Here is a 57,671-nt window from a genome sequence, read left to right as displayed (position 1 = left end):
TGTTCTTCTTATTTATGAGCGCGTCACTATTGACAAGTTATCCAAACGACAATCAATTCTCTGTGACAAAGCAGCCAAACTTAATTGTTGAAGGACAAACGGTAATTGTACCCGCTGGTGAAGTGGTAAAAGGCGATATCGTAGTGAAGAATGGTGATATTGTCGTTGAAGGTGAAGTAGACGGTAATGTAACTGTTATTAATGGTAAGTACATGGCATCTACTGCGGTTGTATCAGGCAATATAGAAGAAATTGATGAAACATTTGATTGGTTATGGTATAAAATAAAAAAAATGGCGAATGATTTTATCGCCTTATTTGAATAATTACGCAACCTTATTCAAAACATAACGTTTTATAGAAAATAACAAGGGGCTGTCCCGTAAGTAACAACTTACAGGACAGCTTTATATTTCTGTAATAAATTTCTCTTAATACAACTTGCTCCTGAGGAGGTCATATCAACATATCACTACCTCGAAAGCAAAAGAAGAATTTTTCAGCCTCCTCCTTTGCTTTCAAAAAAGGGAAAAACAGCAGAAGTATGATATACTATTTTTGTAAGCTATAGCTAGAAAAGTGGGGGATGCCACGTGCAGATAATAGAACAGTTTACAGACTTAACACCTGTAAATTTTGTGTTTAACTTTTTAGATGTACTACTCGTTTGGTACGTATTATATAAAGTATTAACCCTCATTCAAGGAACGAAAGCGGTTCAATTATTGAAAGGGATCTTCGTAATTATTATCGCCAAAATTGTGACGCAGATTTTTGGGCTTAATACGCTCGATTGGCTTTTACAAGAAGTAATAGATTGGGGTTTCCTAGCGATTATCATTATATTCCAGCCTGAAATCCGTCGCGCGCTAGAACAAATAGGGCGAGGAAAGTTATTCCAAAGAACAACAAGCCAACAGGATGAGGAGCAAAATCGTCTAATTGAAGCAATGAAAAAATCGGTTAGCTATATGGCAAAACGTCGTATTGGTGCACTTATTTCTATTGAAAAGGAAACAGGTCTAAACGAATATATTGAAACCGGTATTAAAATGAACGCGGATGTTTCTTCGGAACTACTTATTAATATCTTTATCCCAAATACGCCACTGCATGACGGTGCTGTAATTATGCAAAAGGATAAGGTGACGGCAGCAGCATGCTATTTACCGCTATCAGAAAGTCCGTTTATATCAAAAGAGCTTGGAACGCGTCACCGTGCAGCACTTGGTTTAAGTGAAGTAACGGATGCGATTACAATTGTTGTATCAGAAGAAACAGGTGCAGTAAGTATTACTGTTAACGGTAATTTACACCGTAATTTAGCGATTGATGAATTTGAAACACTACTTCGTAAAGTATGGTTCGGGTCAGAGCAAGAATCCGATCTAGCCTCTAAGTGGACTTGGAGGGGGAAAAAGAATGGATAAATTATTTGATAGTTACTGGTTAATTCGTTTAACGGCGTTACTCCTTGCTTTATCACTATTCTTATATGTGAAAGCAGAAAATAGCGCTAACAGTGATTCGAGTACCTCACAGGAAACAGATATTATTAAAAATGTTGAGCTAGAAGTATATTATGATGCTGAAAATTTAATCGTAACAGGCTTACCAAAAACGGTGGATGTAACGATAAAAGGACCGGTGCAACTTGTAAAACAAGCCAAATTACTAAAAGATTTCAAAGTATTTGTCGATTTAAACTCATTGTTAATTGGTGAACATAGAGTTACAATACAGCAAGAAAACTTTTCACCTAAACTCGAGGTATCGATTGATCCGGGAATGGTAGATATCGTTATAGAAGAAAAGGTAACACAAGAGTTTCGAGTAGAACCTGAAATGAATAGCCGTCTAATAGCGGAGGATTACATTTTGAAATCTAAGATAGCAGAGCCTACGCATGTGTATGTCACAGGTGCTAAAAGTGTAATTGACAGTATTAGCTACGTAAAGGCTACTGTAAAAAGTGATTCCGGTATTAACAAGTCATTCGAGCAGCAAGCGAATGTTAAAGTGTTAGACCGTGACTTAAACAAGCTAGACGTCACGATACAGCCTGATGTTGTAAAGGTAAAAGTGGAGATCAATGAATATAGTCGTGACCTTCCGCTTACAATTAAACAAACAGGCACGCTACAAGATGGTGTAACGATTGATAAAATGACTGTTGAACCAGCAAAATTAACAGTGTATGGCCCTAAAGCGATACTTGATGCAAAGAATGAAATAATAGTGGAGTTCGATGTGTCCCAATTAGTGGAGTCAGGTTCTTATGAAGCAAAGGTTAAAGTGCCAGACGGGGCTTCAAAGCTATCAGCAGAAACAGTTACAATCCATGCAGATGTTACAAAAGTAGTTACAGAAGCAACGGCGGATATGGCTCCAGAGCAAGACACGGGGCAAGCTGATTCAGTGGAATAACCGCTTTAACAGATGTAAATTGAAAGCATTCTATTGATTTATATATAAAGCAAGGGATGTCTAGTGTTGAAGGAGAGAAAAAGTAATGGGTAAATATTTCGGAACAGATGGGGTCCGTGGCGTCGCTAATAGTGAGTTAACACCTGAGCTTGCATTTAAGCTTGGTCGTGTTGGTGGATACGTATTGACGAAGGATGTGCAAAATCGCCCGAAAGTATTAATTGGACGTGATACGCGCGTTTCTGGAGAAATGCTAGAGGGTGCACTTGTAGCAGGTCTTTTATCAATTGGCGCGGAGGTAATGCGTCTAGGTGTAATTAGTACTCCAGGTGTTGCATACCTTACTCGTGTGTTAAATGCAGAAGCAGGCGTTATGATTTCAGCATCACACAATCCAGTTGCAGATAATGGTATAAAATTTTTCGGCCCTGATGGGTTTAAATTAACCGATGAACAAGAAGCAGAAATTGAGGCACTGCTTGATGCAGAAGATACTTTACCACGTCCAGTTGGTGCAGCAATCGGTTCAGTAAGCGACTACTTCGAAGGTGGCCAAAAATATATTTCGTATTTAAAACAAACAGTTGAAGAAGAGTTCATGAATATTCATGTAGCATTAGATTGTGCACACGGAGCGACATCTTCCCTAGCAACACATTTATTCGCTGACTTAGAAGCAGATATTTCAACGATGGGTGCCTCACCAACAGGATTAAACATTAATGATGGAGTGGGTTCAACACATCCTGAAAAATTAGCTGAATTTGTCCTAGAACGCGGTGCAGATGTAGGTCTTGCCTTTGATGGTGATGGTGACCGTTTAATTGCAGTAGATGAAAAAGGTCAAATTGTTGATGGTGACCAAATTATGTTCATTATCGGTAAGTATTTACACGCAAAAGGTCGCCTGAAAAAAGGTACTGTTGTGTCAACGGTAATGAGTAATATGGGCTTCTACAAAGCGGTTGAAGAAAATGATATGACTAGCGTGAAAACAGCTGTTGGTGATCGATATGTAGTAGAAGAGATGCGTGCAAACGATTATAACTTAGGTGGAGAGCAATCAGGTCATATCGTATTCCTTGATTTCAATACGACAGGCGATGGGTTACTAACAGGTATCCAGCTTGTGAACATTATGAAAATGACAGGGAAACGATTATCTGAGTTAGCTTCTGAAATGACAATCTTCCCACAACGTTTAGTGAATGTACGTGTCACTGACAAGCATGCTGTAACGCAAAACGAGCGTGTTGCAGCAATCATTGCTGAAGTAGAATCGGACATGGCGGGTAACGGACGCGTATTAGTACGCCCTTCTGGTACAGAGCCACTAGTTCGTGTCATGGTAGAAGCAGCGACAGAAGAAGCATGTGAAACATATGTAAACAAAATTTCAGATGTTGTACGTGCTGAAATGGGTTTAGCTGAATAATAGATTTAATAGACGCTCCGGGAAAATTTCCGGGGCGATTTTTTGTTAAGAGTTTAAATAGATGTGTTTAAAGGTAACTAGGAAGCTGCTGTAAGTAAAAGACTGTGCATGGAGAGCCGGATTTACCATAACTGCGTGTACCTAGCTTGCCCTTTGTTTACTGACCATTATTTTAGGGAACTATACAAATGTACTAAATCTTGAAGGAGTGTAGAAAATGGCGAAAATTGCAGCGTTAATTACAGACAAGTTCGAGGATAGCGAGTACACAAGTCCGAAAGAAGCTTTAGAAGCAGCGGGACATACTATTGTAACGATTGATAAAGAAGGGAATAAAATAGTTACAGGGAAGAAAGGAGAAGCAAAGGTCAAAATCGATTACGGCGTTGACGAAGTGCAACCACAAGATTTTGATGCGCTTTTTATCCCAGGTGGCTTTTCACCAGATTTACTGCGTGATGATGACCGCATCGTAGCATTCACGAAGCACTTTATGGATGAAATGAAGCCTGTTTTTGCTATTTGTCACGGCCCGCAGCTACTCATTACAGCAAAATCACTAGAAGGACGCGATACAACAGGCTATAAATCGATTAAGGTGGATTTAGAATATGCAGGAGCTACGTATCATGACGAGGAAGTTTTCGTCTGTCAAAAGCAACTTGTCACTAGCCGCACTCCAAAAGATTTACCAGCATTTAATCGAGAAATTGTAAAATTATTAGAAGAAAAATCACTGTAAACGTTTGCACACTATTTGCCGTTTGAAGCGAGTAGTGTGCATTTATTACTTTAATTTGACGAGTTGCCATGTTTTATGTATGATGTAAATGCTTGTGAAAATAGCAATGAAAGCTTGCTAGATAAGCATGCGCAGTATAAGGAGGAGAGAATTGCGCATTATAAATACAAAGGAAAACAATTATAGCGCCTGAGCTAAGGAAATCGTACGGCAATAGATCCTTAGTTGACGAGGTGGAGGTTATCGAAAATTCGGCGGATGCCTCCCGATCGAAAGTGCCCGGTCGTAAAATTCGTTTTAAAACAGAAAAGTGATTTTCTGAACAGAGAAGCGAATCGGCATACAAAATTAATTGAGAACAAAACTACAAAGCCTTTTGCTATGCGTTTGTTAGACAGAACAGCCATGTGCAAAAAAGTTTACCGCTTGTAGTTTACTTTAACATTGCCTTTTATTGAAAGGGTTATTTGTGTTTTTTATAAGTAGATTACACGCACTAGTTTTGTCCTCTATACGACTCGGAGGAATATAGAATATGTGTGGAATTGTTGGATATAACGGATTATTAGATGCGAAGGAAATTTTATTAAAAGGCTTAGAAAAGCTGGAATATCGTGGCTACGACTCAGCAGGTATCGCACTTCGTACCAATGAAGGTATTACAGTATTTAAAGAAAAAGGTCGCATTGCTGATTTACGTAAAGCAGTGGACGATGAGGTTGCTGCTGGAATTGGTATTGGTCATACACGCTGGGCCACTCACGGCGTACCGAACCGTCGAAACGCGCACCCACATCAAAGTGCATCCGGACGATTTACACTCGTGCACAATGGCGTAATCGAAAACTATCACTTACTGCAAAAAACATATTTAAAAGGGATTCCAATGCAGTCTGATACAGATACAGAAGTAATCGTACAACTAGTGGAACTCTTCTCAAATGAGGAAGGCTTATCAACAGTGGAAGCTTTTCGTAAAACATTATCACTTGTACATGGCTCTTATGCATTAGCACTGTTAGATAACGAAGATGAAGAAACAATTTATGTAGCAAAAAATAAATCGCCATTATTAGTTGGTGTGGGCGAAAACTTTAATGTTGTTGCTTCAGATGCGATGGCAATGCTACAAGTAACAGATCAATTTATTGAGCTTCATGATAAAGAAGTTGTTCTTGTGCGCCAAGGTAGCGTAGAAATTTCCACATTGGATGGCCGCACAGTAGAGCGCGCGCCTTATACTGCTGAGCTAGATATGAGCGATATTGAAAAGGGCACGTACCCACATTACATGTTAAAAGAAATGGATGAGCAGCCAGGTGTCGTACGTAAAATTATTCAATCATATGAAGAGAAAGGCGAGCTTGCCATTGATGAAAATATATTAGCTGCTTTAAACAAAGCGGATCGTTTATACATTATTGCTGCTGGAACAAGCTACCATGCTGGACTTGTAGGGAAAGAGTATTTTGAAAAGATTGCTCGTATCCCAGTAGAGGTGCATATTTCAAGTGAGTTCGGTTATAACATGCCATTACTTTCTGAGAATCCTTTATTTATTTTCATTTCACAATCAGGTGAAACTGCAGATAGCCGCCAAGTACTTGTCAAAGTGAAGGAGCTCGGGTACCAGGCATTAACAATTACAAACGTACAAGGCTCAACACTTTCTCGTGAAGCAGATTACACTTTATTATTGCACGCTGGACCAGAAATTGCGGTTGCGTCAACGAAAGCATATGTAGCACAAATAGCAGTACTAGCATTAGCTGCATACGTTGCAGGTAAGGCGCGCGGCAATGTTATCGACTTTGATTTAAAACAAGAATTAGCTATTGCTGCAACTGCAATCGAAACAATTGTAGACTCAAAAGACGTAATGGAAGAAATTGCAGCGGATTATTTAAAAATCGCACGCAATGCATTTTTCATCGGACGTAACTTAGACTTCTGCGTGAGCTTAGAAGGCGCACTGAAGTTAAAAGAAATCTCATACATCCAAGCAGAAGGTTTTGCTGGCGGAGAATTAAAACACGGTACAATTGCGTTAATTGAAGAAGGCACACCTGTTTTCGCTCTTGTTACACAGGAGCAAGTAGCGTTAAACATTCGTGGTAACGTCAAGGAAGTAGTAGCGCGCGGTGCTAATGCATGTATTATCGCAATGGACGGCATCCAAGAAGACGGCGACCGCCTAGTCATTCCACACGTACACACATTACTAACACCATTAGTATCTGTTGTACCACTACAATTAATTAGCTATTACGCAGCACTACACCGCCGTTGTGACGTAGATAAACCGAGAAATTTAGCTAAATCGGTGACGGTAGAATAATCAAATATTCTAAAGCTAAATGTGAGTTATAATTAATCCTGTCACAACTAATAACTATATTTGTCATTTAATTATAAGTTTAAGTGACATCAATTATTACCTTGATACAGCGCAAATGATTGCTGTATCAAGGTTTTCTTTTTTCCTTTGAGCTATTCATAATAATGATAAATTATAAAAATAATTATAAAATTACATAAGAATTCTATAATTAATATTGACATAATTCCACATTCGCTAGCTGTAGCTTTGTAATAAAGTTTGATAAAATCCCCTCTTCTGTAGATTTCTTAGAGGTTAGATCATTTTTTGTTAGATATTTATGTTAATGTAACTATAAAGATTGTGAAGAAATGTACTTAAACTAACGCCGCATGTTAGTTAAAGAAAACATACTTAAACAAATCATGTGAGTAGTTTGATACTACTATAATAATTAATCAATTATTTTGAACTCGTTGAATGAGCAAAAATACTTTGGTTTTCGGTCAAATATATAAATTTCAAGTAAACTTAATTAATACTAATAGGTGGCTAAATGTTTTTGTTGTGTTTCTTTATTTTGAAAATGAACGATTTTCCCCAGTTAGTCGTATTACATATAGATTATTATTGTATGGAGTAGATCTCATGGATGAAAAGGATTTAATTCGAAAGGCGAAAAGAGGAGATACATTGGCGCTTTCGAAACTGCTACAACAGAATTATTCGTTCCTCGAAAAGTATTTAATAAAAGTTACCCTTCATCCACAAATCGCGGAAGATTTAACACAAGAGACGATGATGAAGTGTATTGAAAAAATCCAAGTGTATAATGGTGAATCTAAGTTTTCCTCATGGCTCATCACAATCGCAACGAACCTTTTTATCGATCAACAGCGTAGAAAGAAGCGGGAGAAAAACTGGCTAGAGCAGGAACAAGCGCTCCGAAAAATGAAATGGAATGCAGCCAATATGAACGAAGAATGGACTGATGTACTTGATGTACTTGCTCAAATTAATGAAGAAATACGTACGCCAATCGTGTTAAAGCATTATTACGGATATTCATATAAGGAAATTGGAAAAATTATGGGTATTGCAGAAGGGACAGTAAAATCTCGAGTTTCAAATGGTCTAAAAAGTGTACGAAAGGAGTTGGCTGAAATTGAAAGAGTATGATTCTAAAAATAGTAATTCTATGTTGGATGATGAAGATGAATTAACGGTTAAGCAATTAATAGATGGTTTAGAAAAACTGGATCAATGGAATCCAGTATCTACTCCAAACTTACAATGGTTTCAGCAGAATATTGAATTAGAGAAAAAAAGAATACGAAAAAAACAATGGAAAGACCTCCTCTCGTTTATCTCCGTTGCAGTATTTGTACTTTCAGTTGGGATTGCTGTCGTGTGTCGTCAACCAATTCTTTTTCTTTATTTTCAGCTTGTGGGGATTATCTTACTGCCCTTAGCACTTAACAAAACTAGAAAGAAGGTCAGTAATGAATGAGCTCAAACGAACTAAGTAGCACACCGCTTTGGTTAATGGTCGTAATTGCATTTATTCTGATTTGCCAGGGCTCATGGATGTTTTGGGATGCACGGAAGCGGGGACACAATGCTTGGCTATGGGGCTTTTTAGGCCTTATTACATTTCCAACGTATCTTATTATCTATCTTATTTTTGCAAGAAAAATATTTAAAAGAAAGGTCTCAGGCTCAAATTCCTGAGATTTTTTTTATTTATTTTTTCGTGAGTGAACGATTAGATGAACATAATCGTATTAAGGGTAAATAAACAGTTTGGAGGGGAAAAATGAATGAAATGTTAAGAGAAATATAGCTTTGAAATTACATACGGAGGAAAAGCCAGAGATATTTCTATTATCTTTTCCTCCATAGAAAAGGAGTAATCATATTGAGTAAAATTAAAAAGAACAAAGGTAAAAAGATAATGTATGTTTTTGCATGGATTTTAGGAATAATTGTCTGTCTGAATGTAATAGGATTTGCAATCAACAAAATATTCTTTTCAAATGAGCTTGAAGCTATCTCGCCTTACGGGGAAATGGTAGAAGTAAATAATCAAAAAATGCATGTATATTCAATGGGGCAGGGAGAGCAAACCATTGTTTTGTTACCGGGTTTGGGGTTGCCTTTGCCAAGTGCAGATTTTGGTCCATTAATGAGAGAACTCTCGAAAGATTATACTGTAGTTACTGTTGAATATTTTGGAATGGGGTTCAGTGACGAGACTGATACACCACGAACAAATGAAAATTATATGGAAGAAATCAGAACAGCATTATCTATGGCTGGTATGAAGCCACCTTATGTCTTAATGCCTCATTCTGTGTCCGGAGTTTATAGCGAATATTATGCAGCGAAATATCCTGACGAAGTCTCTGCGATTATTATGCTAGACACAACTCCAACAGTAAAAATGGAATCTAATTTACAAACTTTTGTAATGGAACCCAAAAATGCAAAAATCATGTATGGTTTCGGTACGTTACTGCAAGAGACTGGATTAAATCGAATCCTCAATGGATTCCTACCTTCTGCTCAAACAGTTGAAAATGGCTATACCGAAAAAGAAATCAGTGATAATAAATTATTTTCTTATCATGTTCTCAACGATACGATCATTAATCAGGCTTTGAGTTTAAAGGACATTGTCAATGAGGTAAACAGCGTAGTCTTCCCTTCAGAAATACCTGTATTGAAACTAATATCCTCAGTTAATCAAAATCAATTAAAAGATGGAGAAGAGATTCAAAAAAATCACTTAAATCGACTTGGTACAAATGCTGAGTCCAAACTTATTGAAGGCTCTCATGGATTCTTTCAAACTAATATTACAGATATCAGTGAAGCCACAAGTAATTTCCTTAAAAAAATCAACTAAGGACTTGTTATAAATACAGACGAAAGGGAGCTAGAAATATAATATTAGCTCCCTTTTTATCTTTAGATATGAATGTACTTCAACAAACGTACCATGCATGTTAGTGCAACATCTTTGTATTGTTTAAGTTTGTCACAAGCAAAGCGAAGAGTGTTTAAGCTTGATTAAATTCTTTTTACATATAAATATTCAGAAATTTCATTTGGATTTAATTCAGAAAGATCAATATCAATATCAATTTTCCCATCACGACTAAACTCAGTAAATGTCTACATTATAAATTTATATGCCTTTGTTAATTCAATTGTTAAAACACTTGCTAATAAGATGTTGGTATGAAATTTTATCGAAGGAAGATGAGGAATCACTGGTATAATAGATTGAAAATTCCGAAAAGTTATTCTTCAACTAACGCAGCAGGTTAGTGTAAGAAGAGTCAAATGGAAATGGGGTGGATTCGGTTATGGGAGAAAATTGGGATGGCAAGGGAAAGGTTAACGAAAATAAATTAATGATGAGAGAAGTAGGCTTTGTAGCATTAGTAATAATTCTATTTCTTCAATACTTTAAACTAGCCGCTTAATTGGAAAATAAATACTTTTTTAATAGTCGTTTTATGAGCTTTCTTGTCTTGATTTTAGGTATTCCTTTATCATACTTTGCTGCGAAATATTTAGTTCGGGTAATTAAAAAAGTAATATGAATAAAGTAGTGAGTATATAAATTAGCGATAAATGGTTATTAAACTAACGAAGCAGTTTAGTTGAACAAGGAGTACCTTCAGATTTATACGGATTCACAACGGTAAGCAAAGAAATATCCCCAAACGAGGGTTTGGGAAGGTTATACTTCAACTAATGAAGTGGTACATAGGAGGTAATCTTTTGGATAAAAAAACAAGTCTAATTTTAGGATCGTTATTCATTTTAACTAGTGGACTAATTTTTACGATTGAACGCTTAACTGCATATGTTTATTGGTCAGCACAAATAAATACTGGACAGTGGGATACTATTCCACAAACAATGCCATTATCCGATAACCTTTTTACAGGGATCGAAGTGCTTTAGTGCAACAAGGATTTAAAAAAGTACCCAAACACCGCTTTGGGGACATTTTTATATAAACGAACGAGCTAAAAACCTATAGTCTATTTAAATGCTATAATGTAAAAAAAGGTGCTTTAAAGAGGGATGATTATGGAAAGTTTATTTTTAATAATCGTTATACTTTTAATTGTTCTATTCTTTATTTCTTTTGCTCTTTTTATTAGACGATTAATAATAAATTCTTCAGTTAAAGCTAATAATTCGAGTGACTTAGAGGAAAAAATGGATAGGCTAATTGAGCAGAACGAACAGCTTCTTTTGTTATTAAAAGAAAAAAATCATTAAATTAGAAACATTAAGGTAAAAAATTGTTTAAGTTATACAAATAGACGTTCCTAAATGAAAGTTTGGAAATACACAAAAAGTCAAGAAATGCTGTGAAACCATCGTTTCTTGGCTTTCCATTTAATAATGTTTATACAGCTGTATATGCAAAGGTATATAAACATAGCTTCAATAAGACTACTTCCAGGGCCTTTAGTTCAATAACGATCTTCAACAATCGGGCGCTATTGTTGCTTAGACTTCACGTTTCTTCTTCAACTCCTATGAAAGAACTTAATTATCTTTCAATCTCTGTTGTGTAGCGCTGGTTTTGCGCTACATAGATGCTAACGGAGGCTTCGTAATAATCTTCAACGATAGGGTGCAATTCTTGAAAAGGAATTGTGCCTTTTTCAGCAGTAGAGTCAGACTGTTTATAGAAGAAAAATAGGAAATACTAATACAGAAATTTGATTTGAGGTTGAAACTTGTTTTTTTGATGCGTTTAGTAATTGTCCTAATCCTGCTAAATTGTTACCTAAATGTGGAGAATTAGTAAAGAGTTCAGTTAAATTTACAATACGTTTTTGATTGATTCTTTATATCCATTAATATAAATTTTTGAATGGGACTAAATCGATTTGCTAATAAATAATAAGGAGGCGATCAATTGGGGCATCAAATAAAAATTTTAGTCATTGAGGATGACAATGATATAAATCAATTATTATGTAGCATCATAAAAAATAGTGGTTATATACCTCAACCAGCTTTTTCTGGAACAGAAGCGATGATTTATTTAGACCAGCAAGAGTGGGATATGGTACTACTGGATTTGATGCTACCTGGAATGAATGGTGAAGAAATATTAGTTAAAATAAGTGAGCAATCTCATGTTCCAGTCATCATTATTTCGGCCAAAATGGAGCTGCAGACGAAAATCGATGCTTTACGAACAGGTGCGGATGATTATATAACGAAGCCCTTTGATATAGAGGAAGTATCGGCAAGGATTGATTCACATTTAAGGAGGCTTCGGCAAATAAGTAAGCCTGTATTAAATAAGGTATTAAGATATAAGGATCTTTGCATTGATACGGATTCAAAAGAGGTAAGTGTAAATGGTACAGAAATACTTTTGACTGCAAGAGAATACGCCATTTTGACCTTACTTATGTCTTCTCCTAAGAAAGTATTTACTAAAGCAAACTTGTTTGAAAGTGTATGGAATGAAGAATATCATGGCGATGATAACACAATTAATGTTCACTTGAGTAATATTCGAAGCAAGCTAGCTAGTGCTAATCCCAACGAAGAATATATCGAAACAATCTGGGGGATGGGATATCGATTAAAAACTTAAGGTTTTTTTAAGAATTAACTTATGCCTTTCTTATGTTTTCCTTTATAAACTAAAAGCATTATATGAGGGAGGTACTAGGTATGAGTGATTATGTACTTAGAACAAGTAATTTAACAAAGAAATATAAACATCAATTTGCCCTCAATAAAGTAAATCTATCGATTGAAAAGGGTTCAATTTATGGATTTATCGGGCAAAATGGTGCTGGAAAGTCAACATTAATTAGAATAGCTACAGGTCTTGCTTTGCCGAACTCGGGGCATTTAGAGCTATTCGGAAACAGTAATGAACGTGAACTAATCCAAGCTAGAAAGAGAATTGGAACGATCATTGAAGGACCGGCGTTGTATCCGCATATGACGGCAACTGAAAATTTAGAAGCACACAGACTGTTAAAAGGAATACCAGGGAAAGATTGTATCGAGAAAACTCTTTCGCTTGTTGGACTGCAAGGCACAGGGAATAAGAAGGCCAAGAATTTCTCATTAGGGATGAAACAGCGACTTGGACTTGCCATTGCGCTATTAGGAGATCCTGAATTCTTAATTTTGGACGAACCAATAAATGGTCTTGATCCAATGGGTGTGGTAGAAATTAGAGAATTATTAAAAAAGTTGAATCAAGAATATGGCATTACAATTTTAATCTCTAGCCATATTTTAAGTGAACTTCATTTACTAGCTACTCATTATGGAATTATTCATAAAGGTCAATTATTGGAGCAATTAACGACCAATGAACTAAACGAAAAATGCCAACGCTATATTCATATTAAAGTAGATAATCCAGATAAAGCTACAACTATTTTTGAGATTAAATTAGGGACTACTCACTATGAAGTTTTACCAGATGGGACGATTAAGTTATTTGCTTATTTGGATGCACCAGGTAAGGTTTCCAAAACACTTTCTAATGAAGGATTGATTATCGAAGAATTCATGCCAATGGGTGAAGATTTGGAAACGTATTTTACGAATCTTATCGGAGGTGCTAAAAATGAGTAATCTATTGAAATCAGAATTATTTAAGTTAAGAAAAGATCGTATATTTTGGGTATTAGTTATTGGATTAGCTATATCCGGAGCCTTTTATCCAATACTCATATTTTTTGATGATGGCTCATTTAATGCACAAGCCGTTTCAGTGAAAGAACTATATGCTTTTATAGCACTCGCTGGTAATAATTACATTACTAGACTGGCTCCTTGTATTCTTGCTGGGTTCTTTATTTCTAGTGAGTACTCTATCGGAACAATGAAAAGTATTGGTGCTTCTGGAAATAGCAGACTTCGTATTTATCTAGCTAAATTATTGGTCTTTTCAATTGGGGCGGTTGTTATTTCATTGGTATTCCCTATTTTTATGACTATAGTGGGAAGCGTATTATCTGGGTTTAATGACGTGCCAGAATTATCTTATATTGTTCGGACTATCGGACTAACTATCCTTTACGCATTAGCATTTGCATCGATTATGGCTGTTGCTGCTATCATCTTCACAGATAACGGAAAGACGATTGCGTTTCTTATCTTATTTTTCATTCTTATTGATAGTATTCTATACGCATTAAGTCAAGAGTTTACTTTATTCGAAACAATCTTTAACAATTCGGTTTTCAAGCTATTTTTGGATATTACCAAATTTAACGTAGGTAGTGAGGAATTACTTAATTTATTGGTTGTTCCGATAATTACTTATATTATCTTTGCCCTAATAGGCAGTATAGTTTTTCAGAAGAAGGAAATTAAGTAATAGAGGAAGGGGTGAGGAAAATCGTCTATATTACGATAATTTCTATAATAGTAGCTGTATTTTTTCTCACTCGCTTTTACTTGCTTAAAAGGGAGATAAAAAGAGCCTACAAGCAGTTGTTTGAGTTAAACAACAGAAAAACAGAGAAGAAACTGGATTTAGTTTTTTTTGACAAAGATTTTGAACAATTGGCAATTGAAATCAATGCCCAAATTGATTTAACAAAACAGGCAAATGCAGAGAAACAAAGGAAAGAAAATGAATTGAAACAGGCCATTGCTAATATTTCGCATGATATTCGTACACCACTTACCTCAATTTTAGGATATATACAATTTTTGGAATATGGTGAATTGTCGCAGGAGGAAAAGAGAGAGTATACGGCAATAGTTAAAAGTGGAGCATTGAGATTAAAGGTTTTATTGGAAGACTTTTTTGAACTTTCTATTATAGAATCTGCAGATTATCCGCTAAAGAATGAAAAGATAAAAATGAACAATTTAGTTTTAGAAATTTTAGTAGGTTTTTATGAACAATTCAATCAAGAAAATCTTGAGCCAGTCATTCATATTCCAGATGAAGAGATAATTTTGATTGCTGATCCGTCTGCGGTTAAACGAGTGATAGAAAATCTTGTACTCAATGCCATAAAACATTCAAATGGCAATGTAGTAATTAGACTAAAAAAATCGCTAAGTGCCATACAAGTTATTATTAGTAATTCAGCAAATCAAATCAGTGAACATGATTTGAAGTATCTTTTTGATCGTTTTTATAAAGCTGATAAAACAAGAACAGGAAAAGGTACCGGATTAGGCTTGTCGATTGCTAAAAGTTTAATGGTGAAGATGGGTGGAGACCTACATGCGGAACTACAACAAGACAATAAGTTAATCATGATTTGTGAATGGAAAGTAGGTTATTAACTTAGATTACTTTTGCAGACTAGTGAGTGCTTTGAAAATAATCGTTACAGATAGTGATAATACTTGCTTGTAAGCCGAAAATATTAAAAAGCGCCCCTTTTCGGTACGCACAACGAATAGCTGTTTATCTGAAAAAATTTAGATAAATGGCTATTTTGCCATGTTACTTGGATATTTTTCGAGCAATTAATGTAATTAACAGTTTGTGAAATAATGTACTTAAACTATTAGGGATCGTTAGTTCTTGGCGGGAACTATATCACCATTATTGACCAACTGTGCAAGGTGTGTGAGGTTTTTAAGATTAGGAAACGCAATTACCAAACGAGTTCTGTGCTGTCCGTACCGTGCAGAAAGAAAAACGCTGAATAGACCTCTTATTGGTTTTTCCGTTCCACGACTTTTTTCGGGTACGTCTTGATTTGAAATAAGCTACAGTACGAACAAGTTGTATGCAGACAGTCTTTGTCGCTATGAAATCAAGAAGTTATGAATCCCTGACACGGGTCAATTCTACTCTTCCTTTATAATAAGACAAGAAGTTCTTCTCCTTTTTCAGAAAGTGACTAAAAAACTTCTTTACGGAAAGCAAAATCTTTGCTTATTCATTAGTATTTCTTTAAAACCATTGGCATCTTCTTTATTTAGAGTACCTTTTTTTTGTTCATTATAATTAATAAATGTTGCTGAATTATCATTATTAAACCAAATATCATATTCTTTCAATATTTCCTTCGAATCTAAATCTATAGATAAAGTTATAGTGACATCTTGTTTCCTAGACATTTCTATTTTTGCATTTTCCCATAATATCTTTTCAAGATAACTTTTTAATAATTCCAATGTTTCCTTATCTTTGATAATCCTTTCTTCTTTCTCATTTGTATTTTTTTGAACTTGAATCTTTGTTATTTCACCGTTTAGTTCTGTATTCTCTGCTGTACAGCCTATTAATAGTGCAAAAAACAGCATGCAGATAGATAGTTTCATTTTCAACGTTCTCACTCCCTTTAAAATGTTAATATATTAACGGTTTGACACGTTTTTTAAGTAGTGAAAATATCATTTTATTCACTGTTTTACATATAGTTTTCTTCAGTTCTCAATACACTGTCATTCTGAATCCGCTTCTCTAAAGCTTATTGGATAAAATAAAATTGAATTAAAAAGCGAGCTAAAGCAATTTGTGCTTAGCTCGCTTGATTTTTTTTAGTAACAATAAAAGTTAAATCTGTGGTTGGATCAGTTTTAAATATAAAATTTATACGCTCCGTACTTCAAATTCAAATGGTGCCTCACATGAATATATTTCATCGAAGAATCCCTTGTACGGAATGTCTTCCTCCAAACACTTTACAAGATACATTAACTCCTCGTCACACACTGGATCGATTTCATTATTTTTCATTACCTCAAACGCGTCTATTATATTTTCCATAATAGTTGCGTTAATAAATACTGGTAATTTATTTAGCATATTATCAGTAATTTCGGTTTCGGAACTATATCCGTCAAGAATGATTTTAAAGTAATCCTCCATAAACTTTCTACGTTTTTTAGGATCTGGCTCGAATTGAATCCACCCAACCCCTTGTGTCCAGAGATCAGCAAGGTCATACATATAATAACCAAAACAAGAATTATCAAAATCATACACCGTAATTTGCCCATTATCAAAGTCTATCGAATAATTTCCGTCATTGTAATCAAAATGAATCATACCGAAATTTTCTTCAGTTCTATTGAAGTTTTTCAGTGTTTTAATAAGTTCTTTGAGTTTTGTTTTAAGTAAAGATAGTGTATCGGGTATCAACTCATCGATGTAGTTTTCATTATATTTGTCGAAAAAATTATATCTACTATGAACAGGAGTATATTCTTTTGATAATTGATGCAGTTTACCAAGTACTTTGCCACAGTTATGGTAATATTCGGTTATTTCAACACCTTCTCGGTATTTATAATTGTTTTCCACAAGCCTTTTTCCTTTAGCTTTTTCAAATAAGCTGACAAAAAACGTATTGCCGTTACAAGAAATTTTCTCTAAAATATTCTCGTTTAATGAACTGATTACATTTGAAACACTGCCACCATGATTGAATAGGTATTGTATATATTCTAATTCACCGAGGTAATCCTCTAGGTTCCTATCGTTTAAGTAAGAAATCCTAAGTATTTTTGTTTTTGATCCTTCTTTTTCACAAATATAAACTATATTTCGCCCTCCTTCGTGTGGGGAAATTAGTTCAATTCGATACTCTTCCAATCCATATAATTTTGAAATGGTTGAAAGCAAAAATTCATCACAGATTTTAATAACTTCATTCCAAGTCATATTTTCCTCCTTGTTTTTAGGAGGGTTAAAGTATAGTCGCCCTCCTGTTTGTTACTCGATTACCTAATACTGTATTCTTCATAAAATCACCCTTTTATCAAAATTAATATTATATAAGTTACCTTATATGAATCATATTATGTCACACTACCTACCTCACTTCCACTTTTTATACAAATTCCATAATTAGTTATAAAAAAACTATGAAGTTGTGAACTTACATTCAACGATATAAAATGAAAGAAAAAATAAATCAATCAAATCAAATCTAAAACTCGATCCATTAGCCATGGGTCGAGTTTTAGATTGTGAATATTTTAATGAATGTCAAAATTAAAAGGACTTTTAAGTAACAACAATAATATAATTAAAAACAACACGAATTTATCGTAAAACAATAAATATTGTGGTAAATTTATATTGTTATTAAATAAGTGAGGTGCATAATATGAATGTTAAACGAGGTTCAACCACTTTCTTAAAGGCAATTATTTTTCTGGCTGGAATTGCAGTTCTTGCTTTATGTATATTTTTAGTACCCCATATGGCGAATTTCGCATCAAAATTGTATCCGAATATTCCCCCAATGAAATATCTCATTTTCATCGTGATGTATGGAGCGGCTGTGCCTTTTTACTTTGCTCTCTATCAGGCTTTTAATCTTTTAAGGTACATTGATGAGAACACAGCGTTCTCGGAATTATCTGTAAAGGCGTTAAAGAACATAAAGTGCTGTGCGATACTAATTAGTAGTTTGTATGTATTAGGTATGCCTATCTTCCATTTTATAGCGAATAAAGTTGACCCTCCTATTGGAATAATGGGACTCATCATCATTTTTGCTTCGTTGATTATCGCCGTTTTTGCCGCTATCCTCCAACGGCTTCTACAAGAAGCGATTAATATAAAATCAGAAAATGATTTGACGGTCTGAGGTGAATGATATGGCAATTATTATTAATATTGATGTGATGTTAGCAAAACGAAAAATGAGTGTAACGGAGCTTTCGGAAAGGGTTGGAATTACTATGGCGAATCTTTCTATTTTGAAAAATGGCAAAGCAAAAGCGGTTCGTTTTTCAACATTAGAAGCGATATGTAAGACTTTGGATTGTCAGCCAGGTGATATTTTGGAGTACAAAGACGACGAGGACACTCAATAAAAACAGACAATAAATTTATTTAACTAACGGGAGTTGTTAGAGAATTAAAGGGCTAATGGTGGGTATTGGGCTTGTGCTTTTTGTAGGATATTTTTCAATTCAATTATATTCAAATAATATGCTAACGAATGCGAAGGAAAATGTCATTGAAAATAACCCAGAAATTACGAATGTAGTGAGCATAAACAACATTGGGAAATGGGGGGAGTGGTTTACCGAATACGTATTAGTGGTTGAAATCAACGGATTAAAATATCGAATTTGGACATCTAACGAAGGTGAAATAAGTGATAAAATTCCATTGTGATTGTTCAACTAACCTGGAAGTTTATCAGTATTAATTCATTTTGAAGATAACTATAAATGAAAGGTCGTTTTCACATAACAAAAGAATGCAGATTTCACCTATTTGTAGTACCTAAATTTGTTGTCCTTAAACAACGTGTGTGTAGCTTTGAAAAATAAAGTTCTATCGCTAATGAAGAAGCTGTACTGTTTCACCCCTTTGGATAATTCTTTGCCAAAGGGGTGTTTTCATTTCCAAAAATATATTTCACTCAGGATTACTTTCATTAGTAAAATCAAGAATTCTTAATAAATTCCCTGAATTATCTTGAAAAATGGCATAACGACCAGGAGGAATATCAACTGGTTCTTTAATGAAATTTAGTGTTTCTTTATTATCCTCATAGTATTTATCCACATTATCTACTAAAAAGACAGCACCAGGAGTTAAGCCTATTTCATCGTTTTCAATCATTAATTGAACATCAGAACCAGGTAATTTTAATGCAACGGTATGATCACCCTCACGCCAAGCTTCTTCAAATCCAAGGACATCACGGTAAAAAGCAAGAGCTTCTTTTAAATCCTTTACTGGATAATCCATAAAAAGTAATTTCATCGATTTTCCTCCTATACAGTATTATTGGTGCATAACTGAATTATCCATTACATAAACGAGTTATGTCAAGCGTAATCGATTTACGTAACATAGTCATTGTGTTAATATGAAGTTATGAAAGAATGGATACCAATACCAGGATCAAATAAGGAAAAGATTATTAAAGCAGCATTAGAAGAATTTAGTCTAAAGGGATACCAAGAGGTTAATATCGTTGAGTTAGCAAATAAAGCGGACATGACAACCGGAGCAATTTACCACCATTTTGGATCTAAAGCAAAATTGTATGAAATTATTAGAATGGAAATGGAGCAAAGAATGGTCGATAGAATGGAGGGAGCAGCGTCATTATTTGACCAAGACGGGAAAGCTTTGGAGGCCGCACTGATAACCGGTTTAGATTTTTCGGTTAAGATGGGTATTTGTAAGTTGTTAAGTGAGGAAAAGCCTTCTAGTAGTACTGACAAAATTGAGGAATTGTTAACTAATATGCTTAAAAGCGAAAATCTTCCTTTAGAAATTGTTTTGATTTCTTCATGGCGTTCTATTTTGAATGCTATTTCTAACGATCAAATTACACATGAACAAGGAAGAGATTTAGTAAAGTGGCTTTTTAAATAATATGTACCAAGTTTTTTTCTAATAAAGAAATTGAACGGGTATTTTCAGATGGCAATACATTATGACAGCAATGGAATTTAAAAAGATGGCTCCGATATAATATCGGAACCATCTAATCGTAAGTTAGCTCTCTTTATTTTGTTTTGAAAGCATTTCAAAAACTTGTTCAACATCTTTGTCACCGCGTCCCGATAAGTTGACGATTAGTATGTCCTCTTTCGATAATGTAGGGGCTAATTTCAACGCGTACGCAATGGCATGGGCGCTCTCAAGTGCTGGAATGATTCCTTCACTTTGAGAAAGTTCTTGAAAGGCAGCGAGTGTTTCGGCTCCTGTCACCGTTACATATTCCGCTCGACCTGTTACTTTTAAATAGGAGTGTTCAGGACCAACACCAGGATAATCTAACCCTGCTGCAATTGAATATGTTGGTTGTGGATTGCCGTCTTCATCTAAAAGAGTCAAACATTTAAATCCATGAATTACTGCCGGAACGCCTTGTGTTAACGAAGCGGCTTCTGCTGGCTCTACACCGATTAAACGTACTATTTCTTCTTCAAGGTAATGCGCGAACGCACCAATAGCATTACTACCACCGCCTGTACATGCGATAACTGCTGTTGGCAATTTGCCTTCCTTTTCTAAAATTTGGCGTTTCGATTCCTCACTGATGATGGATTGGAAGTGCTTCACCATTGTTGGGAATGGGTGTGGTCCAACTACTGAACCCATTAAATAAAACGTATTTTCATAGTTTTCTACTAAGTCGTCTAAGGCTTCATCTACTGCATCTTTCAAACGACCTTGCCCTTTATCTACTGCTACTACGGTTGCCCCTAATAACTCCATACGGAATACGTTTAAGGCTTGTCTTTCTGTATCTAATTTCCCCATGTAAATTGTACAAGGGATGCCGAATAATGCACATGCGGTCGCAGTCGCAACACCATGTTGCCCAGCCCCTGTCTCTGCAATAATACGCGTAGCTCCCATACGTTTTGCAAGTAAAATTTGTCCGATTACGTTATTGATTTTATGAGCGCCTGTATGGTTCAGATCCTCACGTTTTAAATATATTTTCGCTCCACCTAATTTTTCTGTTAAATTGCCCGCAAATGTAAGTGGATTTTCTCGACCTACAAACTCTTTCAGATAATGCTTGTATTCCGCTATAAATTCCTCATCATCTTTATAACGATTAAATTGCTCCGCTAAGACGTTTAATACGTTTTGTAATGCAGGAGGTACGAAACAGCCGCCAAACTCCCCGAAAAATCCTTCTTGTAGTTCTACTTTTTGTTCTAAATTCATGCTAATCTAGTCTCCTTTTCTACTAAACGTTATAGTATATTTATATTCCTTTAAATCTTTCGATATTCTATAAAAAAGTAACCGGCCGAAATATTACTTTTATTGCAAAATTGGACACTCTTAGCTTGGTGGGACGCTTTTATATATTATTCGTCATTTTTCACTAAATAACTATTTATGAAATTAACTCATCTAACTAAACCAAAATTTAAGTTTTTTCCGAGAGTATAAAGCTCCTGATGACACGGTCACTCGTGGTGTATATGGAAATAGTCCCATTAAAAGAAACAATTCGGGTGCTTATCAAATTAGTCGAATTCAATTAACAAACGGTAACTGGTTGTTACCATAAGAACATAAAAAACCTAAAGGGACACTCCTTTTAGGTTTTTTACAAAATAAGGTTATTTATTATAACGAAGTTCAAAAATTACAATTATATGTACAAATATAACTATTCTTAAAAGTATGGTAATTTTTTATTAATATTTAAAGGTATAATTTAAATAAGAAAATAAAAAGGTGGTATAGAATATGGAATTTGCAAATTTTGCAATGAATTTTTTACAAATATTAACTCTTATTTTAATAATATCCGTTATATCATCCTTCTTATTCAAAAATAAAAAAGCATTAATCTCTTTAACGACAAATTTCCTTTTATTGGTGTCTGCGAATGTATTCTTCATTTTACAGATTGATTTTATACTAGATAAATTCCCGAATTATTTTTTCTGGATATTTGCATTGCTAATACTTGCGTACTTCAACTTTATTAGAGACTTTTATTCGTATATAAAATCCAAAAGGTCCAATCGAGCAAACTAGATTACTTAGGACACATTGCCGCTCAGATACTTGGGCCACGGGAAAATGTTGAAGTAGGGGAACCTTTAGACAAGGTAGTTTATAGATTTTTTTGAAAAGAACAGAATTGTAATACGATAAGCTGAATAATATTCGAATAGCCTCTTCGGTTTTAATAGCTGAAAGTGGTTTTTTTATGGGAAAAAACGGAGTATAAATTGAGGCTTTTCATAATTTGGACAAAAAATAAAAACAAAATATGTAATGCTAATTCTTTCAATTGCAATTGAATCTCTTATTTTATAAAATAGCAAACATGGTTCAATTAAAGTACTTTAATTGAACTACTGGTTTTATAATGAGAAGGTATTTAGAAAGGAATTACTAGATGAAGTTTACAGAGTTTTTGAAGAGTAAAGGTGCCACCGCCGCTTTATTTATGGGGATTTTTTATGCAGTGTGTATGTTAGGAATCTTTTTGCCAGGTTATACGGCAATTCCAGGGAATATAGATCAATTACAAATTGCCATTATTAATGATGACAAAGGGGAAGCTGGAGCTCAAATTGCAGATAGCTTAGCAGAACAGCTTCCATTTAAAGAAATTAAAACGGATATATCGAATAATGCAGCTTTAGAACAATTAGAAGAAAACGAATTGGCTTTAGTTATTCATATTCCAGAAACGTTTTCAACTGATTTGCAAAAGGGTGAAGTATCATCAAGCATTGATTTCACGCTTAACGAAGCAGGAGCGACAGTTGTAGCATCATCTATGAATCAAATTGTTTCACAAATTAACGCGCAATTAAGTGCTCAATTTTCACAGCAAACAGCACAAGGTATTTTAATGAACGTTAATGTACCTGAAGAGCAAGCAAAAGAAATGGCTCAGAAGATTGAAAATAGCTATGTAGGAAATATTGTTACAATTAATGATATGCCAGACGGTATGCATAATAATATGTTACCAATGTTTTTAACGATGGCCTTATATGTAGGGGCGATGATTGCATCAATGCAATTAGTTGGAGCGTTTAAAGCAAATCGCGGGAAAGCTACTAAAACGCGTCTATTCATTTATGTACAATTAACAGCCATTATTATTGGTATTGTTGCTGGTTTAGTTTCAGCCGGTATAGCAGTAGGTATTAATGATTTAAGTGGTGAATTATTCTTCCAAATTTGGGGACAACAAGTCCTGAATTATTGGACATGCTTTAACTTCACAGCAATTGTAGTATTCCTAATTGGGGAAGCGGGTATGATATTAAATATCCCGATCTTATTAGTCCAAACAATTGCGAACGGTGCAACAATTCCACGGGAAATGATGTATGCACCATATGAGTGGGCAAGCTATATTTCACCGATGTATTATTCTGTACAAGCTTATTTTGCTAATATTTTTGGTAGCGTAAGTGTAAGCCCATATTTAATTGGATTAGGTGTAGTTGGTTTAGTAGCGATGTTAATTAATATTTTAATAGTGTGGTTCCTCCATAAGCCACTACCAGTAGCTGAAGTGTAGGATACAAAAGAATCTGTATATGTTTAAATTCTGCTGAAGTAAATGTTTAGTTTTGATACAATAAAGCTAATATTTGCCTAAGGAGCTGAAACAATGGCAATTCAAATTTTCATTCTGACTAAGCTTATGGAAGAAAATAATTATCCTTATAAATTAAAAAAACAAATCTCAGAATTACAGCCTCTCGAAACGATAAATGGTCTGACTGAAAGCAAGTTATATTACCATTTTGAATCATTAGCGAAGCAAGGCTTTATTGAGGTAAAAGAAGTCATTAAAGAAGAGCATCGACCAGATAAACAAGTATTTGCGATTACTGAAAAGGGTCGAGAAGTCTTACCGAAAAAGATTTATAAACTTTTTGAAAACGCAGATACAATCGGCGATATGATTATTGGTTTAGCCAATATGAAATATGTAGATCGTGATAAAGTCATCGCTATATTAGAAAAAAAGGTAAACATGATAAAAACGACTTGGGACCAGATGTCTAAATTTGAGGGAAAACATTTTATTGGACCGGAGTTAGAAGTATTAGCAGACTTTGTGAGCGATTATGCAAATTATAAAATAAACACCTCTATAGAGTATTTTGAGAGATTGATAAAGCATATTCAAAAAGAGGAAATATAGGAAGAAGGGGACGTCTGAACAGATGCCCCTTCTTGTTATTTTCTAAATAATACTATTAAAAATCTCGATAACTTTGTAGAGCATTTATACATACAAAATCCCACAACTCTTTGATGAGCTGTGGGATTATTCGTTTTTCATACTTCTTCTTGGAAATAGATTTTATAAAACTTTCGATTTGTTGCTGCATCATAGCCTACTTCAATCAGTTCATCTACTTGCTCGATATCACGTACATTCACCTGAATTTCAATGTTGGAATCGAGTTTGATTTTACGCTTATAACTTTTCTCTGCCTTTGCAATGGCGCTTTCGGAAATGACAGTTTCGTATGGTTTTACCGAATTGACGATAATATCTTTTTGTACAGGCTCTGCCTTTTCAAATACCGTTTCAATATAGTCATTTACTTGGAATTCTTCTTCATTTCTAAAATAATCTAGTGTTTTGTTTAAAAAGCCCAATTTCTCAGTACTCGTAAAACTCTCTTCTTTTAAAATATATTTTTTGCATTCTGTTAACGCTAAATTCGTCTTATGATAATGTTCGTCCGCTACTTTAATCTTTAAAAAACGTTCTTGCCAGTAGACGACATCTTCTTTCCTTCTTGTTTTCATAAAGACAGCAGGTGCTTCGTCTGCCCCCATATCAACGATTACGGCCATATTATTGATTTTTTTAACATTAATACCGTCAATTCCACTTACAATCATTTTGTTCTGCTCGTTTTTCACATCTAAAAACATTTCTTTTTCATCAATTTTTACGATGGCTATTACCTTTTTTGCACCTGTAGACATTAAACAATTTTCAAATAACCCAATAAACAATTCTCCGCTTTTTATATTTGGATGTCCAGAAGCACTTTGTAAGTGAGTGGCGATATTCTTCGATTGTTCTAGGAAACTATTTTCCTCATCGAAAATAGCCTTCACATACGTATACACTTCATTTAATCCAATATCCGTTTCGTGAAAAAATTCGTATTGCTGTTCCAAATCGATTTTGTTAAACGCTAATTGTGTAAAGGCTGCTTCTAGTATTACCTCAGGACGCGTGAATGCCTCTTCTCCTAAAACAAGCGCATCGCCTACATAATGTACGACATACTGTGCTAATTTACTATCACTTACTTCTAGCATGGTCTTCACCTTCTAATCATTAGTTGTAGAGAGTTTAACATATCATATTTGACACAATAGTTTCATGTATTTTAAATAAAGCCCTAAATTATTTTTTAGGTGAAAATAGTATGTTTTGCTGGCTTGTAATATGAATATATAAAATCAATCGGTCTTAAGATTACCATTTTGTGTATAATGGAACTGTGGAATAGTTTGATTGAAATAGTTGTAGAATTAAAGGTTTCATTAAAGTACTGAAGAATTGCACATAAATCATTGTACAGTTAAGTTATTTTTGAGACTTATATAGAAGTGAGGTATGATTCTTGTTTTTCGTTCAGATGTCAGGATTTCCAGGATCGGGTAAATCAACTCTAGCACGTGAGATTGCAAAAAGAACAGGAGCTATTATCATAGACCATGATATAGTAAAATCAGCTTTATTAAATACCATTATTGAAGATGCAATCGATGTAAAAATTGCTGGCAAAATATCTTATAATATTGACTGGGCCTTAATTGATTTTTATTTATCGCAAGGGCATAGCGTAATACTAGATAGTCCTTGTTTATATGATGAAATGATTGAAAAAGGGTTGAAACTATCCATAAAATACAATGTTAAATATAAATATGTAGAGTGTTACTTCGATGATTTTAAAGAGATAAATTTAAGGTTAAAAACTCGTGAAAGAATGGTAAGTCAAATAGAAGAAATAAAATCAGAAATAGCTTTTAAACATACTATTCATAATGCTAAAAAACCGTCCAATTATAAGTGCATTACAGTAAATACAGGACAGCCGTTAGAATATTATTTTCAAGAAGTAGTGGATTATATAAATTATTAACCTCCCAATTAGTGTAGCCCATCTAACAATTTTAAGAGAAGTATAGGTTGAACCAATCCTATGCTTCTTTTTTATTTTTGGGGCTTTAATAATCCTTAGGAAAGGCGTCGTTACTTATCGTAATTTGCTCCAACAAAGAAAATCGAAGAGCCAATCTTAAATCTTAGGGGAAGTATCATATATACATTTACTATAGTTAATACTATAATATTAAATATATGTAATAATATAACAATATGCGGGCGTGTATTTTATATTTTTCAATACAATATGTTGAATATATTAGATTTGTTTTCAAATATTTATGATGTTCTTGATTAGTATCCTGCTAAAAGACTGATTATTCTGTGTTTGTCACTTAATATATCATGTCCAATTCATCCATAACCACACCTACTATGTACGTTTGTTCATACAAAATAGTTGTAATGTTTCCTCGTTGCTTTAGATTGTAGTTGAATCAAGTAGTAAAAGTCGTATTAGTGATAATAAGATACTTATTTTATACAGCGAATAGAAAAAGCTATTAGAGAAATTACTTGGGGGATGCCTATGTGGAACATGTTAAAGACTAACTTAATTCTAGAGAAATCAAATAAAAAAAATCTTTTTGCTTGTATTATAGTCGTAGCATTTGTTTTTGGCTTAGTATTATTTATTCAATCGGAGGAGTTAGGCAACTCAATAAAAGACAAATCGGCGGAATTTCAGTCGCTTGCTATAGCGGTGAATAAATTTCAAAATGTTGACGCTTCTGATAATAGTAATGCTAGCGATATATATAAGAATTTAGTGCTTCAGAAACAATTGGTAGCTACTCAAATTGCGGCACTAAAATTGAATAAACCGGATCTATTTCTGAATACTTCGATAGAACTCACGAATTTAAGAGAAAAGTCATATGATATGGAGGGATTTGATAAAGTTGCGAGTCACATTCCTTCAAAATCAGAAAATCAATTGAATGGTGTACTCTATGAATATATGAAGAAAACTGGAATGGCCATATCTATAGATGCTTTATCTTTTTTTCAATTTCTCGCATATCTATTTGCTTTGATAGGTTCAATTTGGTTTATTTTTATGAGTATTTATTCATCTGGAATCATGGTTGAAGATTTCCAACATACGTCATTAATAAAAGGTTATCCTATCACGTTTGATAAATATGTTCTCGCTAAATGTACCTCCTCCATGCTCATTGTAGGTGTATTTATTATAGAGCTCTTTATTTGCAGCCTGCCATTAATTTATTTTAAGGGATTGGGAAATCCTTCTTATCCGATTGCAGTCTTTGACGGTGATTTTAGCGTGTATCCAATCTACAAATACTTGCTTGTTTGTATACTGTATATGATTGTTATTGCTATTTTTACAATACTACTATCTGTCATTTTGAATGTTCTATTGAAAAATATGTATTTGACGCTGTTTGTGCAGTTGTTATTGTATATTTTCCCTATATTATTTCCAACCTTGATGAATCTTGTTCCATTTAATCCTTTTAACTATTTGAATATTACTAGCATATTGCAAGGTGAGACGCTCAATCTTGCAAACCCCGTCGTATTAAATAGCACACATGGACTTATTTATATTGGGATAAGTATTGTCATAATGGTAGTCATTATAAAGTTATTCTTGACTACCGGAAAACTAAAAAGGGTATAGGGGGAATGATGTCATGTGGGCGTATTTTAAGTTTGAATTTTTGAATTTTATCGGCAACAAGAAGAACATTGCAATTTATGTCATTCTACTTTTTTTTGCATGTTATTATGCATTAAAAATAGCTCCAACATATGACCCTATTGAAAAAGTAGATGTAGACGAAATAGAGGCACGGTATTTAACGAGGGAAGAATTTTTAAGTACTGTTGTGATCCATGATGATATGCATCCTTTAACTTATTTTGCTACACAAATATATCCTGAATGGAATTATTACGACAAAGAAAGATTAGACGCTATTAAAGACGATAATTTGAAATTGTATGCTGAGGCTACAACTAAGTGGTATACGTATTCGGATAGTTTGATATATAAATTCGGAGGGGACATGATATTCTACAATGCAGGGTATTACACGTACGGAAACGATTATCCGACAATGGATGGTCATTATGCGTATTTATATTCTGCGAGTCGCTACGAAGGGTATGCAACAGGGAAATCGGATTTATCTATCAATGTTTTTGAAGAAAGGACAGCGTTACAAACATTGCAACGGCTGTTACATTCTTATTTGCCGTTGATTCTCATTGTAAGCTGTATACTCTTCACAGCTGATATCGTGTTGAAGGATCGACGGAACCCAACCCTGTTACAAGGGTTACCACTTTCAGATTGGAGAAAGCTGATTATTAAAGGTGGGGTTGCCTTTTTAGGTAGCATTTTAACGATACTTCCACTTTCAGTTGGACTGATAATCATTGGTGTACGAAATGGATTTGGAGATTTTTCTTTACCAGTACCTCTTTCTATACCCTTACCAGCCCTATCTACTAATGAACTAACATTTGAAAGTATAAGTATGGGAGAGTATTTAATTCAAAACATGTTGCTCCTTGTTTTGTGGTTTTTGTTAATCATTTCAGTATTACTATTTGTTAGCGTATTGATAAAAAACGAATTTGCTAATTTATTGGTAGGTTGTGTGTTTATTTTTGCTGAATTTTTCTATTTCAGTAGAGGTATTGGCTACTATTGGGATGTTCAGTGGTTTCCATCGAGTTATGTACAAGTAGGACAGGTTATTTCGGGATATAGGACCTTTCTATATGGATTTGAAAAACTCACATTAAGCAATGGACTCGCAGTATTGGGATTAAGCACATGTATCTTTCTGTTATTTACTTTCTTAATAAGTAATCATAGAAAGTTTAAGCTACTATAGGGATGGGGGAACGAGATGATTGAATTAAAAAATATTGGTGTTCAGTTTTCAGGTAGGGACATATTAAAAGATATTTCTATAACGTTCAATTCAGGAGAAATTATCGGTCTGGTAGCTCCGAATGGGACGGGGAAGTCAACGCTGATGAATGTCATTATGAATTATATTAATCCCAATAATGGGAAAGTCGTTTTAAATCAAGAATTAGAATATACAAGCAAAAAGAATGAAGTGAAAATCCATCAACTAGTATCCATGATGCCTGATCAAAGTGACTTGTATAATCATATTTCAGGAAAAGAGCATTTAAAAATTTATTCTTCCATGTGGAATAGTGATCCAAAGTTAGTTGCTAGTACAATAAAAACTCTAGGAATGGACTCTTATATAAATAAAAATACAGGAACGTATTCTTTAGGAATGCGCCAAAGACTTTGTTTTGCGATGCAAATTGTATCAGATACACAAGTCATGTTAATGGATGAAGTAATGAATGGTTTAGACCCAACGCATGTCGAGCTTATTTCGCAAATACTAGTACAAAAAAAGTCTGAAGGAAAAACGATTATTGTCGCTTCACATTTACTCGAGAATTTAGAAAAATATGCTGATCGTATATTCTTTTTCATAAACGGAGAGTTAACACATGTGAATGTCATATCTCCAGGGTTTGATGAAAAAGAAATGACAACTGTTCGAGCAACAGAAGTGACAGATACAATAAAAGAAAAGTTCTCACAAGAGTTTCCTAACACAAACTTACGATCATTGCCAAATGGCGCTACTCTTATAGATGTTCTCGGATTTGATTCAGAAGAATTAAGTAATGTTGTAGAATTTTTGAAAGAAAATGAAATAACAGAGTTTAGTTTTGGAAAAGTAACATTAAATGACTTGTATTCCATGCAATATCAAAAAGGCTGATGTTACAAAAATCTACACTGTTTACCCCTTTGGATTAGTTTCTAAAGGGGTTTTTTATAAATAAAAGTGGATTAGGAAGTGTTTAAAGGGTTTAATGGTTATTTTGTGGAATGAAGTGGTGTAAAGAGATTAATGGTCTATAAAAATTACAGGAAGTGTTGAATAATGACTGAGGATTTAAAATCAGATTGTAAAAATTGCTTTGGACTGTGCTGTGTAGCATTGCCCTATACAACATCAGCAGATTTCCCTATTAACAAGGAAGGGGGAGAACCTTGCGGGAATTTATGTTCAAATAATTCTTGTGCTATACATGATCGATTGAGGGAAAAAGGCTATCGTGGATGTGTATCTTATGAATGCTTTGGTGCTGGTCAGCATGTTTCACAGGTTACATATCAGGGGAAAGACTGGCGAAAGAATCTTGAACAGGCAGAAGAAATGTTTGCTGTTTTTCCTCTTGTACAACAACTACATGAAATGCTCTTGTATCTCAAGCAAGCTCTTACTTTAAAGGAAGCCCAATCATTGCAAGCTAGTCTACAAAAAATTTACGAGGAAACGGTTGAACTAACTGTAAAAACGCCTAAGGAAATTTTGGGAATTGATATTATTGCCCATAGAAATAACGTTAACACTTTATTAATAGAAACGAGCAAATTGTATCGAGCCGACTTGATGAAAACAAGTAAACAGAAAAGAATAAAGAAAGGCCAAAACTACTTAGGTGCAAATCTAAAAGGATTGTACTTACAAGGAGAAGATTTTCGTGGAACGTTAATGATAGCAGCAAATTTAAGCGGTAGTGACTTGAGAAAAGCAGATTTTATTGGGGCGGATCTCCGAGACGCAGAGCTAAGTGGCGCTAATTTAACAGAGACTCTTTTTCTTACTCAATCGCAAATCAACTCAGCAAGAGGAGATATTCATACTAAAATTCCAAGCTATTTAGAAAAACCAAATCATTGGTTGGGGTGAAAATATGGATCAAACATCTTTATACAATCGATTATGTATGGAAATAGAAACATTAAAACATTGTGTTTCAAAAAATTTTAATAAAAACGTAAACCATATAAAAAAATGGACAGTAGATTCTATTACTAGTAAATCACTTAATTTTACGACAGCAGGAGTTTACCGTATTCATGGGTTTGCGAATATTTTGGAAAAAGAAATACCATGGTCACTTGTTTTAAAAATAATTCAACCAGAACATGTAGAAAAGAATAATCCACAGCACCACAACTATTGGAAACGAGAAGCATTGGTTAATCAGTCAGATATTTTAACCAATCTGCCCTCTGTTATTAACACTCCTAAATGCTACAAAGTTGAGGATCAATTAGATGGTTCAGTATGGATATGGATGGAAGAAATAAAAGAAAACAACGACAGATTATGGTCTGAAAGCGAATATGCTTTTGTCGCTCGTCAATTAGGTATTTTTAATGGTACTTACATTATGGATCAAACCATTCCAGAGAAATCATGGATTTGCCGCCATTGGCTTTCATCTTGGATTAAGAGCAGCAAACAATATTCTTGTGATGCAACTATTTACTACCCACAGATTCACCTATCGAAAAACTTTGAGGATATATGGAACTCCTATATGATTTTAAATGAAAATATCGATAAGCATCTTTATACTTTGAGCAATCTTCCACGTGTACTTGCTCACCAGGATTTAAGCAAACAAAACATGTACATTCATACTGATTCAAAATCTGAAAAAAAAGCTAACGTTAATTGATTGGCAATTTTTAAGTATTTCAGGATTAGGCGAGGATTTAGGGAAATTATATGGTGTTGCGATGAGTCAAGGACATATTCCAAGTGATCAAGGAGCCTATTATCAAGATTTATTATTCACAAATTATATTGAAGGACTTATGGATGCTGGTTGGAAAGGGGATATTACATTACCAAGGTATGGGTTTTGCGCTTCTTTTGCTTTACGCAGTGTATGGGAAATGCCCAAATTAATCAAGTTGGTTGCAAATTCACAGCTAGAAAAAGGCGAAATTCAAATAAGCATTATCGAAACACTTGAGCGTATTGTCCGTCTCCAAATGGATTTAGGGAAAGAGGCGAATAATCTGATGAGAGAAGTAAATCTTTTGAAGTAAGAACATGCTAAATGAATAGTAAGGTTTTTGCTCTATTGTTATTGTCAGTTTGCCTTTTCAGTATTTAGTCCAATTCCATCTTCCTATAAATCCCAATATATTATAGGTGGGGTGATGAGATGGGGAATATTAATCTTAGAGCGTTAATGGATTCGAATAAAAAATTCGAGAAAGTTTGGGAAAGTATAGATCGGAACCATCGTATTTTATATTTTCAATTAGATAAAGATGATGAAGGTATTCCTGCTCATTTTCATCCCAATGGTGAAGATAGCGCTATTATATTACACGGAGAGCTTACTTATGATATAAGTTTTGACCATCAAATAAAAGCGATTGAACATGACATTGTATTTGGATGGACGAATGACGTACATGGCTATCATAATAAAAGTCAAGGTCCGGTACATATACTTGTATTCGCAACACCGGAACAGAATCCGAGTTTATATGAACAAAACCAAATATACACACATAAAGATAAAAAAGTACGAAAGGCAAAACTTAATCAGTATTTTAAAGAAATTTCCTCAAGTCGTATGAACTTTTCAGTAGGACGCATTGAGAAATACAAGCCAAATATTTTAATTTATTATTGGAATACGAAGGAATTAATCGAAGTAAGGCCAAGTAATCACTTTCCCTTACCGAATCAAGATTGTCTAATTATTTATTTTAAATAAATGGTTTATTGAAGGATTAGTATGAAAGATATTTAGCTTTATTGCGAATAGGCAGATTTGATACAGGAAATCGTCAATCTTTATATATAAATGTTATTTTAACAGGGGGAAGGACTTTGTTTGAAATCAGGTACTTGAAAGACAATGAAACGAGTTTTTTAATGCAGATGCTTTATGAATCAATACATATAGAGGAAGATAAAAAACCACCATTAGAACAATTGCTTCATACTAAAGAATTGAAGAAGTATCACCAAAATTGGGGAAGAAAAGGTGATCAAGCGTTAGTAGCAGTCGTCGATAATAAAGGAATTCAATTAGGTGCAGCATGGTATAGATTATTTAATAGTGCTGAACATGGATATGGCTACGTGAATGACAATACTCCAGAGCTAGGAATTGCTATTAGAAAAGAAGCACGAGGAAAAGGTGTAGGCACTCAATTGATGCATGCTATTATTGCTGAAGCAAAAAAAGCAAATTTTGAAGCACTATCTTTAAGCGTGGATCGTGATAATACGAACGCAATATATCTTTATCGAAAACTAGGTTTCGTAGATTTCGCAGATGATGAAACTTCAATCACGATGTTATTGAAATAGTGGGGGCCATTCTAAAATTTCGACTTAATTAAATTATTCTATTAAGAACCGACATTGTAAGCAGGAGTGTCGGTTTTTTTATTATAAAGAATGCGTATTTTTATCTTCTGTAAAACACATCTAATAGTTTACATGTAATTTTAATTTCGAAATTATTACAGCGTTGCTTCAAATGTAATGATTAGTTCAGCTTAAGTTCATATAAGTCATTTATTCTTAGAATGTAAAAAGGAATGGAGGAGTTAATTATGAACCTTGCTTGGAAAGAAATTAAGAAAAATAAAGTAAGATTTTTAATATTAGGTTCAATTGTGTTTCTCGTTAGTTTACTAACTTTTATCATTTCTGGTTTGGCGAATGGATTGTCACAAGACAATGCCGCCCTCATTAAAGATTTACCAGAAGGACAATTTTATATGAATGAAGATGCAGATGAAAAATATAATCTGTCAAAAATCGATAGCGATATCCAAGAGGATATATTGAACAAAGAAAAAGATGCAGTAGCATTTTCAATTCAAATGGGCTTTTTAAATGATGAGGATGATAAACAACAAAGCGTCGCATTTGTGACATCTACTGATTCAAAGTTATTTGAAAATGTGAAACCTGGAGAAGTTATTTTAGATAGCTCATTGAAGGAAGCTGGTATCAAAGTAGGCGATACCTTAACGAACAACCAATTTAGTGGCGAGTTTGTTGTAAAGGGCTTTGTGGATCAAAAGAAATACAGTCATGCGCCTGTTGCTTTTATCAACATGGTGAATTATCAAGAAATTTACCGAGTTATGGAAATGCAAATGGTTTTCATACCAGGTGCGGATTCTTCACATGAAATCGCTGGATTACAATCATTTTCAAATAAAGAGTTTCTAGGTACAATTTCTAGTTATAGCGCGGAGCAGATGTCATTAAATATGATTATTTGGTTTTTAGTAGTCATTAGTGGCATGTTGTTTGCGATCTTCTTCTACATGATGAACGTTCAAAAAATTGGGTTATACGGAATTTTAAAAGCAATTGGTGTAAAAACAAGTAAGTTATTCAAAATGATTTGGACACAAATGCTTATCATTACAGTAATTTCACTTATTTTGTCTGTCACACTTAGTCAAGTTTTCAATATGATTGCACCAGAAGGTATGCCATTTAGTTTAACTTTTGAAACAACAATGCAATTGTCTATCGTATTCTTAGTCATCGGATTTATCGGGGCTACACTCTCAGGACTACAAATTAAAAAAATCGAACCATTACAAGCGATACAGCAAGGAGAGGCTTAATATGACGTTATTTACAATTGATAATGTTAGAAAAACGTTTACTAATGGGGAAGTAAAAGAAGAAATACTAAAAGGAATCAATCTTTCCCTTAGAGAAGGCGAGATAACAGCATTAGTCGGTGCATCAGGTTCTGGTAAAAGTACACTTCTTACAATAGCAGCAGGACTTCAACCTACATCGGATGGGCAAGTAATATTCGAAGGAAAAAATATGACTACGATGAGTTCAGAACAAGTCCGACAAGTCCGAGCAAGTAAATTCGGTTTTGTCTTCCAATTTGCTCATCTTGTTCCGTTTCTAACAGTAGAAGAACAACTAATGCTAATGTTAGATGTTGCCGAATCGAAATTAAGCAAAGGTGAACAAACAAAAGAAGTAAATAGAATTCTAAAATTAGTTGGGATGGACCATCGAAAAAATGCCTATCCTTCTTCATTATCAGGTGGGGAGAAACAACGAGTTGCGATTGCCCGTGCAATCATTCATAAACCTAAAGTTCTTTTCGCAGATGAGCCAACTGCAAGTTTAGATTCAAAAAGATCAAAAGAAGTGATGTTGTTAATTAGAGATTTAACTAAGAAACTAAACATTACAACTTTAATGGTTACGCATGATGAAGAAATGCTTTCTTATGCTGATCATATTGTTAAAATGAGCGATGGCTTAATTTTGGGAAATGTTTAATCCTTAAACTTTGGAATAAGGGATTGTATACAGGTTGATCATAATAAAAGATAAAGGAGATATCTCATAACGAGATATCTCCTTTCTTTTATCTACAGTGAAGCAATTTGAATATTTTATCCGAAAACCAAAACGACCTCTCGAGTATATTCTCAAGAGGTCGTTTTGAATGAAATGTTTACATACGTGAATGTACCTTTTCGCCTTGTACCCATACTTCACGAATGTTTTCTGGGCGAGCAAGGTACATGATTTTTTGAAAAATATCATGTAATTCCTCATTTGCATCATAAAGAGGGAACTTTGCTGAAGCAATTGTCGTATCGATCACTTGCACATCCCACGTGTAGTTTTCAGCTAATCGTCCGATTGGTAAACTTAAACTCTCTCCACCACCAGCAGTTGCGAGGTAAAACGCTTCATTGACCGTAATACGTGAATTTGGCACACCGCGTTCAGTAGCTGGAAGTGCAGGATTTACCCCATCCTCCAACATGCGTGATGACATTACGGCCTGTCTGATATTATCGAAAAGGCTAGGAGAGAAACCACCTGAAATATCAGAGCCAAGACCAATTTCAACGCCTTTTTCATGGAAATGGGCAACTGGAATAACGCTATTCGCAAAGTAAGCATTCGAAATAGGGCAGTGGCTAATAGCTGTACCTGTTTGTGCAAAAAGGTCAGCATCAGCATCATCTAAGAAGTTACAATGCGCCATTACTGACTTGTCACGTAATAGGCCAAAATCATGTAAAGCAAAAGCGTCATTTTTACCATATTTCTCTTGTACATAGCCATGTGCCCAATCACTTTCACTACAATGCGATTGAACATGTGTATCGTATTTAGCGGCTAATGCGCCTAACCCCTGTAATCCTTCACTCGTACAGCTTGGAATAAAACGTGGTGTTACGACTGGATAAACGCCTTGTTTGACTGATTTTGCTAATTCTTTTACTGCTAAAATAAATTGTTCTGTGTCTTCTAGTGCTGATTTTGTATCTGCATCACGATAGTATTCAGGCGTTTGTTCGTGGTCGTCCATAACAACTTTCCCAACTAAACCGCGTTGTCCTTTTTCGGCACAAATTTTTGCTAGTAAAATACTCGCTTCTTTATGGACTGTAGCAAAATAAAGTGCCGTAGTAGTTCCGTTTGCAAGTAAAGTACTGACAACATCTTCATATACTTTTTTTGCAAAATCTAAATCTGAGAATCTAGATTCAATTGGGAAAGTATATGTGTTTAACCAATCAAAAAGTGGGATGTCTAATGCAGTTCCGGATTGAGCCCATTGTGGGGCATGAACATGCAAGTCGACAAAGCCAGGAAGGAAATATTGACCTTCCGCTAAACGATGGAAATTTTCTTTGCCATCATACATATGTAGTAACGTTTGATAATCGTTGTCTTCAGGCGCAACGATTTTTTCAATTATCCCGTTTGTGTTTACACAGAAAAGGTGATTTTTTAAAATTTCTACTTCTGTTGGGGATTTGCTAGAAAAAGCAGTCCCTTGAAAAATATGCGTATAGTCTGTCATAGATGCTCCCTCAGGTGTTGTTGTTTTTGTTTTTGAATGGTATTAGTATAGGGCGTTTTATGAAGAAAGTCTATTTTAACAACACGAAATATTTACAAATAACAGCAAATACAAAAGGCTTGGCAACAATTATTCGCATTCGCTCCTTCGTCAATTCTCCAGCGTGAATGCGAATAATTAATAAATGATATATAAGTAATATGTTGTTTCAAAATACATATTCAATATTATTTCCACTTTTTACAACAAACGAATTTCTATTACTCTTTAGTTTGTATATTCAAGAAATTGTAAATTGTCTTCACGTAGTCTTTTTTAGGATAGCTCTTATATAAATCGCTTAATAATCGGACCGGATCGCCAAAAAAGTACCTTTCATATTGTGTTTGTCTTGTTCCAAATGAACTCATTGTTAAATCCCAAGCTAAACGGAATATTTTAACTCGTTCTTCCGCTGTTTTAGTTGCCGCTTGGAGATACTGATCTAAGTCTGTTCTAATACTAGATTGAAATGCTTTTTCTGTTGGTATAGATATCATCCCACTAGCGCCAATTAACTGAATGATTTCGCTGAAGCGCGGATAAATTTTAGGGAAAATATTGCCTGCAACTTTAAGTGGGACAATATTAGGGCGCATAAAGCCCCATTCGTCTAATGTAGCGTCATTTTCTGATTTTTCTAAGAGGGCTTTCATCGTTTCGAGGCCGATGATGATTTCCGACATCTTTTCTTGTATATGGTCGTATCCACTAACGTTAATCGTTTCTATAAGAAGCTCGGCTATTCCTAAAATAAACTCTGTTTTAACAATTTGTCTAGTTAATACTTGATGTTTGGCAAAATGGTGGAAGCCGCATTGGAAGATGAAATTTTCAGCTACTTCCTCATTTCTATAATAAAATACTCGATCCCATGGAACTAACACATTATCAAAAACTACTATTGAATCCATTTCTTCGTAGCGTGAGCTTAAAGGGTGGTCAAAAGAAGATTCTCCTCCAACAAATGTATCCCTACAAATAAACTTTAAACCTTTCGTATTGGAAGGGATAGAAAAAGCAAATGCTTCATCTTGATCGAAGAAAAATTTTGAAACACTAAACACTAATAGTTCATCAGTTATCCCACCTTGAGTGGCGAGCAGGCGTGCCCCTTTAATGATGAGTCCTTCTTCATTTTCACCGACAATCTTTGCTGCGATCGGTTCATTTGTATTTTCAATATAGAAGAGAGAGCGATTTACTTGAGGGGAAATAAAAGTATGTGTAAATGATAAATCTTTTTCTCTTGCTAATTCATAAAGCGCTTGAATATTTTGGGGAAAACAATTTTCCTTTCCTTCTAAATAATCTGCAGCAGAAGCAAAACTCATTAATACAGTGTTCAAATAGTCAGGACTTCTCCCCATAATACCACTAGTATGTCTAGCCCAATGCTCAATCATTTTTCGTCTTTTAAGTAAGTCTTCTTTTGTTTTAGGCTGCAAGTAGGAAAGCCCAAAAGGTTCACCGGATACGGGGGAAGTAATAGTCATTTCATGCTTTATGCTTGGATCATGCTGCAAATCATAAAGAGAAGCTTTTGTTTGAAGCAGTCCTTTGAAGGCAGGATGTTCAGATATCACCCCTTCAATTTTTTCACCGTCAAACCAAATTTCATTTTTTAACGTATTTAATCGGTTAATAAAGTCACTTCCATTAATAGCTCCCATGTTAAAACCTCCTAAAAAACAAAGCATTTATTTTTATCTTATTGCAACAAGCTTTTTTTTGTACTTAGGAATAATAATAATTTATTTCAAGGAGTGTTTCTTTATGTAAAATTTAACGGTTAGCTGGAAAATGGCGTATATATACATATAAAACTATTAAAGGAAAAATATGTGGTAAGCTAAATGGAAATACTTTCTAGTTAACAACAAAACATGTGCATAGTTTGGGTCTGTAAATGATCAAGAGGGAAGATCAAATAGTCTAAGAATTTTACGGTACATAAAAGTTCTTCACAGGAAAGAGGTTCATGTAAATGCAAAAACATATTTTACTAGTTGAAGACGATGAAGCCATTCGTGATATGGTGGAAAAATTTTTAATAATGGAGGGGTACCTCATTACATCTGCTTCCAATGGTGAAGAAGCAGTTCGATATTGTTTAAGTACTACGTTTGATTTAGTAATTTTGGACATTATGATACCAAAGCTTAGTGGGCTGGAAGTTTTAAAGATTATTAGGGAGAAAGAGGCGCTCCCAATAATAATCATGTCAGCTAAAGATAGTGATGTCGATAAAGCATTAGGACTTGGGTTAGGAGCAGATGATTATATAGCAAAACCATTTTCAATGTTGGAATTTTCAGCGCGAGTAAAAGCAGCAATTAGACGAGCAACAAAATATTCAAGTTATAAAGAAGAAGAGCAAGAAGTATTAATTATTGGTGACTTAACGATTGATGTCATAAATTTTTCAGTAGAAAAAAAACACCAAAAAGTAAAGCTTACTTCAAAGGAGTTTGGCATTTTGAAGCTATTGGCGACAAATAGTAACCGCGTATTTACAAAGCAGCAAATTTATCAACACATTTGGCAAGATGAATATTATGGAGATGAAAATATTATTAATGTTCATATAAGAAGAGTCCGGGAAAAAATTGAAGATGACCCATCCAATCCTCGATACATCAAGACACTATGGGGAATTGGCTACAAGTTAGAAGGTTAAGCGTATGGTACTATTTCTGTTAATTATTATCCTCGTTTTGTTTGGCATCATTTGTTTTTTGGTGAAACAAAAAAAAGATCAAAATACTAATTTGAATTATATGCATTTAAAGTTGCAATCAATTATTAATGAGCAAACGAACGAAAAGATTCTGCTACCGACGACTAATCAAGACCTAAAGCTATTACTCAATGCAATGAATGCATTACTAGATCATAATCAAAAAACACTCGCAACACACCGGAAAATGGAAGGCTCTATGAAAAAAATGCTTGCAAATATTTCGCATGATCTAAAAACGCCATTAACGGTTGTATTAGGGTATATTGAAATGCTGCAACTAAATAACCTAATAAGTACTGAAGAACAGCAACGTTTACTTTCTGGATTGCATTCAAAAACATTGGAAGTACTTCAAATAATTCATACATTTTTCGATCTAGCAAAAATAGAGGCAGGGGATACGGATTATCCTATTACGAAAATAAATGTAAGTGAGATATGTCGACAAAAAATTTTATCTTTTTACGATTTGGTGATGTCTCTTGGGCTGGATATGCAAATTACAATACCTGAAATACCGGTCTTTGCACTTGGTAATACGCAAGCGCTAAATAGAATAATGGACAATTTACTCTCAAATGCGATTACTTATGGAGCTGACGGTAATGTGATTGGACTAGCAGTAAGAAGTGAGGATGCTAATATTTATATTGATGTATGGGATTGTGGGAAGGGTATTGATGAATACCATATAGATAGTGTTTTTGAAAGAATGTATACACTCGAAGATTCAAGAAATAAATTGTTTCAAGGTAGCGGACTAGGACTAACAATAACGAAACGCCTTGTTGAAATAATGGGTGGATCCATCTATCTTTCAAGTATTCCATATGAAAAGACAGTTTTTACGATTTCATTAAAAAAAATTATCTATTAAATAAGTTTGCTTGTAGAGTTTATGGTACTCTGCAGGCTTTTCTTCTTCATTTAAGAAATTTGTAAGAATCCATTAATAAAATTGAGAGTTTTACTTTTTATAATAAAGAAAGTCACATATTAAGGAGAGGAGAAATTATGACATATATTGTTAAAACAAATCACCTTACAAAAGTTTTTGGTGGAAAAGAAGTAGTTTCAGCGGTCAATATGCATGTGAAAAAAGGTGAAATATATGGTTTTTTAGGTCCCAATGGTGCAGGGAAAACAACGGTAATGAAAATGCTAACAAACCTTACTAAACCAACTAGTGGAGATATCGAAATTTTTGGTGAAAAATTAACAAATCATTCGTATGAAGTGTTAAAAAGGATGGGTACGATTATTGAGTATCCGATTTTCTATGAAAAATTAACAGCAAGGGAAACTTTAGAACTTCATTGTGAATATATGGGGTATTACGATAAAGCAGAAATAGAACACATACTCGATTTAGTAAAGTTAACAAATACAGATGGAAAGCGGGTAAAAGACTTTTCTCTCGGGATGAAGCAGCGCTTGGGCATTGGTCGCGCAATTATTACGAAACCGGAATTACTTATTTTAGATGAGCCAATTAACGGACTTGATCCAGTTGGAATAAAGGAGATACGTGAGTTATTTAAGATGCTTTGTAAAGAATATGGCATTACGATTATTGTTTCTAGCCATATTTTAGCCGAAATAGAGCAATTGGCGGATACAATTGGCGTCATTAATAATGGCAGATTAATTACTGAAATATCGATGGATAATGTGAATCGTAGTCAAACAGATTACATTGAAGTTGTCGTTAATGACGGGAAGAAAGCTGCCTTTATTATAGAGAGTAAATTAAACATCACAAATTTCAAACTTATCGATAATGGCTGTATTCGTATATACGATTCGTCCGTTTCACAAAATATCATTTCGAGAACATTAATAGAACATGATATTGAAATTGAAGGGATTAGCAAAAAAACAAACTCATTAGAGGATTACTTCATGAAGTTAATTAATGGGGGTGTAGTTAATGCTTAATTTAATGCGGTTAGAAATGAAAAAATATAAGCTAGGGTCGTATGTAAGGGGCGCCATCATTGCAAACTTTATTATATTGGGTTTCTTATTATTTATTTCGTTAATTTCTAAAATAGAAGGAGAAGTCGAGCTAGAAAATTACGATATGGCATTAACTATAATTGATTCATTTGTTAGGGCGACATTTATTATTTTTGCAGCTACATTAATTGCCAAACTTATTATTGGAGAATATAAAAATAAGACAATAACGACGCTATTTATGTACCCGATTAATAGAAAAAAATTGATTGTAGCAAAGTTAGCTATTGTGATTCTTTTTACCTTTTGTTCCATTATCATTTCTAATATTCTAATCACAACTATTTTTAGTTTTATTAGCGTGACATATCAATTAATACCAGACACTCTAACAAGTGCCTTGATTATGCAACAGATTCCTTCGATGTTGATGCATGCAATAGCTGCGTCAGGCATGGCATTGATACCATTGTACTTTGGTATGAGAAAATTCTCTATTACAACAACAATTATTTCTTCCCTTTTTATTGTTATGATTGTGTCTTCGAATTCGGGCGATTTTTCATTAAATGACATTATTGTCATTCCGATTTCTTTAGCGTTAATTGGAATTAGCGTGGCATACTTAGCGATACGGAACATTGAAAAGATGGATGTTTAAAATGTCTGACCAAGCGCTGTAGTCCATTAAAAAAAGGTCTAAGCTTGGTTTTTACCAAGTTCAGACCTTATACGTAAGCGTTTTTAAGGTGTAAACAAACTGCCAACCGCTGTAATTGTTGTTGCTAAATCTTTACGATAGTCGGGATGTCGTTCGTCTAGGCTATTAATACTTACTTCATTGCCACCAAGGGATGAATGAACATATAGATTATCGCCGATATACATCGCGATATGCTCTGGAAAATACAATAAGTCTCCAGGCTGTATTTGTTCAAATGAAATCTCTACGATTGGGAAGCCTTCTACAATACGGGCGTCTCGGTATATAAACACACCATTTAACATATAGGCCATCGAACAAAGGCCTGAACAGTCAATGCCAAGAGGTGATTTTCCGCCCCAACGGTATGGTGCTGATAAATAACTAAGGGCTGTTTGGACAACATTTTCTCGCAAATGTTGTTCAGATAAACTAGTATCAGCAATCTTTTCTTGAATCCATTTCTTACGTGTGTAACCAATCTCCCCAGTTACTAATTGAACAGCTGCCCATTCTGTATCAATCTCCTCTTTTAAAACATAACGTATGCTAGAACCTCTTACTAGTGTAGTAATTTTCGTACTTTGAATACGTGGTTCCTGCAGCACATCTGCAAAGTTTTGAGTCACGACATATGTTGCCTCTTCTTTCCAAGCATTTGTTTTCACATCATTTATAAGTAACTGTACTTTTTGACAGAAACCTTCATATCGGTAAGCAGTTTGCACGCGTACCCAGTTATCATCTAAATCATCAAGTATGTAGACAGGCATCCCGTAAAGCGCCTCATCAACTAACTCAGATGCTTCGTTTGGTTCTGAGTGTAAATTGGCAATCATCGCTGTCACAATAGCATTCATTGTAGAGCTCCTTTCTGTTTAACTAACTGTTCATAAACAACCTTCGAAATACGGCCAATCAGTTGCTGAGCATCATTATTATTTGTTACTTCAGTGACAAAAACACCAATAATATAATCATTTGCATCGTTGTAAACAATCCCTACATCATGGTCGACCGTATCAAGACCACCTGTTTTATGAGCGATATGGACACCCTCTACTAAATAACGCTTTAGTGACTCATGAACACGCTGACGGCTCAAAATATCAATCGCAAGCACACTAAATGAAGGCGTTAATAAGTCTTGCCGATAAATGCGGGTAAAGAGATGTGCCATATCCCGTGCAGTCGTCATATTATCAAAGCCACTTGCCAGTCTCACAAAATCCATCATTTTGCGTTGTAGTGTTGTTTGCTTAAGGCCAATTCTTCGGAAATACGCGTTAAGTGCGTCCATGCCGATATAATCTATTAACACATTCGTCGCAGTATTATCGCTTGTAATAATCATCCATACTAATAGCTCATATAAAGTACTCGTTTCAAGATGCTGCTCAGTTATTACGCTAAAATCAACCCGGTTTTCAGGTGTAATTATTATGGTCTCATCGAGTGACAAAGCGTGACATTCTACATGGTCCAGTACAGCAAGTAGAATAGGCACTTTAATGATACTAGCGCTGGAAAAAGTGTCATCCTCTAGTTGGCTAATGTAGTAATGCTCCGTCTTAGCGTCTTTTACAAAGAGATGTACTTTGTAAGGGCATTCGTGTAGCAATTGTTCTATCGTTTGATTCATACGATGCCTACTCAATGACTTTAATAATCTGTGTTTCTGTATTAAATGTAATTGTGCGACCTAACGGTAATGACATCGTTGGTAAGCAATGACCACACGTAACATCCATTAAAGTCGGTTTATTAAGCGGCGCTATAATCTCATTGAAAATTGTCGGTAATGGTAAGCTGCGTTCTGGGTGATTTGGATTTTCTGGCCCGCAGTTCGTCCAAGCACCTAATAAAAACCCAGCCGCGTCCTCAAGTTTTCCAGCTAGCTGTAGCTGTGTTAACATGCGATCTACACGTTGTTCATTTTCATCAATATCTTCTAAAAATAAGATTTTGCCCTTTGTATCGATTTCATAAGGTGTACCAAGTGATGCTGTTACTAATGTCAAATTGCCCCCGATTAGTTGACCAGTTGCTTCACCAGCGACAAGTGTTGTCATTGGATTACCTGGTGGGTTGGCAAGAAGGTGCTTGCTCCAATCCGCATTTGTTACATTATGAATAAAATAATCCCATGTATAGTCATCCATTTTCGACTGAATAAATTCCGTAGATGGCATTGGAGTATGATATGTTACGAAATTACATTTTTGATTAAAGGCTATATGGAGCGCTGTCACGTCGCTATAGCCCGCAAATACTTTTGGATTCGCTTTGATCATATCGAAATCAAGGAGCGGCAAGATTTTTGTCGCACCGTAGCCACCGCGAATACAGAAAATCCCATCGATATTTGGATCGCTAAACATTTGATTTACTTCTTTTGCACGCAGTTCGTCTGAGCCTGCCAAGTAGCCGTGTCTTTCTCGGCATGTCTCGCCAGCAATCACTTTAAAACCAAGTTTTTCAACACTTTCAATCGCTCGTTGTAAATGTTCAGGGGGTGTAGCACCTGAAGCACTTATTAGACCTATTGTATCGCCTTTTTTCAACGGTTTTGGTATTTGCATGTATTAAACCCCCATTTTTTGTGTTGTACGGTAGCGTGCAATTTCCTCTTCGTTTGCCAGAACGAAATGACCTTCCTCAACTTCCACGAACGATGGTGGATTGACATCATATTGATGCTGAGATGGGTCATAGATTTCGACTACTTTTTCACGCTCTTTGTACGGATTTGGCTCTGGTACAGCCGATAATAATGTACGTGTATATGGATGAATGGGATTTGAGAATAGCTTTTCTGTCTCAGCTAACTCCACAATATTCCCTTTATAAATAACGGCAGTCCGATCAGTAATGAAGCGGACGATTGATAAATCATGCGCAATAAATAAATACGTTAAATTATTTTTCTCTTGCAAGCTAGACAATAAATTTAACACTTGTGCACGAATCGATACGTCAAGTGCTGAAATCGGTTCGTCGGCAATGATAAACTCTGGTTCCATTACTAATGCGCGGGCAATCCCAATACGCTGGCGCTGACCACCTGAAAATTCATGCGGGAAGCGACTTGCAAACTCTGGCAGTAATCCTACATTTAAAAGTGCATTTTGGACCTTTTGCTGGCGATCAGCTTCATTTGTATAGTTTTTTGTATTGACGATACCTTCTGAAATAATATAGTCGACTTTTGCACGTTCATTAAGTGATGCCATTGGGTCCTGGAAAATCATTTGGATTTTTTGTGTAATTTGACGGTCCCATTCTTTTGATATGCGACCATTGATTGGCTTGCCATGGTATAAAATTTGCCCGTCTGATACTTCATTAATGCGCATAATAGCACGGCCAATTGTTGTTTTCCCTGAGCCGGATTCGCCTACTAAACCAAATGTTTCACCTTTATAAATCTCAAAACTAACATCGTCAATCGCGACGAATTTATTTTTCCCTTTTCCAAAAACAACTTTTAAATTCTTCACTTCCACTAACACTTCTTTATTGCTCATTAGCATATCGTCTCCCTTCTTCGAAAAATGCTTGTAACGCTTCAGGAGGCTCTACTTTTGGTGAGCGCGGGTCAAGTAACCATGTACGTGCATAATGTGTATCGCTTACTTTAAAGAAAGGGGGGCGTTCCACATAATCAATTTTTAGCGCGTATTGATTACGTGGTGCAAAAGCATCTCCCTTGATCTCTTTGAAAAGGTTAGGCGGGGTACCTTTAATTGAAAATAGCTGTTCTCCTTTTGATCCGAGTTGAGGTAAGGATGAAATGAGCGCCCATGTGTATGGATGTTTGCCATTGAAAAATACTTCATGTGCGCCACCAACTTCAATAATATCGCCTGCATACATAACAGCAATGCGATCTGCTACTTTTGCTACAACACCTAAATCATGCGTAATATACACGGTTGTAAGGCCGTATTTTTTTTGAAGATTTTTTAATAGCTGCAATATTTGAGCTTGAATCGTTACATCAAGTGCCGTCGTTGGCTCGTCACAAATTAAGACTTTTGGATTACAAGCAAGCGCGATGGCAATTACAATACGCTGACGCATCCCACCTGAAAATTCGTGAGGATATTGTTTATACCGTTTTTCTACATCATAAATGCCAACGTCTGTTAGTAATTTTAATGTTTCATCATAAGCGGCCTTTCCTTTTAAACCTTGATGTAGCACAACACATTCTTCAATTTGCTTGCCAATCGTTTTCAGCGGATTTAATGATGTCATAGGATCTTGTGTCACCATCGCAATTTCTTTACCGCGAATTTTTAGCCAATCTTCCTCAGCTTTAAACTGTGCTAAGTCCATATCGTTATATAAAATTTGCCCTTGATCGATAAAGCCATTTTTATCAAGTAGGCCCATAATTGATTTTACGAGAACGGATTTCCCAGAGCCGGATTCACCAACTATGGCAAGGCTTTCTCCTTTATATAAATCAAGTGAGATTTCGCGAATAGCTTTTAGTACTTGACCACGTAATGTGAATTTAATGATTAAGTTTTGAATCGATAAAATACGTTCCTTTGGATGATTTGCTTCCATTATAATCCCCCTTATACGTGATTTTTTGGATCAGCTGCATCCGCAAATGAGTTACCAATAATATAAAATGCAATTGTAATAACACTTAATACAATACTAGGGAAGATGAGCTGGTAACGTAAGTCAGGGGACATCATTAGAACACGTCCTTCATTAATTAAATTCCCTAAAGACGGTTCACTAATAGGTAATCCTAAACCGATGTACGTTAAAAATACTTCAGCTCCAATCGCAAACGGAATCGCTAGACTCATCCGTAGCATAATGACTGATATTAAGTAAGGTAATAAGTTTCGAATAATAATACGGTAGCTAGGCGTACCTAAACATTTGGATGCTAAGTTGTATTCACGATCACGTAAAATGATAATTTGATTTCGAATGAACCGCGCCATTTCCACCCAGCCGGTAATACACATCGCTATAATAATGGTGGAAATACTTGGGCGTAAAATATAGGTCATTAAAATCAGGACAATTGTTGTAGGGATATTATCTACTACGTTATATAACTGTGTAATCGGTACTTCAAGCTTACGAGAGAAGCCCCATAATGTACCGACTGTAATTCCAACGACTGCCTCGACTAATGCTACGATACAGCCGATAAATAAAGATGTCCGTGTACCTGCCCAAATGCGAGACCATAAATCTTGCCCAATTGAGTTTGTCCCGAACCAAAATTCGGCGTTCGGTGCTATATTGCGTGCTTGTAAGCCTGTGTCTGGATCTAAATATATTTCTGTTGGTGATTTTTGTTCTGGCAAGAACGGCTGCAAAATTGTAAACGCCACAATAGTAAAGACTGCAACTAATAAAAAGACCGCCAAACGATTTTTCAAAAAAGATTTCCATGTTGAACGCCAATAAGAGTAATTGGAGTAGGCTGTTTCTTCAGCTTTATTGTCATCTGCTACAGCAAACTGAAACAGCTCTTCGCTCGATTTGTCTGAGATGTTGTTAATTTCTTTTGAATAGAGGCTCATTAGCGTACACTCTCCCCTTTACCTAATTTAATTCGCGGATCAACAAGTGCCATTGCAATATCTCCTAAAATTAGACCGAGAATTCCTAGTGACGAGAAGACTAGTACAAGACCTTGTACAACGGTGTTATCCTGACGCTGGATTGCATCAACGAGTAAGCCTCCCATTCCCGGAATAGAGTATAAAGATTCAATGTAAATAGAGCCTGTGATCGTAAATAAAATGGTAGCTGGTAAGTACTGCGCCATTGGAATGAACGCATTTCGGAGTACATGACTAAACATCAATGTACGCTCTTTAACTCCTTTTGCACGTGCTAGCTTAATATAATCTTTGTTAAGCTCATCCACCATATAGCGTCGCATCCACATCGCATAAGAAGCGGTAGGTGCTAATGCCATGGAGAGAAGGGGTAATACCCAGCTTACGGGGTTATATTCATCAAACAGCATTGGTAATTTAAAAATACCTGTAATATACATCTGGATGAATAAGTAATATACGGCTGCTGGGACAGCTACAACAAACACGATATAGCCTGTTCCTAAACGATCTAGCCAGCGTCCCTTCATTTGCGCCATTAAAATACCAAGTGGTACGCCGATTAGTAGCGATAAAGCTACTGCGCCAAGTCCAAATAGTAGAGAATACATGATTTTATCGCCAATAATCGTGACAACTGGTACATCCGTACGATACGTAACGGATTTGCCTAAATCCCCTTGAAATAGTTTTGTGTAAAAGTGACCTAATTGGACTATCAATGGATCGCGAAGACCTAAATTCGTTAAATATACTTCTTGCTGCTCGAGTGACATTTTCTCTGCTGCGGCTCCTAAGTAACCGTCTTCAGGCATTAAACGCAGTAACGAGAAAACAATCGTGATAATGATAAAGAGTGTTAAAACAGATTGTAACAATCGTTTTCCTATGTACCACAACATCGCTTCATCCTCCAAACTATTTATAGAATCAGAAAGAATGAAGGAGATGCCGAATATTACGTTTTCGGTCATCTCCTTCGTAATGAACAATCATAATTAGCTACTATATGCTGCTAATAATTCTTTCGGGTTCTTATTTTGCTGCTTTTGCTAAAGCTTCCGCACGTTTTTGCTCCCACTCCGCTAAAGCTTTTTTGAACTGATCATTACTCATTGGTTTTTCTAAAACTGTTTGACCTTTGAATTTTTCAGCTGTAACACCAAATGGAGAATATTGGGCTTCAAATGGGTTTAATTTTGAAGCTACATAACCACTACCACCTACTGCATAAGGAATGACAAATGCTTCCTCAATTAAGAACGCTTCTGCTTTTGCAAATAACTCATAACGTTCTGCAGGGTTTACTGACGCTTTTGCTGCATCAACTAAGTTTTGATATTTTGATTTTCCATTTCCTTCTGTGTAGCCTTCTGCAAACTCAGGCTTGTTGTATGTGCCACCTTCAGAGAATGGGTCAGTATATGTTGATGGGTCAGCGAAGTCAGGACCCCAGTTTGCTTCTAGTAAAGCGTATTTACCTGGGCGACGAACTTCACCTAAGAAGCCTGTTGCTGGACCAGCTTCAACGATAATATCGATATAGTCTTTGCCTAATAAGTTTTCGATTTGTTGTTCAACAACTTGAGTACGGTTTGCCCAATCTGGACTTCCTGAGTTGTATGGCATTAACACTTTAATAGGGAAAGTAGCTTTTCCTGCAAGTGCTGCCATCGCTTTATCTTTATGTTGCACAGCTAAGTCTTTATTGAATGAATCGTTGTTTGTAATGTTTGCTAAAGGTGCTAATTGTGTATAGTCAACACCTTCAACATCAACAAAGTTTTTCGGTGTAATGGTGTTACTTAACATGTCTTGTGGATTGTAAGGCTCCACAGTCATCATTGCAGATACGCGATCAAGCGCATGATACAGTGATTTACGGAAGTCTTTGTTATTTACGGCGATCTTCCAGTTTTCTGGCTCATATTCTTCATCGAACTGTGGATTAAAGTTTAACGCATAGAAATACGAATAGAAGTTGTTTTGGCTTTGACGAACTTGTGATTTCTTCTCATCATTTTTTAACCATTCATCGATGATCGATGTAGGAATACTTGTTGCATCAATTTCACCACGTAAAAATAGCTCTGGTGCTACAGTAGCTGCCTCCTTGTTATATTTATAACGAATACGATTAATTTTTACTTTATCTTCATCCCAATACGTGTCGTTTTTCACAAGGACACGCTCATTTTGCGGTTCAAATTTGTCTAAAATATAGGCACCGTTATACAGGAAGTTTTCTCTTGTTGTTCCAAAGTCTGTACCTTTTTCTGCTAAAAACTTACCGTTAACTGGGAAGAAACATACATAGTTCAGCATAGAAAGGAAATAAGGTGTCGAAGTTTCTAAAGTGTACTCTAATGTATGCTCATCGAGTGCTTTAATACCAACTTGACTAAAGTCTGTCATTCCTGTGTCTTTACTGTTGTAGAATGCATCACCGTTTTTAACAACAGTAGCAATCCACGCTGTTGATGATTCATTTTTTGCATCAAGTACATAGTTCAAGCCGTCAACAAAATCCTGTGCGACTACATCTGCATACTTTTTGCCGTCATGTGTTACCCATTGCGCGTCTTTACGCAACTTGAATGTCCAAACTGTCGCATCATCGTTGTGCGACCATTCTGTTGCTAAACCTGGTTTAACAACACCGTACTCATCGTACTCAATCAGCCCGTCAACTAAGTTAGCTGCAACAGCAAATTCATTTGTTTCTGAAGTTTTTAAGTAGTTTAACGTTTTAATTTCCCCTGAATACACTGTTCGGAATTCTGATGTTTCTGAGGAATCGCTACATGCTGCAAGAAGACCTACAACAAGGCACACCAAAAGTAACCAATACTTTTTCATAAAACCTATCCCCCTAGTAATCTCTTTTTTATAATGAAAACCCTATCCCAACTGCATCTGTCATCGAAATACGTTCACTGTCAAAAACTGGACCACCTGCAATAGGGTCTTTCATACATAAACTTGGACCGTCTAAATCCACCATTGTGATATTTTTCTGAGCAGCTGCAAAATGAGCTGCCGCACTAACGCTAATTTTCGTTTCTAACATGCAGCCAATCATACACTCTATGTCATGTGTCTCAGCAATTTGACAAATTTTTTGTGCTTGGTAAATGCCCCCTGTTTTCATGAGCTTAATATTTATCAAATCGGCAGCACGCCTTTCGATAATCGTGAAAGCGTCTTTTGGTGAGAACACACTCTCGTCGGCTAAAATATTTGTAAGCGTATGTTTCGTCACATATTGCATGCCAGCCAAATCACTGTAGTGAACGGGCTGCTCGACTAATTCAATATTTGTATTGGCATCCTCGAGCGTACCGATAATGCGCACCGCTTGTTTCGGCGTCCATCCCTGATTGGCATCTACACGAATCGTAATCATAGGTCCAACAGCTTCTCTTATTGCAATAACACGCGCAGCATCACCTATTGGATCTTTACCAACTTTCACTTTGAGAATATGAAATCCTCGCTCTACTGCAGCTAAGCTGTCTTTAACCATTTCCGCTATGTCATTGACGCTAATGGTAATGTCGGTAATCAGCTCCTTTCGGTAACCGCCTAGTAGTTGATAAAGTGGCGCGTTGTAGCGTTTGGCGTATAAATCATAAATCGCCATATCAACGGCAGCTTTAGCGCTCGTATTTTTATAAATACATTTATCTAGTCGCTCCATGATTTGCGCGATATCTTCAATGTCCATCCCGATAATTGCAGGCTTTATATATTCTTCAATCGCATGAATAATCGAGCCCCGCGTTTCTCCAGTAATGACCGCAGTTGGGGCCGCTTCACCAACACCAATTTGCCCATCATCTGTATGCACATAAACCGCTATATTTTGAATGCTGTGTACTGTCCTGAGTGCGGTTTTAAATGGTGTAATGAGAGGTACTTCTACATTAGCCACTACTATATTTTTAATGATCATTTTGTCACCTGCTGTCTTTTCGCTTATGTTAAGAACTGTAAAATACGTAACACTTCAAAATAATCATCAGTCACGAATTCGACTGTATTATGAGGCTTAAATGTTGCGCCTGGATAAAATGAATTACGGTAAGCACGTGTATGGTCGCGGTAAATGATTTCCACAACAAAACTCTCTGGCAAAGTTACTTGTAATGAATCGCGCTCTACTTTCATCGATTCCTCAACAAGACGTTTCGTTTCTGAAAGTGTTAACTGAGGGCTCACACTAATCGTTGCATTACCAACACCTTCCTTTGTTGCGAATGTGATGATATTGTCATTTATAGACCGGATTTCTTCTGTTAGGCCAACATCTCCGCTAACAAAGGCAACTGGTACACCGTGTAGGGCAGCTGCGTAAGTGTTAATTAAAAACTCGCTCGCATATTCACCATTAATTTTTATATCAGCAAACATGCAAAGTGTATGTGCTAGAGGGTTGCGTTCACTACCACCTTTGCTGTGATAGCCAATGAAAACAGCGCGGTCAAAGCTTTTATCTAGCCCCGCTACCATACACATCGGATCATAAGTCCAACCACGAATGATTTTGCAATTAACCGGTAAATTCGAAATATCAATATTTCGAGCTGAATCATGCGCGTCCTTTAGTAAAATTTCTGTTGCGCCTCCAGCAATAGCTCCTTCGATGGCTGCTTCCACTTCCTTAGTCATTTGCTTTGCGAAAAACTGGTAGTCCGGTGCATTTAGTTCTGTTTCGCTCCAAGATGTTGTGCCAGTAATTCCTTCAATATCTGCACTTATATATACTTTCATATGTTTCGATACCCCTTTATTTGATTGTCTTGAATTTCTGTTTCGACAGCACCATAGCAGGCCTGTTCTGCCTCCGTACGCCTTGCCCAAGAAACATTGCCAAAATCGTAATGCCACCATTCCTCTGAATAATTCGCAAAGCCAGCTGTCGTCATGCAGTTATACAAAAGACGGCGAAGATTAAGTGCCTCTACATTTTCCTCTTGGTGCTGCTCAAAATAGCGCGTTGCCGATTTTTCATGCATCTCATCGAATGCCGTACCGAGATTCAGAGCGTTACCATTCAAATCACCGATAGTTAAATCAATAGCCCCGCCCGTTAAATGAGGCGCAGGATACTTCCGTTCTAAGCTTGGAAACGCGACATATTTTAACGTTTCTTTAAAGACTTCTTGGTCAGTAAATCCTGGGTATTGCTTTTTAATTTGTTCTGAAAAATGTGTAAATAAAAACTGTTGTACTTGTAATGGTCGATAGCCGTCGTACAATATAAAACTATATTTTTCAGGTAATAATGATAGCGCCTGTTTCAAACGTTCATACGTATTTTCACGTAAATAGATTGACTTTAAGCTATTCGGAATGTTTTGTAAGTAATAAATAGGCTCAATAAAAATTCTCGGATGGTCACTCCCTATTTGAATGAGTCGCTCACCACTGTCTAGAATGGTCGGAGCGTGCTGCCTCGAAGTTGAGGCTAATGGCTTAATGGGTTGAATTAATTTTTCGTGTATAATGATTCACCTCAGTTTGCATAAGAGGAAGTACAGTGAATAAAAAGACAATTTAGACAATTCTGGATTTTAATTTAAATCCTAGCACACTTCGAAAGTTTTGCCTAGATAAAAAGGATATTTTTTCAATATTAAATAGAAATGTGGAAATAGAGCAACTGTGTAAAATCGTTGTATTTTGAGGGTGGTTATTAAAAATAACTATTTTCAAATCGTAATATTTTATAGCTTGCATAGCTTTAGGTAGAGTTGTATATATATAAATATTTCTGCGTTAAATACAGTTATAAAAGAGCCAAAAAAACTGAAATACAAAAAAAGCACAATCTTAAAGTAAGATCGTACTCTATTTATTAAATATATTATTTTATTTTGTTAGTTATAGAGACAGTAAGCACTAAGCAAATTATTAATAGTCAATCTACTTCTCCGTACATTACTCAAATATGTAAGCATTGACAACATGTCCATTACGGCCAATTGTCGTTTCTGCCTGTGAAAGAGAGTTTATAATAGCTTCCTCTGTTGCTTCCGCCGCCGCAGTAAATAACTGATTCATAATCGGATGGTCTTCACGGAGCTGGGCTCTCGTTTCTAGAGGTTCATTTGTCGTATGCGGTATAGTGTGCGCCGTTGTAAAGCCAATAACAATATCACCACTCCCATGTGAGAAGTGGCTGCCTGTTCGACCAAGACCGATGCCACAACGTTTAATGACACGTGTAAGCTGGCGACTGCTAAGCGGGGCGTCTGTTGCAAGTACTATAATAATCGAGCCATCCGTTGGCGATAAAGTAGATTTGCTTTGAGCAGCTGAAACAGAGTAACGCTCCGCTAAAAACTCAGAGCTATGTCCAAAATTACTTAATACCATACAGCCGACTGAATAGGATATATCTTCATTAGCTACAGTTACAATGCGAGACGAAGAGCCGATACCTCCTTTATAGCCGAAGCAAATCATTCCTTTTCCTGCACCAACGGCACCTTCTGCTGCTACAACTTCTGTTGCGTTCTGAATAGCTTCTATTGCATGTTTAGGTGTAACAGGGCATGCACGAATGGAATTCAAATGACTATCATTGCATTCGCCTACAACAATATTGATAGTCCCTGTAGTATCGCCAATCTCCTCGTTAGTATCTAACATATATTGCAACGTCCCTTGTGTTACAGCGGGTACGCCAAATGTATTCGTTAGCATAATGGGAGATTCGATGACACCTAGCTCATTTACCTGTACAAGTCCTGTCGTTTTACCGAAGCCATTTAGGACATAACTGGCTGCTGTAACTTTTTGCTGAAACAAGTTGCCGCCATGGGGTAATATTGCAGTTACGCCAGTACATGCATATGTACCGTCCTGATTAAGTTCATTATGGAGCGTTACATGTCCAATATGAACGCCCGCTACATCTGTAATACAATTTTTTTCTCCAACAGGTAATTGCCCAATGACAATGCCCATTTCTCGTCCTTTTTTTTGCATAAGATCACTCCTCGATAATAAGAACGTCGGTTTTAAATAAATGGTGTTATTGAGCTGTATAGCCACCGTCAATAACGATAGCCTGTCCGGTTACACCTTTAGCTTTATCGCTAGCTAGGAATAAGGCATAATCAGCAATTTCGCTTACATCTAATAGTCGTTTTTGTGGAACTAAAGGAAGAAGCACTTCTGCCAATACGTCTTCAATTGGTACATTTCGTGTTTTTGCTAAATCAGCCATTTGTCCACGTACAAGTGGCGTGTCTACATAGCCTGGGCACAGTGCATTAACCGTAATACCATACTCAGCACCTTCTAATGCCGCAACTTTTGTTAAACCAATGACGCCATGTTTAGCACTGTTATATGCCGCTTTACCAGCAAAGCCAACTAAACCATTAATTGAAGCGATATTGATAATGCGTCCAAATCCTTGTTCTTTCATAATTGGGAAAACGTTTTTTATAAGAATGAAAGGTGCAGTTAACATTATTTTTTGCATTTGTTCAAATTTCGCAGTAGGGAAATCTTCTATTGGAGAAACATGCTGAAGACCAGCGTTATTAATAATGATATGAATGTTGCCGAATGTTTCCTTTGCAACCTTAACTAAGTTTTCTAGATCTGCCTCACTTGTAACATCAGCTTTCACACCGAGCGCTTCATAGTTTTTATTTTTAAGTAACTCGGTAGATGCCTTTAATAGCTCCGCATTAATATCGGATAAAACGATTTTTGCACCAGCTGCTGCAAAGTGTTTACCGATTTCAAACCCGATACCACTAGCTGCCCCAGTAATAATGACGACTTTGTTTTCTACCATTTTTAACTTCCTCCCCTTATTTTATGAAGCCGACTGAATAAGTAATATTATTACATTTTAGTAATTCTAACATAATAGTGGGTTTTGAAGGAGTGGGATATTTTATTTGTTATAATATTCTAACAATAATGAGATTACCCTATTATTAGTAATTGTGTATTGTACCTGATAATAAAAAACCCTCCGCAAAGGTGTAAAGTGCGGAGGGCAGATCATTTATATCAGCTCAAAGTAATAATCAAACCAATAAACTATTTATAAAATTTCTACATAAACGTTATTTACCCTAAATGAGTACAACAACTAATACATAACCAAGAACTGCCAAACAAATAGAACCAATTAGCCCTGCAATAAATGCTTTTCCACCTAATTGCTTAAATGTTTTTATATCGACGTTTAATCCTAATCCAGCCATTGCCATAGCAATTAAAATATAAGCAAGGTTGACAATTGATTGAGCAACAGAAGGAGGGACTATACCAATTGAATTAAATGCGCTCATTGCTAAAAAACCTAGGATAAACCACGGGATGATTGACAATGAAAATCGTTCTTTGTTTTGTCCTTTCTCACCTTTTCGGTATAGAATGCCAATGATTAGGGCTACAGGTACAAGTAATGCGACACGAGTTAGTTTTACAATCACTGCTATATCAACGGCTTCTTCGCCACCAGCGGCAGCTGCTGCAATGGCATGAGCAATTTCATGTAATGTACCACCTGCAAAAATACCATATTCCGTCGGCGTTAAACCAAGTATCGAGTACAATAATGTATAAACAAGCGTAAATATTGTCCCGAGTAAGGCCACAATCGCAGCACCTACAGCTGTTTCTTTTTCATTCGCTTTTATTTGTGGCGCTATAGCAACAACTGCAGCAGCACCACAGATGGCTGTACCACATGCTGTTAAAATGCCTAGTCTTTTTTCTACACCTAAGATCTTTGTTAAGCCATATACAACGATTAAAGCAAATAATAAATTAATACATGCAATAAGAAATACGCTTGCTCCAGCATTATAAATATCTGCTAGATTTAACCGCATACCGAGTAAAATAATACCGAAGCGCAATAATTTCTTACTCGAGAAAGATATTCCTGTTTGCCATGATTCAGGCACACCTAATGCTGCTCTCCAAATCATCCCTAATATTATCGCTATGACGAGCTGCCCTAAAATTGAGAAAAATGGAAATGTCGAAATATACTTTGCAACTAGTGCAATAATAAGTGTTAATAGTAATCCTTTTACAAAAGACATATCTTCTAACCTTTTTTTACTATTAGTCATGTCATGCCACTTCTTTCATCCTTTTTTAATTTAACTTTATAAGAAGGTAAATCATCAGTAAAATACATATATATAATCATTATTATTAATAATCCTAATAATAAGGAGTGAGGACCGTGCAATATGATGCGTTAAAGACATTCATTACACTGGTGGAAGTTAATAATTTTACGAAAGCCTCAGAAGTTTTGCATATTTCTCAGCCAAGTGTAAGTATGCATATAAAAA

General features: G+C 35.5%; 58 protein-coding genes (2 of these 58 cut by a window edge). 37 read left to right on the top strand and 21 right to left on the bottom strand.

Annotated features, from left to right (window positions below):
- The 15 genes from AAFN87_RS16780 to AAFN87_RS16710 all read left to right on the top strand — a co-directional run.
- A protein-coding gene (locus tag AAFN87_RS16780) for a zf-HC2 domain-containing protein (protein ID WP_347792217.1) crosses the window boundary here: on the top strand, window positions 1-326 show its 3' portion. Its footprint begins 286 nt before the window's first position; only the last 326 of its 612 coding nucleotides appear in the window; the start codon falls outside the window, past its left edge; the stop codon is at window positions 324-326.
- Between the two features lie 267 nt (window positions 327-593).
- A complete protein-coding gene (gene cdaA, locus AAFN87_RS16775) occupies window positions 594-1,430 on the top strand; it encodes a diadenylate cyclase CdaA (RefSeq protein WP_347792216.1) in 837 nt (278 codons plus the stop codon).
- Window positions 1,423-2,427 carry a CdaR family protein gene (locus AAFN87_RS16770; protein WP_347792215.1) on the top strand — a complete coding sequence of 335 codons (1,005 nt, stop codon included), beginning with the start codon at window positions 1,423-1,425 and terminating at the stop codon, window positions 2,425-2,427. Before cdaA ends, AAFN87_RS16770 begins: the two co-directional genes overlap by 8 nt.
- A gap of 85 nt (window positions 2,428-2,512) precedes the next feature.
- Window positions 2,513-3,862, top strand: coding sequence for a phosphoglucosamine mutase (glmM, locus tag AAFN87_RS16765; RefSeq protein ID WP_347792214.1), 1,350 nt, complete (start codon window positions 2,513-2,515; stop codon window positions 3,860-3,862).
- Window positions 3,863-4,079: 217 nt separating this feature from the next.
- A complete protein-coding gene (locus AAFN87_RS16760) occupies window positions 4,080-4,604 on the top strand; it encodes a type 1 glutamine amidotransferase domain-containing protein (protein WP_347792213.1) in 525 nt (174 codons plus the stop codon).
- A gap of 535 nt (window positions 4,605-5,139) precedes the next feature.
- Complete coding sequence (glmS, locus tag AAFN87_RS16755; protein WP_347792212.1) at window positions 5,140-6,942, top strand: glutamine--fructose-6-phosphate transaminase (isomerizing); 1,803 nt, start codon at window positions 5,140-5,142, stop codon at window positions 6,940-6,942.
- Window positions 6,943-7,572: 630 nt separating this feature from the next.
- A complete protein-coding gene (sigY, locus tag AAFN87_RS16750) occupies window positions 7,573-8,103 on the top strand; it encodes an RNA polymerase sigma factor SigY (protein WP_347792211.1) in 531 nt (176 codons plus the stop codon).
- Window positions 8,090-8,434 (top strand): YxlC family protein, encoded by a 345-nt coding sequence (locus AAFN87_RS16745; RefSeq protein WP_347792210.1) that lies wholly within the window; start codon window positions 8,090-8,092, stop codon window positions 8,432-8,434. Before sigY ends, AAFN87_RS16745 begins: the two co-directional genes overlap by 14 nt.
- A 408-nt stretch (window positions 8,435-8,842) precedes the next feature.
- Complete coding sequence (locus AAFN87_RS16740) at window positions 8,843-9,832, top strand: alpha/beta fold hydrolase (RefSeq protein WP_347792209.1); 990 nt, start codon at window positions 8,843-8,845, stop codon at window positions 9,830-9,832.
- Window positions 9,833-10,716: 884 nt separating this feature from the next.
- Window positions 10,717-10,902, top strand: coding sequence for a hypothetical protein (locus AAFN87_RS16735; protein ID WP_347792208.1), 186 nt, complete (start codon window positions 10,717-10,719; stop codon window positions 10,900-10,902).
- A 129-nt stretch (window positions 10,903-11,031) separates the two neighbouring features.
- Window positions 11,032-11,226, top strand: a complete 195-nt coding sequence (locus AAFN87_RS16730) for a DUF4083 family protein (protein WP_347792207.1) — start codon at window positions 11,032-11,034, stop codon at window positions 11,224-11,226.
- A gap of 649 nt (window positions 11,227-11,875) precedes the next feature.
- Window positions 11,876-12,568, top strand: a complete 693-nt coding sequence (locus AAFN87_RS16725) for a response regulator transcription factor (protein ID WP_347792206.1) — start codon at window positions 11,876-11,878, stop codon at window positions 12,566-12,568.
- Window positions 12,569-12,648: 80 nt separating this feature from the next.
- On the top strand, window positions 12,649-13,572 hold the full coding sequence (locus AAFN87_RS16720; RefSeq protein WP_347792205.1) for an ATP-binding cassette domain-containing protein: 924 nt from the start codon (window positions 12,649-12,651) through the stop codon (window positions 13,570-13,572).
- Complete coding sequence (locus AAFN87_RS16715) at window positions 13,565-14,320, top strand: ABC transporter permease (protein WP_347792204.1); 756 nt, start codon at window positions 13,565-13,567, stop codon at window positions 14,318-14,320. The genes AAFN87_RS16720 and AAFN87_RS16715 overlap by 8 nt, the downstream gene beginning before the upstream one ends.
- A 20-nt stretch (window positions 14,321-14,340) precedes the next feature.
- Window positions 14,341-15,246 (top strand): sensor histidine kinase, encoded by a 906-nt coding sequence (locus AAFN87_RS16710; protein ID WP_347792225.1) that lies wholly within the window; start codon window positions 14,341-14,343, stop codon window positions 15,244-15,246.
- A gap of 579 nt (window positions 15,247-15,825) precedes the next feature.
- Here AAFN87_RS16710 and AAFN87_RS16705 read toward each other — a convergent pair.
- Window positions 15,826-16,242 (bottom strand): YhfM domain-containing protein, encoded by a 417-nt coding sequence (locus AAFN87_RS16705; RefSeq protein WP_347792203.1) that lies wholly within the window; start codon window positions 16,240-16,242, stop codon window positions 15,826-15,828.
- A 265-nt stretch (window positions 16,243-16,507) separates the two neighbouring features.
- Window positions 16,508-17,581, bottom strand: coding sequence for a phosphotransferase enzyme family protein (locus AAFN87_RS16700; RefSeq protein WP_347792202.1), 1,074 nt, complete (start codon window positions 17,579-17,581; stop codon window positions 16,508-16,510).
- Between the two features lie 448 nt (window positions 17,582-18,029).
- Between AAFN87_RS16700 and AAFN87_RS16695 the strand changes: the two genes are divergently transcribed.
- From AAFN87_RS16695 to AAFN87_RS16685, 3 genes are all read left to right on the top strand, one after another.
- The gene (locus tag AAFN87_RS16695) at window positions 18,030-18,515 is read left to right on the top strand and encodes a DUF2975 domain-containing protein (RefSeq protein WP_347792201.1); all 486 of its coding nucleotides are present in this window, start codon (window positions 18,030-18,032) and stop codon (window positions 18,513-18,515) included.
- A gap of 10 nt (window positions 18,516-18,525) precedes the next feature.
- A complete protein-coding gene (locus tag AAFN87_RS16690; protein WP_347792200.1) occupies window positions 18,526-18,744 on the top strand; it encodes a helix-turn-helix domain-containing protein in 219 nt (72 codons plus the stop codon).
- 73 nt (window positions 18,745-18,817) lie between these two features.
- A complete protein-coding gene (locus AAFN87_RS16685) occupies window positions 18,818-19,051 on the top strand; it encodes a hypothetical protein (protein ID WP_347792199.1) in 234 nt (77 codons plus the stop codon).
- Between the two features lie 246 nt (window positions 19,052-19,297).
- Here AAFN87_RS16685 and AAFN87_RS16680 read toward each other — a convergent pair whose 3' ends face one another.
- Window positions 19,298-19,648, bottom strand: a complete 351-nt coding sequence (locus AAFN87_RS16680; protein ID WP_347792198.1) for a VOC family protein — start codon at window positions 19,646-19,648, stop codon at window positions 19,298-19,300.
- A gap of 114 nt (window positions 19,649-19,762) precedes the next feature.
- On the opposite strand from AAFN87_RS16680, the gene AAFN87_RS16675 reads away from it, so the two are divergent.
- The gene (locus AAFN87_RS16675; protein ID WP_347792197.1) at window positions 19,763-20,269 is read left to right on the top strand and encodes a TetR/AcrR family transcriptional regulator; all 507 of its coding nucleotides are present in this window, start codon (window positions 19,763-19,765) and stop codon (window positions 20,267-20,269) included.
- A gap of 123 nt (window positions 20,270-20,392) precedes the next feature.
- Here the strand turns inward: AAFN87_RS16675 and trpB are convergent, their stop codons facing one another.
- A complete protein-coding gene (gene trpB, locus AAFN87_RS16670) occupies window positions 20,393-21,580 on the bottom strand; it encodes a tryptophan synthase subunit beta (RefSeq protein WP_347792196.1) in 1,188 nt (395 codons plus the stop codon).
- Window positions 21,581-22,775: 1,195 nt separating this feature from the next.
- Between trpB and AAFN87_RS16665 the strand changes: the two genes are divergently transcribed.
- Window positions 22,776-23,918 (top strand): YhgE/Pip domain-containing protein, encoded by a 1,143-nt coding sequence (locus AAFN87_RS16665; RefSeq protein ID WP_347792195.1) that lies wholly within the window; start codon window positions 22,776-22,778, stop codon window positions 23,916-23,918.
- A gap of 93 nt (window positions 23,919-24,011) precedes the next feature.
- Window positions 24,012-24,551 carry a PadR family transcriptional regulator gene (locus AAFN87_RS16660; protein ID WP_347792194.1) on the top strand — a complete coding sequence of 180 codons (540 nt, stop codon included), beginning with the start codon at window positions 24,012-24,014 and terminating at the stop codon, window positions 24,549-24,551.
- Between the two features lie 137 nt (window positions 24,552-24,688).
- On the opposite strand, the gene AAFN87_RS16655 is transcribed toward AAFN87_RS16660, so the two are convergent.
- Window positions 24,689-25,693: a nucleoid-associated protein gene (locus AAFN87_RS16655; RefSeq protein ID WP_347792193.1), complete on the bottom strand. Its 1,005-nt coding sequence runs from the start codon at window positions 25,691-25,693 to the stop codon at window positions 24,689-24,691.
- A gap of 308 nt (window positions 25,694-26,001) precedes the next feature.
- Here AAFN87_RS16655 and AAFN87_RS16650 point away from each other — a divergent pair, with 308 nt between their 5' ends.
- The 11 genes from AAFN87_RS16650 (at window position 26,002) to AAFN87_RS16600 (ending at window position 35,731) form a co-directional block, all read left to right on the top strand.
- Complete coding sequence (locus tag AAFN87_RS16650; RefSeq protein ID WP_347792192.1) at window positions 26,002-26,526, top strand: P-loop nucleotide/nucleoside kinase family protein; 525 nt, start codon at window positions 26,002-26,004, stop codon at window positions 26,524-26,526.
- A 552-nt stretch (window positions 26,527-27,078) separates the two neighbouring features.
- On the top strand, window positions 27,079-28,197 hold the full coding sequence (locus AAFN87_RS16645) for an ABC transporter (RefSeq protein ID WP_347792191.1): 1,119 nt from the start codon (window positions 27,079-27,081) through the stop codon (window positions 28,195-28,197).
- A gap of 13 nt (window positions 28,198-28,210) precedes the next feature.
- Complete coding sequence (locus AAFN87_RS16640; RefSeq protein WP_347792190.1) at window positions 28,211-29,422, top strand: ABC transporter permease; 1,212 nt, start codon at window positions 28,211-28,213, stop codon at window positions 29,420-29,422.
- A gap of 15 nt (window positions 29,423-29,437) precedes the next feature.
- Window positions 29,438-30,346, top strand: a complete 909-nt coding sequence (locus AAFN87_RS16635) for an ATP-binding cassette domain-containing protein (protein WP_347792189.1) — start codon at window positions 29,438-29,440, stop codon at window positions 30,344-30,346.
- A 165-nt stretch (window positions 30,347-30,511) separates the two neighbouring features.
- Window positions 30,512-31,324, top strand: coding sequence for a pentapeptide repeat-containing protein (locus AAFN87_RS16630; protein WP_347792188.1), 813 nt, complete (start codon window positions 30,512-30,514; stop codon window positions 31,322-31,324).
- Window positions 31,325-31,328: 4 nt separating this feature from the next.
- Window positions 31,329-32,102, top strand: coding sequence for a hypothetical protein (locus tag AAFN87_RS16625; protein ID WP_347792187.1), 774 nt, complete (start codon window positions 31,329-31,331; stop codon window positions 32,100-32,102).
- A 61-nt stretch (window positions 32,103-32,163) separates the two neighbouring features.
- Window positions 32,164-32,478 carry a hypothetical protein gene (locus tag AAFN87_RS16620; protein ID WP_347792186.1) on the top strand — a complete coding sequence of 105 codons (315 nt, stop codon included), beginning with the start codon at window positions 32,164-32,166 and terminating at the stop codon, window positions 32,476-32,478.
- A 119-nt stretch (window positions 32,479-32,597) separates the two neighbouring features.
- On the top strand, window positions 32,598-33,161 hold the full coding sequence (locus tag AAFN87_RS16615) for a cupin domain-containing protein (protein WP_347792185.1): 564 nt from the start codon (window positions 32,598-32,600) through the stop codon (window positions 33,159-33,161).
- Window positions 33,162-33,277: 116 nt separating this feature from the next.
- Window positions 33,278-33,763 carry a GNAT family N-acetyltransferase gene (locus AAFN87_RS16610; RefSeq protein ID WP_347792184.1) on the top strand — a complete coding sequence of 162 codons (486 nt, stop codon included), beginning with the start codon at window positions 33,278-33,280 and terminating at the stop codon, window positions 33,761-33,763.
- Window positions 33,764-34,011: 248 nt separating this feature from the next.
- On the top strand, window positions 34,012-35,046 hold the full coding sequence (locus AAFN87_RS16605) for an ABC transporter permease (RefSeq protein ID WP_347792183.1): 1,035 nt from the start codon (window positions 34,012-34,014) through the stop codon (window positions 35,044-35,046).
- 1 nt (window position 35,047) lies between these two features.
- A complete protein-coding gene (locus AAFN87_RS16600; protein WP_347792182.1) occupies window positions 35,048-35,731 on the top strand; it encodes an ABC transporter ATP-binding protein in 684 nt (227 codons plus the stop codon).
- 178 nt (window positions 35,732-35,909) lie between these two features.
- Here the strand turns inward: AAFN87_RS16600 and guaD are convergent, their stop codons facing one another.
- Window positions 35,910-37,277, bottom strand: coding sequence for a guanine deaminase (guaD, locus tag AAFN87_RS16595; RefSeq protein ID WP_347792181.1), 1,368 nt, complete (start codon window positions 37,275-37,277; stop codon window positions 35,910-35,912).
- Window positions 37,278-37,537: 260 nt separating this feature from the next.
- A complete protein-coding gene (gene hpaB, locus AAFN87_RS16590; protein WP_347792180.1) occupies window positions 37,538-38,989 on the bottom strand; it encodes a 4-hydroxyphenylacetate 3-monooxygenase, oxygenase component in 1,452 nt (483 codons plus the stop codon).
- A gap of 314 nt (window positions 38,990-39,303) precedes the next feature.
- On the opposite strand from hpaB, the gene AAFN87_RS16585 reads away from it, so the two are divergent.
- The 4 genes from AAFN87_RS16585 to AAFN87_RS16570 all read left to right on the top strand — a co-directional run bounded on the left by AAFN87_RS16585 (window position 39,304) and on the right by AAFN87_RS16570 (window position 42,679).
- Window positions 39,304-39,996, top strand: a complete 693-nt coding sequence (locus tag AAFN87_RS16585) for a response regulator transcription factor (RefSeq protein ID WP_347792179.1) — start codon at window positions 39,304-39,306, stop codon at window positions 39,994-39,996.
- 4 nt (window positions 39,997-40,000) lie between these two features.
- Window positions 40,001-40,936, top strand: coding sequence for a sensor histidine kinase (locus tag AAFN87_RS16580; protein WP_347792178.1), 936 nt, complete (start codon window positions 40,001-40,003; stop codon window positions 40,934-40,936).
- Between the two features lie 137 nt (window positions 40,937-41,073).
- Window positions 41,074-41,997: an ABC transporter ATP-binding protein gene (locus AAFN87_RS16575; protein WP_347792177.1), complete on the top strand. Its 924-nt coding sequence runs from the start codon at window positions 41,074-41,076 to the stop codon at window positions 41,995-41,997.
- Window positions 41,990-42,679 (top strand): ABC transporter permease, encoded by a 690-nt coding sequence (locus AAFN87_RS16570; RefSeq protein ID WP_347792176.1) that lies wholly within the window; start codon window positions 41,990-41,992, stop codon window positions 42,677-42,679. Before AAFN87_RS16575 ends, AAFN87_RS16570 begins: the two co-directional genes overlap by 8 nt.
- 83 nt (window positions 42,680-42,762) lie before the next feature.
- Here AAFN87_RS16570 and AAFN87_RS16565 read toward each other — a convergent pair whose 3' ends face one another.
- From AAFN87_RS16565 to AAFN87_RS16500, 14 genes are all read right to left on the bottom strand, one after another.
- Window positions 42,763-43,581, bottom strand: coding sequence for a C40 family peptidase (locus tag AAFN87_RS16565; protein ID WP_347792175.1), 819 nt, complete (start codon window positions 43,579-43,581; stop codon window positions 42,763-42,765).
- Window positions 43,578-44,363 (bottom strand): serine hydrolase, encoded by a 786-nt coding sequence (locus AAFN87_RS16560; protein WP_347792174.1) that lies wholly within the window; start codon window positions 44,361-44,363, stop codon window positions 43,578-43,580. Before AAFN87_RS16560 ends, AAFN87_RS16565 begins: the two co-directional genes overlap by 4 nt.
- Window positions 44,364-44,370: 7 nt before the next feature.
- A complete protein-coding gene (locus AAFN87_RS16555) occupies window positions 44,371-45,303 on the bottom strand; it encodes a S66 peptidase family protein (RefSeq protein WP_347792173.1) in 933 nt (310 codons plus the stop codon).
- Between the two features lie 3 nt (window positions 45,304-45,306).
- Complete coding sequence (locus AAFN87_RS16550; RefSeq protein WP_347792172.1) at window positions 45,307-46,248, bottom strand: ATP-binding cassette domain-containing protein; 942 nt, start codon at window positions 46,246-46,248, stop codon at window positions 45,307-45,309.
- Complete coding sequence (locus AAFN87_RS16545; protein WP_347792171.1) at window positions 46,238-47,299, bottom strand: ABC transporter ATP-binding protein; 1,062 nt, start codon at window positions 47,297-47,299, stop codon at window positions 46,238-46,240. Before AAFN87_RS16545 ends, AAFN87_RS16550 begins: the two co-directional genes overlap by 11 nt.
- 11 nt (window positions 47,300-47,310) lie before the next feature.
- Entirely contained in the window at window positions 47,311-48,285 is a 975-nt protein-coding gene (locus tag AAFN87_RS16540) for an ABC transporter permease (RefSeq protein WP_347792170.1), read from the bottom strand.
- Window positions 48,285-49,229 carry an ABC transporter permease gene (locus tag AAFN87_RS16535; protein WP_347792169.1) on the bottom strand — a complete coding sequence of 315 codons (945 nt, stop codon included), beginning with the start codon at window positions 49,227-49,229 and terminating at the stop codon, window positions 48,285-48,287. The genes AAFN87_RS16540 and AAFN87_RS16535 overlap by 1 nt, the downstream gene beginning before the upstream one ends.
- A gap of 133 nt (window positions 49,230-49,362) precedes the next feature.
- On the bottom strand, window positions 49,363-51,186 hold the full coding sequence (locus AAFN87_RS16530) for a peptide ABC transporter substrate-binding protein (RefSeq protein WP_347792168.1): 1,824 nt from the start codon (window positions 51,184-51,186) through the stop codon (window positions 49,363-49,365).
- 28 nt (window positions 51,187-51,214) lie between these two features.
- Entirely contained in the window at window positions 51,215-52,282 is a 1,068-nt protein-coding gene (locus AAFN87_RS16525) for a dipeptide epimerase (protein ID WP_347792167.1), read from the bottom strand.
- Window positions 52,283-52,305: 23 nt separating this feature from the next.
- Window positions 52,306-53,100, bottom strand: a complete 795-nt coding sequence (locus tag AAFN87_RS16520) for a M55 family metallopeptidase (protein WP_347792166.1) — start codon at window positions 53,098-53,100, stop codon at window positions 52,306-52,308.
- A complete protein-coding gene (locus AAFN87_RS16515) occupies window positions 53,097-53,633 on the bottom strand; it encodes a M15 family metallopeptidase (RefSeq protein ID WP_347792165.1) in 537 nt (178 codons plus the stop codon). The genes AAFN87_RS16520 and AAFN87_RS16515 overlap by 4 nt, the downstream gene beginning before the upstream one ends.
- A 637-nt stretch (window positions 53,634-54,270) precedes the next feature.
- The gene (locus AAFN87_RS16510; protein WP_347792164.1) at window positions 54,271-55,323 is read right to left on the bottom strand and encodes a DmpA family aminopeptidase; all 1,053 of its coding nucleotides are present in this window, start codon (window positions 55,321-55,323) and stop codon (window positions 54,271-54,273) included.
- A 46-nt stretch (window positions 55,324-55,369) separates the two neighbouring features.
- On the bottom strand, window positions 55,370-56,146 hold the full coding sequence (locus AAFN87_RS16505) for a 3-hydroxybutyrate dehydrogenase (protein WP_347792163.1): 777 nt from the start codon (window positions 56,144-56,146) through the stop codon (window positions 55,370-55,372).
- Between the two features lie 286 nt (window positions 56,147-56,432).
- Window positions 56,433-57,443 (bottom strand): YeiH family protein, encoded by a 1,011-nt coding sequence (locus AAFN87_RS16500; RefSeq protein WP_347792162.1) that lies wholly within the window; start codon window positions 57,441-57,443, stop codon window positions 56,433-56,435.
- 116 nt (window positions 57,444-57,559) lie between these two features.
- On the opposite strand from AAFN87_RS16500, the gene AAFN87_RS16495 reads away from it, so the two are divergent.
- Window positions 57,560-57,671: the start of a LysR substrate-binding domain-containing protein gene (locus AAFN87_RS16495; protein WP_347792161.1), read on the top strand. It continues 764 nt past the right edge of the window; 112 of the gene's 876 nt are visible here — the first part of the coding sequence; its start codon is at window positions 57,560-57,562; its stop codon lies beyond the right edge, outside the window.

This window comes from Solibacillus sp. CAU 1738, from assembly GCF_039888725.1.
GTDB lineage: Bacteria > Bacillota > Bacilli > Bacillales_A > Planococcaceae > Metasolibacillus.
Note: the sequence above shows the minus strand (reverse complement) of the source record. Positions and strands in the feature narration are given on the sequence as shown.

Excerpts from the sequence above, each read along its gene's own strand:
- glmS (WP_347792212.1), top strand. The coding sequence starts at position 5,140 with ATGTGTGGAATTGTTGGATATAACGGATTATTAGATGCGAAGGAAATT.
- AAFN87_RS16520 (WP_347792166.1), bottom strand. The coding sequence starts at position 53,100 with ATGAAAGTATATATAAGTGCAGATATTGAAGGAATTACTGGCACAACA.
- AAFN87_RS16655 (WP_347792193.1), bottom strand. The coding sequence starts at position 25,693 with ATGCTAGAAGTAAGTGATAGTAAATTAGCACAGTATGTCGTACATTAT.
- AAFN87_RS16575 (WP_347792177.1), top strand. The coding sequence starts at position 41,074 with ATGACATATATTGTTAAAACAAATCACCTTACAAAAGTTTTTGGTGGA.
- AAFN87_RS16620 (WP_347792186.1), top strand. The coding sequence starts at position 32,164 with ATGAGTCAAGGACATATTCCAAGTGATCAAGGAGCCTATTATCAAGAT.
- AAFN87_RS16550 (WP_347792172.1), bottom strand. The coding sequence starts at position 46,248 with ATGAGCAATAAAGAAGTGTTAGTGGAAGTGAAGAATTTAAAAGTTGTT.
- AAFN87_RS16675 (WP_347792197.1), top strand. The coding sequence starts at position 19,763 with ATGAAAGAATGGATACCAATACCAGGATCAAATAAGGAAAAGATTATT.
- AAFN87_RS16660 (WP_347792194.1), top strand. The coding sequence starts at position 24,012 with ATGGCAATTCAAATTTTCATTCTGACTAAGCTTATGGAAGAAAATAAT.
- AAFN87_RS16535 (WP_347792169.1), bottom strand. The coding sequence starts at position 49,229 with ATGTTGTGGTACATAGGAAAACGATTGTTACAATCTGTTTTAACACTC.
- AAFN87_RS16600 (WP_347792182.1), top strand. The coding sequence starts at position 35,048 with ATGACGTTATTTACAATTGATAATGTTAGAAAAACGTTTACTAATGGG.
- AAFN87_RS16555 (WP_347792173.1), bottom strand. The coding sequence starts at position 45,303 with ATGCAAATACCAAAACCGTTGAAAAAAGGCGATACAATAGGTCTAATA.
- AAFN87_RS16605 (WP_347792183.1), top strand. The coding sequence starts at position 34,012 with ATGAACCTTGCTTGGAAAGAAATTAAGAAAAATAAAGTAAGATTTTTA.
- AAFN87_RS16770 (WP_347792215.1), top strand. The coding sequence starts at position 1,423 with ATGGATAAATTATTTGATAGTTACTGGTTAATTCGTTTAACGGCGTTA.
- trpB (WP_347792196.1), bottom strand. The coding sequence starts at position 21,580 with ATGAATTTAGAACAAAAAGTAGAACTACAAGAAGGATTTTTCGGGGAG.
- AAFN87_RS16730 (WP_347792207.1), top strand. The coding sequence starts at position 11,032 with ATGGAAAGTTTATTTTTAATAATCGTTATACTTTTAATTGTTCTATTC.
- AAFN87_RS16530 (WP_347792168.1), bottom strand. The coding sequence starts at position 51,186 with ATGAAAAAGTATTGGTTACTTTTGGTGTGCCTTGTTGTAGGTCTTCTT.
- AAFN87_RS16720 (WP_347792205.1), top strand. The coding sequence starts at position 12,649 with ATGAGTGATTATGTACTTAGAACAAGTAATTTAACAAAGAAATATAAA.
- AAFN87_RS16570 (WP_347792176.1), top strand. The coding sequence starts at position 41,990 with ATGCTTAATTTAATGCGGTTAGAAATGAAAAAATATAAGCTAGGGTCG.
- AAFN87_RS16665 (WP_347792195.1), top strand. The coding sequence starts at position 22,776 with ATGAAGTTTACAGAGTTTTTGAAGAGTAAAGGTGCCACCGCCGCTTTA.
- AAFN87_RS16500 (WP_347792162.1), bottom strand. The coding sequence starts at position 57,443 with ATGACTAATAGTAAAAAAAGGTTAGAAGATATGTCTTTTGTAAAAGGA.
- sigY (WP_347792211.1), top strand. The coding sequence starts at position 7,573 with ATGGATGAAAAGGATTTAATTCGAAAGGCGAAAAGAGGAGATACATTG.
- AAFN87_RS16560 (WP_347792174.1), bottom strand. The coding sequence starts at position 44,363 with ATGAATCAAACGATAGAACAATTGCTACACGAATGCCCTTACAAAGTA.
- AAFN87_RS16760 (WP_347792213.1), top strand. The coding sequence starts at position 4,080 with ATGGCGAAAATTGCAGCGTTAATTACAGACAAGTTCGAGGATAGCGAG.
- AAFN87_RS16505 (WP_347792163.1), bottom strand. The coding sequence starts at position 56,146 with ATGGTAGAAAACAAAGTCGTCATTATTACTGGGGCAGCTAGTGGTATC.
- guaD (WP_347792181.1), bottom strand. The coding sequence starts at position 37,277 with ATGACAGACTATACGCATATTTTTCAAGGGACTGCTTTTTCTAGCAAA.
- glmM (WP_347792214.1), top strand. The coding sequence starts at position 2,513 with ATGGGTAAATATTTCGGAACAGATGGGGTCCGTGGCGTCGCTAATAGT.
- AAFN87_RS16645 (WP_347792191.1), top strand. The coding sequence starts at position 27,079 with ATGTGGAACATGTTAAAGACTAACTTAATTCTAGAGAAATCAAATAAA.
- AAFN87_RS16510 (WP_347792164.1), bottom strand. The coding sequence starts at position 55,323 with ATGCAAAAAAAAGGACGAGAAATGGGCATTGTCATTGGGCAATTACCT.
- AAFN87_RS16625 (WP_347792187.1), top strand. The coding sequence starts at position 31,329 with ATGGATCAAACATCTTTATACAATCGATTATGTATGGAAATAGAAACA.
- AAFN87_RS16615 (WP_347792185.1), top strand. The coding sequence starts at position 32,598 with ATGGGGAATATTAATCTTAGAGCGTTAATGGATTCGAATAAAAAATTC.
- AAFN87_RS16580 (WP_347792178.1), top strand. The coding sequence starts at position 40,001 with ATGGTACTATTTCTGTTAATTATTATCCTCGTTTTGTTTGGCATCATT.
- AAFN87_RS16715 (WP_347792204.1), top strand. The coding sequence starts at position 13,565 with ATGAGTAATCTATTGAAATCAGAATTATTTAAGTTAAGAAAAGATCGT.
- AAFN87_RS16525 (WP_347792167.1), bottom strand. The coding sequence starts at position 52,282 with ATGATCATTAAAAATATAGTAGTGGCTAATGTAGAAGTACCTCTCATT.
- AAFN87_RS16540 (WP_347792170.1), bottom strand. The coding sequence starts at position 48,285 with ATGAGCCTCTATTCAAAAGAAATTAACAACATCTCAGACAAATCGAGC.
- AAFN87_RS16585 (WP_347792179.1), top strand. The coding sequence starts at position 39,304 with ATGCAAAAACATATTTTACTAGTTGAAGACGATGAAGCCATTCGTGAT.
- AAFN87_RS16640 (WP_347792190.1), top strand. The coding sequence starts at position 28,211 with ATGTGGGCGTATTTTAAGTTTGAATTTTTGAATTTTATCGGCAACAAG.
- AAFN87_RS16565 (WP_347792175.1), bottom strand. The coding sequence starts at position 43,581 with ATGAATGCTATTGTGACAGCGATGATTGCCAATTTACACTCAGAACCA.
- AAFN87_RS16700 (WP_347792202.1), bottom strand. The coding sequence starts at position 17,581 with ATGACTTGGAATGAAGTTATTAAAATCTGTGATGAATTTTTGCTTTCA.
- AAFN87_RS16630 (WP_347792188.1), top strand. The coding sequence starts at position 30,512 with ATGACTGAGGATTTAAAATCAGATTGTAAAAATTGCTTTGGACTGTGC.
- hpaB (WP_347792180.1), bottom strand. The coding sequence starts at position 38,989 with ATGGGAGCTATTAATGGAAGTGACTTTATTAACCGATTAAATACGTTA.
- AAFN87_RS16695 (WP_347792201.1), top strand. The coding sequence starts at position 18,030 with ATGAATGTTAAACGAGGTTCAACCACTTTCTTAAAGGCAATTATTTTT.
- AAFN87_RS16635 (WP_347792189.1), top strand. The coding sequence starts at position 29,438 with ATGATTGAATTAAAAAATATTGGTGTTCAGTTTTCAGGTAGGGACATA.
- AAFN87_RS16680 (WP_347792198.1), bottom strand. The coding sequence starts at position 19,648 with ATGAAATTACTTTTTATGGATTATCCAGTAAAGGATTTAAAAGAAGCT.
- AAFN87_RS16545 (WP_347792171.1), bottom strand. The coding sequence starts at position 47,299 with ATGGAAGCAAATCATCCAAAGGAACGTATTTTATCGATTCAAAACTTA.
- AAFN87_RS16690 (WP_347792200.1), top strand. The coding sequence starts at position 18,526 with ATGGCAATTATTATTAATATTGATGTGATGTTAGCAAAACGAAAAATG.